The organism is Methylobacterium sp. FW102-HT35C08, from assembly GCF_058790235.1.
This window is the reverse complement of sequence record NZ_JBYTCL010000002.1, coordinates 3,987,076-4,043,912: the sequence shown is the minus strand read 5'-3', so window position 1 is coordinate 4,043,912 and position 56,837 is coordinate 3,987,076. Positions and strand designations below refer to the sequence as shown.

50 protein-coding genes (2 of these 50 only partly in view) are annotated in these 56,837 nt (G+C 70.3%); 28 read left to right on the top strand and 22 right to left on the bottom strand.

Going from position 1 to position 56,837, the window contains the following annotated elements:
* The 9 genes from AC3WSN_RS19220 to AC3WSN_RS19180 all read left to right on the top strand — a co-directional run.
* Positions 1–1,269 carry the 3' portion of a heme lyase CcmF/NrfE family subunit gene (locus tag AC3WSN_RS19220; protein ID WP_192709892.1) on the top strand. Its footprint begins 732 nt before the window's first position, so only the last 1,269 of its 2,001 coding nucleotides appear in the window; its start codon lies off the left edge, out of view; its stop codon occupies positions 1,267–1,269.
* Entirely contained in the window at positions 1,269–1,733 is a 465-nt protein-coding gene (locus AC3WSN_RS19215; protein WP_492540068.1) for a cytochrome c-type biogenesis protein, read from the top strand. Before AC3WSN_RS19220 ends, AC3WSN_RS19215 begins: the two co-directional genes overlap by 1 nt.
* Before the next feature lie 96 nt (positions 1,734–1,829).
* Positions 1,830–2,486 (top strand): glutathione S-transferase family protein, encoded by a 657-nt coding sequence (locus tag AC3WSN_RS19210; protein WP_492540066.1) that lies wholly within the window; start codon positions 1,830–1,832, stop codon positions 2,484–2,486.
* Positions 2,487–2,808: 322 nt separating this feature from the next.
* Positions 2,809–3,282: a formate dehydrogenase subunit gamma gene (locus AC3WSN_RS19205; RefSeq protein WP_492540064.1), complete on the top strand. Its 474-nt coding sequence runs from the start codon at positions 2,809–2,811 to the stop codon at positions 3,280–3,282.
* Positions 3,279–4,838 (top strand): formate dehydrogenase beta subunit, encoded by a 1,560-nt coding sequence (locus tag AC3WSN_RS19200; RefSeq protein WP_492540062.1) that lies wholly within the window; start codon positions 3,279–3,281, stop codon positions 4,836–4,838. Before AC3WSN_RS19205 ends, AC3WSN_RS19200 begins: the two co-directional genes overlap by 4 nt.
* 10 nt (positions 4,839–4,848) lie before the next feature.
* A complete protein-coding gene (gene fdhF, locus AC3WSN_RS19195; RefSeq protein WP_492540060.1) occupies positions 4,849–7,710 on the top strand; it encodes a formate dehydrogenase subunit alpha in 2,862 nt (953 codons plus the stop codon).
* 9 nt (positions 7,711–7,719) lie between these two features.
* Positions 7,720–8,013, top strand: coding sequence for a formate dehydrogenase subunit delta (locus AC3WSN_RS19190; protein ID WP_192709898.1), 294 nt, complete (start codon positions 7,720–7,722; stop codon positions 8,011–8,013).
* A 200-nt stretch (positions 8,014–8,213) separates the two neighbouring features.
* Positions 8,214–9,875, top strand: a complete 1,662-nt coding sequence (locus tag AC3WSN_RS19185; protein WP_492540058.1) for an OFA family MFS transporter — start codon at positions 8,214–8,216, stop codon at positions 9,873–9,875.
* Between the two features lie 79 nt (positions 9,876–9,954).
* Positions 9,955–10,872 (top strand): LysR family transcriptional regulator, encoded by a 918-nt coding sequence (locus AC3WSN_RS19180; protein ID WP_192709900.1) that lies wholly within the window; start codon positions 9,955–9,957, stop codon positions 10,870–10,872.
* A gap of 137 nt (positions 10,873–11,009) precedes the next feature.
* Here the strand turns inward: AC3WSN_RS19180 and rpmG are convergent, their stop codons facing one another.
* The 6 genes from rpmG to AC3WSN_RS19150 all read right to left on the bottom strand — a co-directional run bounded on the left by rpmG (position 11,010) and on the right by AC3WSN_RS19150 (position 16,683).
* Positions 11,010–11,177, bottom strand: coding sequence for a 50S ribosomal protein L33 (gene rpmG, locus AC3WSN_RS19175; RefSeq protein ID WP_010684598.1), 168 nt, complete (start codon positions 11,175–11,177; stop codon positions 11,010–11,012).
* A 329-nt stretch (positions 11,178–11,506) separates the two neighbouring features.
* Positions 11,507–12,646, bottom strand: coding sequence for an MFS transporter (locus AC3WSN_RS19170; RefSeq protein ID WP_492540055.1), 1,140 nt, complete (start codon positions 12,644–12,646; stop codon positions 11,507–11,509).
* A 53-nt stretch (positions 12,647–12,699) separates the two neighbouring features.
* Positions 12,700–13,443, bottom strand: a complete 744-nt coding sequence (locus AC3WSN_RS19165) for an NUDIX hydrolase (protein WP_492540053.1) — start codon at positions 13,441–13,443, stop codon at positions 12,700–12,702.
* Positions 13,400–13,864 (bottom strand): DUF983 domain-containing protein, encoded by a 465-nt coding sequence (locus AC3WSN_RS19160; protein WP_492543171.1) that lies wholly within the window; start codon positions 13,862–13,864, stop codon positions 13,400–13,402. Before AC3WSN_RS19160 ends, AC3WSN_RS19165 begins: the two co-directional genes overlap by 44 nt.
* Before the next feature lie 23 nt (positions 13,865–13,887).
* On the bottom strand, positions 13,888–16,209 hold the full coding sequence (gene rnr, locus AC3WSN_RS19155) for a ribonuclease R (RefSeq protein WP_492540051.1): 2,322 nt from the start codon (positions 16,207–16,209) through the stop codon (positions 13,888–13,890).
* 135 nt (positions 16,210–16,344) lie between these two features.
* Complete coding sequence (locus AC3WSN_RS19150) at positions 16,345–16,683, bottom strand: hypothetical protein (protein WP_492540049.1); 339 nt, start codon at positions 16,681–16,683, stop codon at positions 16,345–16,347.
* Positions 16,684–16,799: 116 nt separating this feature from the next.
* Between AC3WSN_RS19150 and ydiJ the strand changes: the two genes are divergently transcribed.
* Together ydiJ and AC3WSN_RS19140 are read left to right on the top strand one after the other, a co-directional pair.
* A complete protein-coding gene (gene ydiJ / locus AC3WSN_RS19145) occupies positions 16,800–19,886 on the top strand; it encodes a D-2-hydroxyglutarate dehydrogenase YdiJ (protein ID WP_492540047.1) in 3,087 nt (1,028 codons plus the stop codon).
* Positions 19,887–19,897: 11 nt separating this feature from the next.
* Complete coding sequence (locus AC3WSN_RS19140) at positions 19,898–20,788, top strand: ketopantoate reductase family protein (RefSeq protein ID WP_492543169.1); 891 nt, start codon at positions 19,898–19,900, stop codon at positions 20,786–20,788.
* Positions 20,789–20,809: 21 nt separating this feature from the next.
* On the opposite strand, the gene AC3WSN_RS19135 is transcribed toward AC3WSN_RS19140, so the two are convergent.
* From AC3WSN_RS19135 to AC3WSN_RS19120, 4 genes are all read right to left on the bottom strand, one after another.
* Entirely contained in the window at positions 20,810–21,124 is a 315-nt protein-coding gene (locus AC3WSN_RS19135) for a plasmid stabilization protein (RefSeq protein WP_192709906.1), read from the bottom strand.
* 18 nt (positions 21,125–21,142) lie between these two features.
* Positions 21,143–22,759, bottom strand: a complete 1,617-nt coding sequence (locus AC3WSN_RS19130; protein ID WP_492540045.1) for a hybrid sensor histidine kinase/response regulator — start codon at positions 22,757–22,759, stop codon at positions 21,143–21,145.
* Positions 22,760–22,912: 153 nt separating this feature from the next.
* On the bottom strand, positions 22,913–24,886 hold the full coding sequence (locus AC3WSN_RS19125) for an AI-2E family transporter (protein WP_192709908.1): 1,974 nt from the start codon (positions 24,884–24,886) through the stop codon (positions 22,913–22,915).
* Between the two features lie 81 nt (positions 24,887–24,967).
* On the bottom strand, positions 24,968–25,348 hold the full coding sequence (locus AC3WSN_RS19120) for a response regulator (protein WP_192709909.1): 381 nt from the start codon (positions 25,346–25,348) through the stop codon (positions 24,968–24,970).
* Positions 25,349–25,534: 186 nt separating this feature from the next.
* Between AC3WSN_RS19120 and AC3WSN_RS19115 the strand changes: the two genes are divergently transcribed.
* On the top strand, positions 25,535–26,182 hold the full coding sequence (locus AC3WSN_RS19115; protein WP_492540042.1) for a glutathione S-transferase family protein: 648 nt from the start codon (positions 25,535–25,537) through the stop codon (positions 26,180–26,182).
* A 7-nt stretch (positions 26,183–26,189) separates the two neighbouring features.
* On the opposite strand, the gene AC3WSN_RS19110 is transcribed toward AC3WSN_RS19115, so the two are convergent.
* Together AC3WSN_RS19110 and AC3WSN_RS19105 are read right to left on the bottom strand one after the other, a co-directional pair.
* Positions 26,190–27,107, bottom strand: a complete 918-nt coding sequence (locus AC3WSN_RS19110) for a pyridoxamine 5'-phosphate oxidase family protein (protein ID WP_492540040.1) — start codon at positions 27,105–27,107, stop codon at positions 26,190–26,192.
* 8 nt (positions 27,108–27,115) lie between these two features.
* Complete coding sequence (locus tag AC3WSN_RS19105; RefSeq protein WP_492540039.1) at positions 27,116–27,742, bottom strand: glutathione S-transferase family protein; 627 nt, start codon at positions 27,740–27,742, stop codon at positions 27,116–27,118.
* Between the two features lie 97 nt (positions 27,743–27,839).
* Here AC3WSN_RS19105 and AC3WSN_RS19100 point away from each other — a divergent pair, with 97 nt between their 5' ends.
* From AC3WSN_RS19100 to AC3WSN_RS19090, 3 genes are all read left to right on the top strand, one after another.
* Positions 27,840–28,751 carry a LysR family transcriptional regulator gene (locus tag AC3WSN_RS19100; RefSeq protein WP_492540037.1) on the top strand — a complete coding sequence of 304 codons (912 nt, stop codon included), beginning with the start codon at positions 27,840–27,842 and terminating at the stop codon, positions 28,749–28,751.
* Positions 28,752–29,049: 298 nt separating this feature from the next.
* Complete coding sequence (locus tag AC3WSN_RS19095) at positions 29,050–29,967, top strand: amino acid ABC transporter substrate-binding protein (RefSeq protein WP_492540035.1); 918 nt, start codon at positions 29,050–29,052, stop codon at positions 29,965–29,967.
* 82 nt (positions 29,968–30,049) lie between these two features.
* A complete protein-coding gene (locus tag AC3WSN_RS19090) occupies positions 30,050–31,291 on the top strand; it encodes an MFS transporter (protein ID WP_492540033.1) in 1,242 nt (413 codons plus the stop codon).
* A gap of 2 nt (positions 31,292–31,293) precedes the next feature.
* On the opposite strand, the gene AC3WSN_RS19085 is transcribed toward AC3WSN_RS19090, so the two are convergent.
* Together AC3WSN_RS19085 and AC3WSN_RS19080 are read right to left on the bottom strand one after the other, a co-directional pair.
* Positions 31,294–32,532 carry an NAD(P)/FAD-dependent oxidoreductase gene (locus tag AC3WSN_RS19085; protein WP_492540031.1) on the bottom strand — a complete coding sequence of 413 codons (1,239 nt, stop codon included), beginning with the start codon at positions 32,530–32,532 and terminating at the stop codon, positions 31,294–31,296.
* Entirely contained in the window at positions 32,529–33,476 is a 948-nt protein-coding gene (locus tag AC3WSN_RS19080; RefSeq protein ID WP_492540030.1) for a LysR family transcriptional regulator, read from the bottom strand. The genes AC3WSN_RS19085 and AC3WSN_RS19080 overlap by 4 nt, the downstream gene beginning before the upstream one ends.
* 182 nt (positions 33,477–33,658) lie before the next feature.
* On the opposite strand from AC3WSN_RS19080, the gene AC3WSN_RS19075 reads away from it, so the two are divergent.
* The 4 genes from AC3WSN_RS19075 to AC3WSN_RS19060 all read left to right on the top strand — a co-directional run bounded on the left by AC3WSN_RS19075 (position 33,659) and on the right by AC3WSN_RS19060 (position 37,230).
* On the top strand, positions 33,659–34,714 hold the full coding sequence (locus AC3WSN_RS19075; RefSeq protein WP_492540028.1) for a class 1 fructose-bisphosphatase: 1,056 nt from the start codon (positions 33,659–33,661) through the stop codon (positions 34,712–34,714).
* 23 nt (positions 34,715–34,737) lie between these two features.
* Complete coding sequence (locus AC3WSN_RS19070) at positions 34,738–35,598, top strand: phosphoribulokinase (RefSeq protein ID WP_192709919.1); 861 nt, start codon at positions 34,738–34,740, stop codon at positions 35,596–35,598.
* Positions 35,599–35,761: 163 nt separating this feature from the next.
* Positions 35,762–36,448, top strand: coding sequence for a ribulose-phosphate 3-epimerase (gene rpe / locus AC3WSN_RS19065; RefSeq protein ID WP_492540026.1), 687 nt, complete (start codon positions 35,762–35,764; stop codon positions 36,446–36,448).
* A complete protein-coding gene (locus AC3WSN_RS19060) occupies positions 36,442–37,230 on the top strand; it encodes an HAD-IA family hydrolase (RefSeq protein WP_492540024.1) in 789 nt (262 codons plus the stop codon). Before rpe ends, AC3WSN_RS19060 begins: the two co-directional genes overlap by 7 nt.
* Here AC3WSN_RS19060 and AC3WSN_RS19055 read toward each other — a convergent pair.
* Both AC3WSN_RS19055 and AC3WSN_RS19050 read right to left on the bottom strand, forming a co-directional pair.
* The gene (locus AC3WSN_RS19055) at positions 37,191–38,162 is read right to left on the bottom strand and encodes an MBL fold metallo-hydrolase (RefSeq protein WP_492540022.1); all 972 of its coding nucleotides are present in this window, start codon (positions 38,160–38,162) and stop codon (positions 37,191–37,193) included. The two genes, AC3WSN_RS19060 and AC3WSN_RS19055, sit on opposite strands and share 40 nt — an antisense overlap.
* 105 nt (positions 38,163–38,267) lie before the next feature.
* Positions 38,268–39,308 (bottom strand): SDR family oxidoreductase, encoded by a 1,041-nt coding sequence (locus AC3WSN_RS19050; protein WP_492540020.1) that lies wholly within the window; start codon positions 39,306–39,308, stop codon positions 38,268–38,270.
* Positions 39,309–39,503: 195 nt separating this feature from the next.
* Between AC3WSN_RS19050 and AC3WSN_RS19045 the strand changes: the two genes are divergently transcribed.
* Entirely contained in the window at positions 39,504–40,250 is a 747-nt protein-coding gene (locus AC3WSN_RS19045; protein WP_192709923.1) for a YebC/PmpR family DNA-binding transcriptional regulator, read from the top strand.
* 234 nt (positions 40,251–40,484) lie between these two features.
* On the opposite strand, the gene AC3WSN_RS19040 is transcribed toward AC3WSN_RS19045, so the two are convergent.
* The gene (locus AC3WSN_RS19040) at positions 40,485–41,471 is read right to left on the bottom strand and encodes an alginate O-acetyltransferase AlgX-related protein (RefSeq protein WP_492540018.1); all 987 of its coding nucleotides are present in this window, start codon (positions 41,469–41,471) and stop codon (positions 40,485–40,487) included.
* 184 nt (positions 41,472–41,655) lie between these two features.
* On the opposite strand from AC3WSN_RS19040, the gene ada reads away from it, so the two are divergent.
* Positions 41,656–42,723 carry a bifunctional DNA-binding transcriptional regulator/O6-methylguanine-DNA methyltransferase Ada gene (gene ada / locus AC3WSN_RS19035; RefSeq protein WP_492543167.1) on the top strand — a complete coding sequence of 356 codons (1,068 nt, stop codon included), beginning with the start codon at positions 41,656–41,658 and terminating at the stop codon, positions 42,721–42,723.
* Between the two features lie 103 nt (positions 42,724–42,826).
* Here the strand turns inward: ada and AC3WSN_RS19030 are convergent, their stop codons facing one another.
* Both AC3WSN_RS19030 and AC3WSN_RS19025 read right to left on the bottom strand, forming a co-directional pair.
* Positions 42,827–44,143, bottom strand: coding sequence for a DUF5666 domain-containing protein (locus AC3WSN_RS19030; protein ID WP_492540016.1), 1,317 nt, complete (start codon positions 44,141–44,143; stop codon positions 42,827–42,829).
* An 11-nt stretch (positions 44,144–44,154) separates the two neighbouring features.
* Positions 44,155–45,000 (bottom strand): DUF6502 family protein, encoded by an 846-nt coding sequence (locus AC3WSN_RS19025; protein WP_192709927.1) that lies wholly within the window; start codon positions 44,998–45,000, stop codon positions 44,155–44,157.
* 473 nt (positions 45,001–45,473) lie between these two features.
* Here AC3WSN_RS19025 and AC3WSN_RS19020 point away from each other — a divergent pair, with 473 nt between their 5' ends.
* From AC3WSN_RS19020 to AC3WSN_RS19010, 3 genes are all read left to right on the top strand, one after another.
* On the top strand, positions 45,474–45,608 hold the full coding sequence (locus AC3WSN_RS19020) for a hypothetical protein (protein WP_373622035.1): 135 nt from the start codon (positions 45,474–45,476) through the stop codon (positions 45,606–45,608).
* Between the two features lie 35 nt (positions 45,609–45,643).
* Positions 45,644–46,381, top strand: coding sequence for an outer membrane protein (locus AC3WSN_RS19015; RefSeq protein WP_492540013.1), 738 nt, complete (start codon positions 45,644–45,646; stop codon positions 46,379–46,381).
* 179 nt (positions 46,382–46,560) lie between these two features.
* Entirely contained in the window at positions 46,561–46,938 is a 378-nt protein-coding gene (locus tag AC3WSN_RS19010; protein WP_492540011.1) for a phospholipase A2 family protein, read from the top strand.
* 32 nt (positions 46,939–46,970) lie between these two features.
* On the opposite strand, the gene grpE is transcribed toward AC3WSN_RS19010, so the two are convergent.
* From grpE to AC3WSN_RS18995, 3 genes are all read right to left on the bottom strand, one after another.
* Entirely contained in the window at positions 46,971–47,585 is a 615-nt protein-coding gene (gene grpE / locus AC3WSN_RS19005) for a nucleotide exchange factor GrpE (protein ID WP_492540010.1), read from the bottom strand.
* Between the two features lie 103 nt (positions 47,586–47,688).
* Positions 47,689–50,496, bottom strand: a complete 2,808-nt coding sequence (locus tag AC3WSN_RS19000; RefSeq protein WP_492540008.1) for a [protein-PII] uridylyltransferase — start codon at positions 50,494–50,496, stop codon at positions 47,689–47,691.
* A gap of 61 nt (positions 50,497–50,557) precedes the next feature.
* Positions 50,558–51,976, bottom strand: coding sequence for a TAXI family TRAP transporter solute-binding subunit (locus AC3WSN_RS18995; RefSeq protein ID WP_492540006.1), 1,419 nt, complete (start codon positions 51,974–51,976; stop codon positions 50,558–50,560).
* A 224-nt stretch (positions 51,977–52,200) separates the two neighbouring features.
* Between AC3WSN_RS18995 and AC3WSN_RS18990 the strand changes: the two genes are divergently transcribed.
* The 4 genes from AC3WSN_RS18990 to polA form a co-directional block, all read left to right on the top strand.
* Positions 52,201–52,740 carry a regulatory protein RecX gene (locus AC3WSN_RS18990; protein WP_492543165.1) on the top strand — a complete coding sequence of 180 codons (540 nt, stop codon included), beginning with the start codon at positions 52,201–52,203 and terminating at the stop codon, positions 52,738–52,740.
* Positions 52,741–52,816: 76 nt separating this feature from the next.
* Positions 52,817–54,028, top strand: a complete 1,212-nt coding sequence (locus AC3WSN_RS18985; RefSeq protein WP_492540004.1) for a putative DNA modification/repair radical SAM protein — start codon at positions 52,817–52,819, stop codon at positions 54,026–54,028.
* On the top strand, positions 54,028–55,509 hold the full coding sequence (locus tag AC3WSN_RS18980; RefSeq protein ID WP_492540002.1) for a UdgX family uracil-DNA binding protein: 1,482 nt from the start codon (positions 54,028–54,030) through the stop codon (positions 55,507–55,509). Before AC3WSN_RS18985 ends, AC3WSN_RS18980 begins: the two co-directional genes overlap by 1 nt.
* Positions 55,510–55,722: 213 nt before the next feature.
* Positions 55,723–56,837: the beginning of a DNA polymerase I gene (gene polA, locus AC3WSN_RS18975; RefSeq protein ID WP_492540000.1), read on the top strand. It continues 2,044 nt past the right edge of the window; the window shows 1,115 of its 3,159 coding nt (coding positions 1–1,115); it begins with the start codon at positions 55,723–55,725; the stop codon falls past the right edge of the window.

The window sequence follows — 56,837 nt, the reverse complement described above, 5'->3', positions numbered from 1 at the left end:
GAGAACGCCTCCCTGATGCCGTGGATCGCCGGAACGGCGCTGCTACACTCCACCGTGGTGATGGAGAAGCGCGACGCCCTGAAGGTCTGGACGGTTCTGCTCGCCATCCTGACCTTCTCGCTCTCGCTGATCGGCACCTTCCTGGTCCGATCGGGCGTGATCACCTCGGTGCATTCCTTCGCCACCGACCCGACGCGCGGCGTGTTCATCCTGGCGATCCTGGTGCTGTTCATCGGCGGCTCGCTGACGCTGTTCGCGTGGCGGGCGCCGCTGCTGCGGCAGGGCGGCCTGTTCGCGCCGATCTCCCGCGAGGGCTCGCTCGTCCTCAATAACCTGTTCCTGGTGGCCGCTTGCGCCACCGTGCTGGTCGGCACCCTCTACCCGCTGGTGCTGGAGATGCTGACCGGCGAGAAGATCACGGTTGGGCCGCCCTTCTTCAACTCCACCTTCGTGCCGCTCGCGATCCCGCTCCTCCTGATCGTGCCCTTCGGGCAGGCGCTCGCCTGGAAGCGCGGCGATGTGCTCGCCGCCGCCCAGCGCCTGTTCGCCGCGCTCGCGGTGGCCCTGGTCGTCGGCTTCGCGGTGCTGGCCCTGACCTGGGGCGGCCCGGTCATGGCGCCGGTGGGAATCGGGCTCGGTGCCTACCTGCTGATCGGCTCCGCGCTGGAGATCGTGTCGCGGGCCCGCGGCTACGGCGCCAGCCGGGCGCGCTCGCTCGGACAGATCGGACGCCGCGCCGTCGGCCTGCCGCGCTCGGCCTGGGGCACCGCGCTCGCCCATGCCGGTGTCGGCGTCGTGGTGCTGGGCATCGCCGCCCAGGGCTGGGCTACCGAAGGGCTGGCGACCCTCAAGCCCGGCCAGAGCCTTGCGACCGGGCCCTACGTGGCGACCCTGGACAGCGTCGGCCCACGCCAGGGTCCCAACTACGAGGAGGCCGCCGCCAGCCTGACGATCCGGACCCGCTCCGGTGACGAGGTCGGGCACGTGGACACCGGCAAGCGCTTCTACCCGAGCCGCAAGATGGCGGTGACGGAATCCGGGCTGCTGACGATCGGTGCAAGCCAGGTCTACGCCAGCCTCGGCGAGATGAGCCAGGACGGCGGCGTCGGCCTGCGGCTGTATTACAAGCCGCTGGTGCTGCTGATCTGGCTCGGGGCCGTGGTGATGGCGCTGGGCGGCGGGCTCTCGCTCACCGATCGTCGGATGCGCGTGGGCGTCCCCGCCAAGGCGAAGGCCCGGCCGCTCCCGGCCGCGGTGCCGGCCGAGTGATGGCGAGCCGCTCGATCCGACTCACGGTGCTGGCGCTCGCCCTGCTAGCATCGCTTCCCGTCCACGCCGTCCAGCCTGACGAAGTGCTGAAGGATCCGGCCCTGGAGCACCGCGCCCGGGAGATCTCGGCCGAGCTGCGCTGCCTGGTCTGCCAGAACCAGTCGATCGATGATTCCGACGCGCCCCTCGCCAAGGATCTGCGCCTGATCGTCCGCGAGCGGCTGGAGAAGGGCGACAGCGACACGGCGGTGCGTGACTACGTCGTGGCTCGCTACGGCGAGTTCGTGCTGCTGCGTCCGGTCTTCGCTCTGCACACTTTGCTGCTGTGGCTGACGCCTGTTCTGGCGGTGCTGCTCGGCGGGTTGGGGATCTGGCGCCTTGCGCGCCGTCGGCCGGCGGCGCCGGTCCGGACCCTGTCGCCCTCCGAGGAGGCGGAGGTCGCGGCGCTGCTGCGACGGGAGTAGAATCGGGCGAAATCGTGATGCGCCTGCTTTACTCGGCACGAGTCTTGGATCGGGCTCCGCAGACCGCATGATCGGCGACGCGCCCGGGGTTGGACGATGACGGCCGCTACGCTCACCATTTCGAGCCGCAACTATTCCTCCTGGTCCCTGCGAGGCTGGCTGATCTGCCGGATGGCGGGTCTCGATTTCGAGACCGAGGTCCTGTCCGGCACCGACGCCACCAGCCGGGCCGAGCTGCTGCACCTGTCGCCGTCCTTCCTGGTGCCGCGCCTGCGCCACGGCGACGTGGTCGTCTGGGATACGCTGGCCATCGCCGAGTATCTCGCCGAGACTTTCCCGGAAGCCGGCTTCCTGCCCGGCAACGTCGCGGAGCGCGCCCATTGCCGGTCGATCTCCGGCGAGATGCATTCCGGCTTCGTCAACCTGCGCTCGGCCCTGCCGATGAACCTGCGCGCCTTCCACCCGGCGTTCCGCGTGTTCAACGGCGCGAAGGCCGATATCGAGCGCATCATCACGATCTTCGATGACTGCCTCGACCGGTACGAGGGACCGTTCCTGTTCGGCGCCAAGCCGTGCCTGGCCGACGCCATGTACGCGCCGGTCTGCACGCGCTTCCGCACCTACGACGTCGCGCTGCCGCCCCGGGCCGCCGCCTACCGCGACACGATCCTGCACTGGCCGCTGATGGTCGAGTGGGCCGAGGCCGCGGCCGACGAGCCGGACGAGATCGAGGAACTGGAGATGGAATTCTGACGCGGCCAGGCCTTCTGTCTGGGAGCGCGCCTGCGCTTGCAAGGACGGCAGGCTCAGCCCGGACTGTCAGGACCGGGTGTTAGGAATGCAATTTCTTGCAGGGCACAAATCTATGTTGCGATGCACGCAAAAAATTCTGATTGCTGAGGAGATTTGAAAAGCCGCGCTACAGCAACACGTTAACGGAACGTGCCTGCCGCCGCCGCCGACGCGTTACAGCTCGACAAACGTCCTTTGTCGCCCAACCGGACAGCTCGATTGAAGCCATTCGGCATTTCTGTTCCTCTTCGCATTAGAACAGGAACAGACTGGGCTGGGAACCATGGCGCGTCACGAGCCCTGGAGCGCGGAGCGCGCCACCGGGATCATCGCCGAACATACGCATCTTGAAGGGGCCACGCTGCCGATCCTGCACGCACTGCAGGAAACCTTCGGCTACGTGGATTCCGGCGCCGTGCCGCTGATCGCGGACGCGCTGAACCTGTCGCGCGCCGAGGTGCACGGCTGCATCACCTTCTACCACGACTTCCGCGCCCACCCCGCCGGCCGCCACGAGGTGAAGCTGTGCCGGGCCGAAGCCTGCCAGGCCATGGGCTCCGACAGGCTGCACCGCGAGATCCTCGGCCGCCTCGGCTGCGGCTGGCACGAGACCACCGCCGACGGCAGCACCACGGTCGAGCCGGTCTACTGCCTCGGTCTCTGCGCCAACGGTCCCGCCGCGCTGGTCGACGGTGAGCCGGTCGCGCACCTGACCGCCGACGCCCTCGAAGCTGCCCTGACGGAGGTGCGCCAGTGAGCGTCACGCTCTACGTTCCGCGCGACGCCGTCGCCCTCGGCCTCGGCGCCAACAAGGTCGCCCGCGCCTTCTTCGCGGGCGCCGAGCGCCGCGGTCTGGACGTCACCATCGTCCGGACCGGCTCCCGCGGCCTGTTCTGGCTGGAGCCGATGGTCGAGGTCGGCACGCCTGAGGGGCGCGTCGCCTACGGGCCGGTGACGGTCAAGGATGTCGACGCCCTGCTGGATGCCGGCCTGACCACGGGCGGCGACCACGCCCTGCGCCTCGGCGATCCGGAGAAGATCCCCTACCTCGCCCGGCAGCAGCGCCTGACCTTCCACCGCTGCGGCGTGATCGACCCGGTCTCCGTCGAGGATTACCGCGCCCATGGCGGCTATCGCGGCCTGGAGGCCGCCCTGAAGCTCGATGCCGAGGGCATCGTGGCGGCGGTGCGCGATTCCGGCCTGCGCGGCCGGGGCGGTGCCGGCTTCCCGGCCGGCATCAAGTGGAACACCGTGATGCTCGCCAAGGCGGACCAGAAATACGTGGTCTGCAACGCCGACGAGGGCGATTCCGGCACCTTCGCCGATCGGATGATGATGGAGGGCGACCCCTTCAACCTCATCGAGGGCATGACCATCGCGGGCGTCGCGACCGGCGCCACCCGCGGCTACATCTATCTCCGCTCCGAGTACCCGCAGGCCTTCGCCACCCTCAAGGAGGCGATCGCCAACGGCGTGACGGCGGGCATGCTCGGCGACAACATCCTGGGCTCGGACAAGAGCTTCCACCTGGAAGTGCGCCTCGGCGCCGGCGCCTACATCTGCGGTGAGGAGACCTCGCTGCTGGAGAGCCTCGAGGGCAAGCGCGGCATCGTGCGGGCCAAGCCGCCGATCCCGGCGCTCAAGGGCTTCCTCGGCAAGCCGACGCTGGTCAACAACGTCATGACCTTCACGGCCGTGCCGTGGATCCTGGAGAACGGCGCCAGGGCCTACGCCGATTACGGCATGGGCCGGTCGCTCGGCACCCTGCCGATCCAGCTCGCCGGCAACATCAAGCACGGCGGCCTGATCGAGATGGCCTTCGGCATCACCCTCCGGCAGGTCATCGAGGATTTCGGCGGCGGCACCCGCTCGGGCCGGCCGGTCCGGGCCGTGCAGGTCGGCGGGCCGCTCGGGGCCTACTTCCCCGATCATCTCCTCGATACGCCCCTCGATTACGAGGCGATGGCGGCCAAGAAGGGCCTCGTCGGCCACGGCGGCATCGTGGTGTTCGACGACACCGTCGACATGGCCGCCCAAGCCCGCTTCGCCTTCGAGTTCTGCGCCACCGAATCGTGCGGCAAGTGCACCCCCTGCCGCATCGGCGCGACCCGCGGCGTCGAGACCATGGACAAGGTGATCGCCGGCATCCGGCCGGACGCGAACCTGAAGCTGGTCGAGGACCTCTGCGAGGTCATGACCGACGGGTCGCTCTGCGCCATGGGCGGGCTCACGCCGATGCCCGTCATGAGCGCGATCACGCACTTTCCCGAGGATTTCAGGCGCGCCGGCGATCTGCCGGCCGCGGCCGAGTGAGGAGACGTCGATGGGCCTGATCAAGGAGATCGACTACGGCACGCCGATCCGCGTCAGCGAGCAGACGGTGACGCTGACGATCGACGGCATGTCGGTGACGGTGCCGGCCGGCACCTCGGTGATGGCGGCAGCGATGCATGCCGGGACGCAGATCCCGAAGCTCTGCGCCACCGACTCACTGGAGCCGTTCGGCTCCTGCCGGCTCTGCCTCGTGGAGATCGAGGGACGCCGCGGCACGCCGGCCTCCTGCACGACCCCGGCCGAGAACGGCATGGTGGTGCACACGCAGAACGAGAAGCTCGCCAAGCTCCGCAAGGGCGTGATGGAGCTCTACATCTCCGACCACCCGCTGACCTGCCTGACCTGCGCGGCCAACGGCGATTGCGAGCTGCAGGACATGGCCGGAATCGTGGGCCTGCGCGACGTGCGCTACGGCTACGAGGGCGACAATCACGTCGCGCCGACGGCGGAAAAATACCTGCCGAAGGACGAGTCGAACCCGTACTTCACCTACGACCCGTCGAAGTGCATCGTCTGCAACCGCTGCGTCCGCGCCTGCGAGGAGGTGCAGGGCACCTTCGCGCTGACCATCGCGGGCCGCGGCTTCGACAGCCGCGTGGCGGCCGGCCCGACCAACTTCTTCGAATCCGAGTGCGTGTCCTGCGGGGCCTGCGTGCAGGCGTGCCCGACCGCGACGCTGCAGGAGAAGTCGATCCACGAATACGGTCAGCCCGAGCACGCGGAGGTCACGACCTGCGCCTATTGCGGCGTCGGCTGCTCGTTCAAGGCCGAGATGCAGGGCGAGCGCGTCGTCCGCATGGTTCCCTACAAGGGCGGCAAGGCCAACGAGGGCCATAGCTGCGTGAAGGGTCGCTTCGCCTACGGCTACGCCACCCACAAGGACCGCATCACCAAGCCGATGATCCGCGAGAAGATCACGGATCCGTGGCGCGAGGTGTCGTGGGAAGAGGCGATCGACCGGGCCGCCTCCGAGTTCAAGCGGATCCAGGCCAAGTACGGCAAGGATTCGGTCGGCGGCATCACCTCGTCGCGCTGCACCAACGAGGAGGCCTACCTCGTCCAGAAGCTCGTGCGCGCCGCCTTCGGCAACAACAACGTCGATACCTGCGCCCGCGTCTGCCACTCGCCGACCGGCTACGGCCTGATGTCGACGCTCGGCACCTCGGCCGGCACCCAGGACTTCAAGTCGGTCGAGCATTCCGACGTGATCCTGGTGATCGGCGCCAACCCGACCGACGGCCATCCGGTCTTCGGGTCGCGCATGAAGAAGCGCCTGCGCCAGGGCGCCAAGCTGATCGTCGCCGATCCGCGCAAAATCGACCTGGTGAAGTCGGCCCACATCAAGGCCGATTACCATCTGCCGCTGAAGCCCGGCTCCAACGTCGCCTTTATCAACTCGCTGGCGCACGTGATCGTCACCGAGGGGCTGATCGACGAGGCCTATGTCCGCGAGCGCTGCGACCTCGCCGAGTTCGAGTCCTGGGCCCGGTTCATCGCCGACGAGCGGCACTCCCCGGAGGCGCAGCAGCAGTTCACCGGCCTCGACCCGGCGGATGTCCGCGGCGCGGCCCGGCTCTACGCCAAGGGCGGTGCGGCCGGCATCTACTATGGCCTCGGCGTCACCGAGCACAGCCAGGGCTCGACCATGGTCATGGGCATGGCCAACATCGCCATGGCTACCGGCAACATCGGCAAGCTCGGCGCGGGCGTGAACCCGTTGCGCGGCCAGAACAACGTGCAGGGCTCCTGCGACATGGGCTCGTTCCCGCACGAGCTCACGGGCTACCGCCACGTCTCGGACGACGCCACCCGCGAGAGCTTCGAGGCGATCTGGGGTGCCAAGCTCGACAACGCCCCGGGCCTGCGCATCACCAACATGCTTGATGAGGCCGTCGAGGGCAGCTTCAAGGGCATGTACATCCAGGGCGAGGACATCGCGCAGTCCGACCCCGACACGCACCACGTGACCTCGGGCCTGATGGCGATGGAATGCATCGTCGTCCAGGACCTGTTCCTGAACGAGACCGCCAAGTACGCCCACGTCTTCCTGCCGGGCGCCTCGTTCCTCGAGAAAGACGGGACCTTCACCAACGCCGAGCGCCGCATCTCGCGGGTCCGCAAGGTTATGGCCCCGATGGGTGGCTACGGCGACTGGGAGGGCACGGTGCTGCTCTCCAACGCGCTCGGCTACCCGATGAACTACAGCCACCCGTCCGAGATCATGGACGAGATCGCCCGGCTCACCCCGAGCTTCACCGGCGTCTCCTACGCCAAGCTCGACGAGCTCGGCTCGGTGCAGTGGCCCTGCAACGAGAAGGCGCCGCTCGGCACACCGATGATGCACGTGGACCGGTTCGTCCGGGGCAAGGGCCGGTTCATGATCACCGAGTTCGTGGCCACCGAGGAGCGGACGGGGGCGAAGTTCCCGCTGATCCTGACCACGGGCCGGATCCTGTCCCAGTACAATGTCGGCGCGCAGACGCGGCGCACCGAGAATTCGCGCTGGCACGAGGAGGACGTGCTGGAGATCCACCCGTTCGACGCGGAGCTGCGCGGCATCGTCGACGGCGATCTGGTCTCGCTGGAGAGCCGATCCGGCGACATCGCCCTCAAGGCCAAGGTCTCCGAGCGGATGCAGCCCGGCGTGGTCTACACCACCTTCCACCACGCCAAGACCGGCGCCAACGTCATCACCACGGACTACTCGGACTGGGCGACCAACTGCCCCGAGTACAAGGTGACGGCGGTGCAGGTCCGGCGGACCAACCGGCCCTCCGACTGGCAGGCGAAGTTCTACGAGGAGGACTTCTCCCTGACCCGGATCGCCCAGACCCTGGATGCGGCAGAGTAAGAGTACCCGATGAGTGCCGTGACACAGGCGGACAAGCTCGTCCGCATGGCCAACCAGATCGCCACCTTCTTCCGGTCCTACCCGGAGGAGGAGGCGGTGGCCGGAATCCAGAAGCACATCAAGGCGTTCTGGACGCCCAAGATGATCGCGCATCTCGAGGCCGCCCTGCCGGAACAGGGCGACCGGGTCGACAGCTACGTGCGGCGGGCGTTGCACGGCGCGGAGCCGGCGGCCGACAGCCCGGTGCGCCCGGCCACCCGGGATCCGCAACTCGCCGGAGCCGGCGCCAGCGACGCGGGCTGAGACCGGAGCCAAAGTACGTAGAGTTCGAGACTTGGGCCCCTCCGCGGGGCCCTTTTCGTTCGCCGCCGTGCATACAAAAGGTTGCAATCAGGATTAAAACTGTCGGCTCAGCGTAGTGCGGCGCTGGTGCCCTGCACACAGATCGCGCATCATCCATTCACGCGCGGCCCATCCACGTGGCTGCCGGAGAGGATGACGTCATGAGTCTTGGGGTTACGGGCGCGGTCGCGCCCGATGTCGCACCGGGTCTGCTCTCGCGCGAGCGTATCGTGGCCCAACCGGGGTTCAACCGATGGTTGGTCCCGCCAGCCGCTCTGGCGATCCATCTCTGCATCGGCATGGCCTACGGCTTGTCGGTGTTCTGGCTACCGCTCACCCGGGCGCTCTCAGTCGGAAAGCCGGCACCCGCCGCCTGTGCGGATATGGGCGTGATGACGGCCCTGTTCACCACCACCTGCGATTGGCGCGTCAGCGACCTCGTCACGGTCTTCTCGATCGGCATCGTCGTGCTCGGCCTCTCGGCCGCCCTGTTCGGCGGCTGGCTGGAGCGCGCGGGCCCGCGCAAGGCCGGCATCGTGGCCGCCCTGTGCTGGGGCGGCGGCTTCCTGATCGGCGCCTTCGGAGTCTACGTCCACCAGCTCTGGCTGATCTGGCTCGGCATGGGCCTGATCGGCGGCATCGGGCTCGGCCTCGGCTACATCTCCCCGGTCTCGACGCTGATCAAGTGGTTCCCGGACCGGCGCGGCATGGCCACCGGCATGGCGATCATGGGCTTCGGCGGCGGCGCGATGATCGGCTCGCCCCTGGCCGACAGCCTGATCAAGAGCTTCCGGACCGCCGACTCGGCCGGCGTCTGGCAGACGCTCGCCGTGATGGGCGTCGGCTACATCCTGTTCATGCTCGGCGGCGCCTTCGGCTACCGGGTTCCGCCGGCCGGCTGGCGTCCGGACGGCTGGACGGCTCCGGCTGCCAAGAACGCCATGATCGCCTCCGGCCACGTCCATCTGCGGGACGCGCACAAGACCTTCCAGTTCTGGATGATCTGGCTCGTGCTGTTCCTCAACGTGTCCGCCGGCATCGGCGTGCTGGCGCTGGCCTCGCCGATGCTTCAGGAGATCTTCGGCGGTGAGCTGATCGGCCTGCCGGGCACCGGCTTCTCGGCCCTCGATGCCGGCCAGAAGGCGCAGGTCGCGGCGATCGCCGCCGGCTTCGTCGGCCTGCTCTCCCTGTTCAACATCCTCGGCCGGTTCTTCTGGGCTTCGATGTCGGATCGGATCGGGCGGAAGGTCACCTACGCGATCTTCTTCGCGCTGGGTGGCGTGCTCTACGCGGCCGCGCCCTGGGCGGCCGGCATCGGCTCGCAGGCGCTGTTCGTCGCCTTCTTCTGTGTGATCCTGTCGATGTATGGCGGCGGTTTCGCGACGGTGCCGGCCTACCTCGCCGACGTGTTCGGCACGCAGTTCGTGGGCGCCATCCACGGGCGGCTGCTCACCGCCTGGTCGATGGCCGGCATCGTCGGGCCCTTCGTGATCACCAAGATCCGCGAGGCGCAGATCGCCGCGGGCGTGCAGGGTGCGGAACTCTACGGCCGGACCATGTACGTGCTCGCTGGCTTCCTGGTGGCCGGGTTCGTCTGCAATCTGCTGGTACGTCCGCTGGCCCAGCGCTGGTTCATGTCGGATTCCGAGCGTGCCTCCCTCGACGTCCGCACGGGTGCGACCGCCTCCGGGCCGTCCGGCTCCTTCGGCATCGGTCGCGGGGGGGTCAGCCCGGGCGCGGCCGTGGCGTGGGCGGTGGTCGGCATCCCGATCGTCTGGGGTATCGGCATCACCCTGTCGAAGGCCTTCATCCTGTTCCGGTGATGGCCCGGAGCCGCCGGTTGTGGCGGGCACGGCGGGTCGCTAGGTTTCGAGCGCCTCGCCGTGCCGGGATGCCTCCGTCGTGATCGACAAGCTGGACTTCCTGCTCGCGCTCGCGCGCGAGCAGCATTTCGGCCACGCGGCCGAAGCCTGCGGGGTGACGCAGCAGACGCTCTCGGCCGGCGTGAAGCAGCTGGAGAACCGGTTCGGCGTCCAGCTCGTGCTGCGCGGCTCGCGCTTCCAGGGCTTCACCCCGGAGGGCGAGCGGGTGCTGGAATGGGCGCGGCGGATCGTGGCCGATGCCCGGGCCATGCACGAGGAGGTCACGGGCCTGCGCCGGGGCCTGACCGGGCATCTGCGCATCGCCGCGATCCCCACGGCGCTGCCGATGATCGTGAACCTCACCACGCCCTACCGCGAGCGGCACCCGGACGTGCGGCTCACGGTCGAATCCGCCACCTCGGCCGACATCTTCTCGCTGATCGAGAACCTGGAGGCGGATGCGGGCCTGACCTATCTCGACAACGAGCCCCTCGGGCGAGTTGTCTCCGTGCCGCTCTACCGGGAACGCTACCGTCTGGTGACAGCGATCGACGGCCCGTTCGACGGCCGGGCCAGCGTCACCTGGGCCGAGACCGGCAGCCTGCCGCTCTGCCTGCTGACGCCGAACATGCAGAACCGGCGGATCATCGACCAGCAGATCCGGGAATCGGGTGCGGACCCAGCCGCCACCCTCGAATCGAATTCGATGATCGTGTTGCTGACCCATGTGCGCACCCTGCGCTGGGCCTCGATCATGCCGGAGATCCTAGTCGATGCCCTGGGGCCGATCGAGGGCGTGCGCACCATCCCGATCACCGCCCCGGATTTGGAGCACACGATCGGCCTCGTCGCCCCGCGGCGCGAGCCCTCGACGCCGATGGTGACGGCTCTGGTCGCCATCGCGCGGTCGCTGGCGCGGACGCTCGATCCCGATCTGGCCGCGTCGACCCCCGCCTGACGGGCCGGGACCGGGGCGTCCCGCTCGAAGCCTCCGCCTTTGCTTCGCTCCGCTCGCTAAGACGAGAGCTCAACAAAAAAGCCGCCCCGTCTCCGGAGCGGCTTCGCACGGGCGAGGCCGGAACGCGGCCTGCGCGCTTACTTGATCTTGGATTCCTTGAACTCGACGTGCTTGCGCGCGACCGGGTCGTACTTGCGCATCGACAGCTTCTCGGTCTGCGTCCGGGAGTTCTTCTTGGTAACGTAGAAGTAGCCCGTGTCGGCGGTGGAGACGAGCTTGATCTTGACGGTGACGGCCTTGGCCATGGCGCGGCGCTCCTGCAGGGTGCGGCATTCCGCGTGAGCGAAACGCAAATGGCCGGGAGGACCCGGCCGAATACGGGCGGGTGAATGCCCGATCGGGCCCGGCAGGTCAAGTGTGAGCGGTCCGCCAGCGGGTCAGGCTTGGGTCGTGTCTTGGCAGCGTCGACGCGGTTTAGGACATCCCTCCGTCGTTCCGGGGCGCCGAAGGCGAGCCCGGAACCCAGAGCCGCCGACGGCGATAAGCCGGACACCCGGTGCGGATCTGGATTCCGGGCCCTGCTGCGCAGTCCCGGAATGCCGGGTTTGGCAGATCCTGGGACCAGACTACCTTTTCACCCAGCGCCTGAAGTCCGCCGCGGCCTCTCCGCCGCGGCGAGCCATCCGGCGAATGCCAGGAACAGGGCAAGCAGCGCCAGCGCGAAGCCGTGCGGCGGCACGAGGTCGAGACCGCCGCCGATTACCGGCGGCCCGAGCATCAGCCCGAAATTGTAGAGCACCACGAAGGCCGCGTTGGCGCCCGCGAGGTCGTTCGCCGGCGTGCGGTCGCCGAGCATCGCGAGGCCGACCGTGTAGAGGGTGCCGGCGATGCCGCCCCAGACCAGGAGCAGCAGACCGAGCGCCATCGGGCTGCCGGCCGCGAGCGGGATCAGGGCCGAGCCCGCGGCGCCCGCGAGGCTTGCGCCGAGCAGAACCGCGCTGCGGTCGAGGCGGTCGGCGAGCCAGCCGAACGGAATCTGGAACAGCACGTTGCCCAGCGCGATCAGGCTCACGAGCCCCGCCGCGCCCTGCGCGTCGTAGCCCAGCCGCAAGCCGTAGAGAGGCAGGATCGCGAAGATCCCGGTCTCCACCGCCCCGTAGGCGAGGGCGGCCGCCAGCGCGCCGGGGGCAAGCCGGACATAATCGAGGATGCCGCGGCCGGAGCCCGGCTCGATCGTCGGCGACAGCCCGCGCGCCAGCACGATCGGCAGGCCGCCGGCCAGCATCAGCACGGCGCCGGTCGCGTAGGGCGCCAGCCCCTCGGTGCCGACGAGCGCCAGCAGGAGCGGTCCGACCGCGAAGCCCGCCGCCAGGACGGTGGCGTAGATGCCCATCACCAGGCCGCGGCGCTCCGGCGGGGCGGCGGCATTGATCCAGTACTCGGAGAGGACGAAGAGCGCGCCCAGCGTTGCCGAGAAGACGAAGCGCAGGGGAAACCACAGGGCGATGCCCGGCAGGATCGGAAACAGCGCGAGGCTGATCGCCCCGATGACGAGCGCCAGGCCGAGCAGCGGGGCGACACCGATCCGCGCCGCGAGCCGCGGCACGAACGGCACCGTGCAGATGCTGGCGATGCCCGCCACCGCGGTGTTGAGGCCGATCAGCGTGCTCGACGCGCCGCGCCGCTCCATCTCGATCGACAGGAGCGGGATCGACAGACTCAACCCGATGCCGACGACGGTGACGCAGGTCACGGCCGCCGCGATCGCCGCCACATCCTCCGACCTGATCCCCCGCCGCGCGTCCCGTGCCCGTTCCTCCGGGCGGCTCACAAGGCCACCCGCTCGCGGCGGCCGTAGCGTTCGTAGTGGTAGGGAATCATCCGGTACGGCGCGAAATCAACGGCGATCTGCGCCTCCAGGTCGTCCAGGATGGCGCGGGTTATGTACGGCAGGTCGAGCTTGCGTGCGGCGTCGAGCCGGACCCAGGCCAGTTCCGTGAACTCGGCGTCGGCGGAGATCCGCCCCGGCTCCTCGGCGGCCACCGTCCGGCGGTCGATCGCGAAGAAGCGCGTATCGAAGCGGCGCACGCGCTTGGGCGGTGTGATCGCGCGGGCAACGAGGTGCAGCGCCTCGAGATCCGGCAGCACGCCGTGCCGGGCGAAACCCTCCCAGCCCGCCGGGACGTCCTCGGGGGCGCCGTGCTCGGTGGTGCCGAGGAGCAGACCGGTCTCTTCGTAGGTCTCGCGGATCGCGGCCAGCGCCAGGGCGCGGCCGAGATGGTGTGGCGGCCGGGAGACCTGCCGGGTCAGCGCCGCCTCGGCATAGTCGGGGAGCGCCCCGGCCACCGGCATGTGGCGATCGCCGAGCTCGATCCGGCCGCCCGGGAAGACGAACTTGCCCGGCATGAAGGCGAGGTTCGGGTTGCGCCGCCCCATCAGGACCTTCGGGCCGGCCTTCCCGCGCCGGTCGATCACGATCAGGGTCGCCGCGTCCCGCGGCCGCAGACGCGCCGCAGCGGGCGTCCGCTTAGGAGCTGTGGCGATCTGTGGCTCCTGCTGCGGCAGCGGCAAGGCGTGTCTCCTCTGACCCCGAGGCAGGGCGGCTCCGCGGTAGCGTGGCGAAGCCGTGCATGCCAAGGGCGTATTGCAGCCCGACGACGGCCCCCTTGACCGGCTGGAGCAGGACCAGCGCGAACAGGAGGGTGAAGACCGGCCAGACCCCCATCTCGACCCAGAGAGGCACCTCGTAGGCGCTCTCGGTCTCCAGGATCAGGTAGCCCACAATGTGGGCGACGATGAAGATCACCACGTAGGGGGGCAGGTCATCGGCCCGATGGTGGTGCAGCTCGAGGCCGCACGCGTCGCATTCCGGCCGGACCTTGAGGAAGCGGCCGAAGATCCGGCCCTGGCCGCAATGCGGGCAGCGGCCGATAAAGCCCCTGGCCATCGCGGGGATCAGGCGGGTGCGGGCCGGGATCGCGTCGGCATTCATGCCAGGGGTGTACATCGGCCCGGTCATCGGCGCGAGCCGCGGTGGCGCGACCCGGTGTTGCGGATGCCGGCGGGGCGGCCGGGCGGCGCGGCCTTGAAGGGGCGTCCGCCGGGCTTCTTGCCCGCACCGGTCTTGCGGGCGCCGGAGCGGGTCCGACCCTCGCTGAGGAGTTCGAAGCGCAGCGCCCCGGCCACCGGCGCGGCCTCCACGAGCCGCACCTCGACCCGGTCGCCCAGGCGGAAGGTCTCGCCGGTCCGCTCGCCCACCAAGGCGTGGCGCCCCTCCTCGTGGCGGAAATAGTCGGCGCCGAGCTGCGAGACCGGCACGAAGCCGTCCGCCCCGGTCTCATCGAGCTTGATGAACAGGCCGGCCCGGGTGACGCCCGCGATCTGGCCCTCGAAGGTGGCCCCGACCTGATCGGCGAGGTGGTGGGCGATCAGCCGGTCGATGGTCTCGCGCTCGGCCGCCATGGCGCGGCGCTCAGCCGCCGAGATCTGCTCGCCGATCTGCGCCAGCTCACCCATCGAGATCTCGGGCGCGAGCCCGTCGGTGCCCAGCCTGCACGCGGTGATCAGCGCCCGATGGACGATCAGGTCGGCGTAGCGCCGGATCGGCGAGGTAAAGTGCGCGTAGCGACGCAGGTTCAAGCCGAAATGCCCGAGATTCTCGGCGGCATAGACAGCCTGGGCCTGGCTGCGCAGGATCACCTCGTTGAGGAAGACGCCGTGCTCGGTCTCGGCCGCGGTGGCGAGGATCCGGTTGAACAGGGCGGGGCGCAACGCCCCTTCCTTCGGCAGCTTGATCCCGACCGAGGCCAGCACCTCGCCCAGCGCCCGCATCTTCTCCAGCGCGGGCTCGTCATGGACGCGGTAGATCAGCGGCTGGCGCGCCTGCTCCAGGGTCTCGGCAGCGGCGACGTTCGCCTGGATCATGAACTCCTCGATCAGCCGGTGCGCGTCGAGGCGCTCCGGCACGATCACCCGGTCGACGGCGCCTTCGGGGCTGAGCAGGACCTTCCGTTCGGGCAGGTCCAGGGCGAGCGGCCCGCGCCGGTCCCGGGCCGCGCGCAGGGCCGCGTAGGCCGCCCAGAGCGGGCGAAGGGCGATATCCAGCAGCGGCAGGGTCGCGGCATCGGGCTGTCCGTCGATGGCGCCTTGCGCCTGCGCATAGGCGAGCTTGGCCCGCGAGCGCATCATCACCCGGTGGAAGCTGTGGCGGCGCTTCTCGCCGTCGGCGGCGATGACCATCCGCACGGCGAGTGCCGGCCGGTCCTCGCCCTCGCGGAGCGAGCAGAGGTCGTTGGAGATTCGCTCCGGCAGCATCGGCACGACGCGGTCCGGGAAGTAGACCGAGTTGCCGCGCTCCAACGCCTCCCGGTCAAGGCTCGATCCTGTCCGCACGTAGGCCGCGACGTCGGCGATCGCGACGGTGAGGATGAATCCGCCGGGATTGGCCGGGTCGGGATCGGCCTCGGCCATGACGGCGTCGTCGTGGTCCTTGGCGTCCGGCGGGTCGATGGTCAGGAGCGGCCGGTCGCGCCAATCCTCACGGCCCTTCAGGGTCGCGGGCTTCGCAGAATCGGCCTCGGCCAGGGTCGCGTCCGCGAAGACATGCGGGATGTTGTGCAGGTGTAGCGCGATCAGGCTCACCGCCTTCTCGGAGCCCAGCGAGCCGAGCCGCTCCCGCACCCGGCCACGCGGCAGGCCGAACCGGGTCTCGCGCTCCAGGGAGACGCTGACGAGGTCGCCGTCCCGGGCCTGACCCTCCTCGCCGGGCGGGATCAGGATCTCGCGGCCCTGCGAGCGCTTCTCGACGGGCACGATCCGGCCACCCTGCGCGCCGACGCGGTAGACGCCGATGATCTCGGCCTTGTTCTTCCCGAGGACCTTGATGACCCGGCCGGTATAGCCGCCCTCGGCGTCACGCTCGACGCGCACCAGGGCGCGGTCGCCAATGCCTGCCGCGGGACGATTGCCCTTGCGGGGGCCGCGCGGCTGCGTCAGCACGATGGACGGCGGCTTGCCCGCGCCGGTCCACTCCACTGGAACGGCCAGGAAGTCGCCGTGTCGGTCCCGGGAGCGGATATCGGCCAGCACGACCGGCGGTAGATGCCCGGCGGGAGCGAGTCCGCCGCGCCCGCGGTCGAGGCCGCCGTCCTCCTCGATCTCCTTCAGGATGCGCTTCAGCTCGATCTTGGCGGCGCCCTTGATGCCGAAGGCCTGGGCGATCTCGCGCTTGCCGACGCGCTCCTTCGACTCGGCGACGAAGGCGAGGATCTGCTCACGGGTGGGGAAGGGCGGCGGAGCGGCGGGCTCGGCCGCCGGGGCGGTGGTGCGTCGTGCCAAACGATGGTGCCGGACAGTTCTCGGAAGACGGAGCCCGCACGCGGGCCTCGGACCGAGGCTTCGGTCCTGTGATCCTAAGATGGGTGCCGGGCCCGCCCGCGGCAACGCCGCGGCAGCCGTCCTCAACAGCCGCGATCAGCCGGTGGAGGCGATCTTCCGGATGTGATCGACCGCTCGATCGACGTCGAAGCCGGGTGCGGTAATCTCCTTCAGGGTGAAGGGGCAGGCCCGCGGCAGCGTCAGGTTTACCTGCCCCTCCAGCGGCGCCAGATCCGGAGCCTCGGCATCGTGGACCGCCAGGGTCCAGGCGCCGTCCATGCGCAGGGTCGCCGGATCGGGCGGGTCGCCGGCGAGCGCTTCGAGCTTCGCGCGGCCGGCTGTGCGGCAGGCGAGGCTTGTCTCGTCGTCCGATATCAGCGCCGCCTTGATCATCTCGGCCAGGGCGTCCCTGACCCGCTCCACGCTCGCGTTCATGAGGCTTCCGTTCCGAATGTCCCCGCCGCGTGGCAAGCCGGATGCCAGCCGTGACGGCATCCGTGTGACAGAACCGCCGACCTTTCCTCCCGATCCGCCGGGTGTAGAAGGCTGAGATGATCCCGGTCCTGACCCGCCATACCGAGGCCGTGCCGCTCTACGAGGCGGCCTGCGCGGAGCTGCGCCTGCGCGGCTTCGAGGGCGACCTGACGCTCTCGGATGCCGACCGCACAGTCTTCGCCACCGACAACTCGATCTACCAAGTGGAGCCGGGGGCCGTGGCCTTTCCGCGCACGCGCGACGATCTCGTGCGCATCGGCAAGCTTCTGGATGACCCGCGCTTCGCCGAGATCGTGATCCGACCCCGGGGCGGAGCGACGGGCACCAACGGCCAGTCGCTCGGCCACGGCCTCGTGGTCGATACCTCGCGGCACATGACCCGCATCCTGGAGATCGATGTCGCCAACCGCACGGTTCGGGTCGAGCCGGGGGTGGTGAAGGACCAGCTCAATCGGGAACTCGCCAAGCACGGTCTGTTCTTCGCGCCCGAGCTCTCGACCTCGAACCGCGCGACCCTCGGGGGCATGATCTCGACCGATGCCTGCGGGCAGGGCTCGTGCCTCTACGGCAAGACCCGGGACCATGTCCTGGCGCTGACCTGCGTACTCGTCGACGGCACGGTCTGGACCGCCGAACCGCTGGACACGGAAGGCCTCGAAGCCGCCAAGGGGCGCAACGACCGGATCGGCGAGATCCACCGGACCGTCGATGCCGTCGTCACCGAGAATGCGGCGCTCATCGCCGAGCGCTTTCCGAAGCTCAACCGTTGCCTCACCGGCTACGATCTCGCGCATCTGCGCGACCCGGACGGCCGCTTTGACCTCAAGAGTGTGATCTGCGGTTCCGAGGGGACGCTGGCGCTGATCGCCGAGGCGCGGCTCAACGTGCTGCCGATCCCGAAGGCCGCCGTCCTGGTGGCACTGTCCTACGTCGATTTCGACGCGGCGCTCCGCGACGCACAGGCGCTGCTGCCGTTCGGGGCCGCCTCGGTGGAGACCATCGACTCGACCGTGCTGGCACTCGCCCGCAAGGACCCGATCTGGGCCGAGGTGCGGGCCTTCTTCCCCGACGATCCGGCTGGGCGACCGGTGGACGGGATCAACCTCGTGGAGTTCGTCGGCGGCGACGAAGCCGGCGTCGAGGCTGCCCTCGATCGGCTCACCGGGATGCTGGAGGCCGAGCGCGGCACCGACACGAGGCGCCTCGGCTTCACGATCGCCCGGGGCGCCGCGATTGAGCGGCTCTGGACCATGCGCAAGAAGGCGGTGGGCCTCCTCGGCGCGGCCAAGGGCGATGCCCGCCCGATCCCCTTCGTGGAAGATACGGCGGTCCCGCCCGACCGCCTCGCCGATTTCATCGCGGAGTTCCGGGCGCTCCTCGACGCCAAGGGCCTGCGCTACGGCATGTTCGGCCATGTCGATGCCGGCGTGCTGCACGTGCGGCCGGCCATTGACCTGAAGGACCCGGACCAGAACCGGCTGATCCGAGAGGTGACGGAGGGCGTGGTCGCGCTGACCGCCAAGTATGGCGGTTTGCTCTGGGGCGAGCACGGCAAGGGCTTTCGCTCCGAGTTCGTGCCCGAGACCTTCGGGCCGCTGATGCCGGCTCTGGAGGCGATCAAGCGCGCCTTCGACCCGGGCGACCGGATGAACCCCGGCAAGATCGCCTCGGCGAAGGGGCAGGGCCTGACCCGGATCGACGGCGTGCCGCGCCGGGGCGAGCAGGATCGCACCATTCCGGCGCCGGTCCGCCGGGAATTCGACGAGGCGCTCCACTGCAACGGCAACGGTGCGTGTTTCAGCTTCGATGCGGACGAGGCCATGTGCCCGTCCTGGAAGGCGACCCGGGAGCGGCGCCACTCGCCCAAGGGCCGCGCCTCGCTAATGCGCGAGTGGCTGCGGCGCGCTGCGGCGGAGGGCGTCGATCCGGCGGCCGCGCTGGCGCGTCAGCGCGCCAGCTGGCTGCGCGACGTGGCCGCCACCCTGCGGAGCGCCCTTCGGCCACGGGACGATTCGGAGGACTTCTCGCACGCCGTGAAGGAGGCGATGGACGGTTGCCTCGCCTGCAAGTCGTGCACGGGCTCCTGCCCGATCAAGGTCGACGTGCCGACCTTCCGGGCCAAGTTCCTGGCGCTCTACCACACGCGCTACGCCCGGCCCTTGAAGGATCACCTCGTGGCGGCCCTCGAGCCGCTGCTGCCGCTGGCGGCCCGGGCGCCGCGCTTGAGCAACGCGCTCCTGACCAATCCGGTGGTCCGCCTTCTCCTGGCGAAGGCCGGATTGGTGGAGATCCCGGGCCTGTCGCCCGTCAGTCTCAAGGCGCGGTTGGCACATCTCGGCGTGCCCGTGGCGACGCCGGAGGCTCTGACCCGGCTGGACCCTCACGATCGCGCGTCGGCGGTGCTCATCGTGCAGGACGCCTTCACCAGCCACTTCGACGCGGAGGTCGTCGCCGATGCTTGCGCGCTGCTCGTCGCCCTCGGCTTCAAGCCCTGGCTCGTGCCGTACCGGCCGAACGGCAAGCCGCTGCACGTGCACGGCTTCCTGGCCCGGTTCGCGGCCGTCGCCGGGTCGAACGCCGCGATGCTCCGGGACTTGGCGCGGCAGGGCGTGCCCCTCGTCGGGATCGACCCGTCGATGACGCTGACCTACCGCTCCGAATACGCGCAGGCGCTCGGCGGCGGCGAACTGCCGAAGGTCCATCTCCTCCAGGAATGGCTGGCGACCCGGCTCGACCGGATCGCGCCGCGCCAGGGCGGCGGGACGATGCGGCTGCTGCCCCATTGCACCGAGCGCACCAATGCGCCTGGCGCGGTCCGCGACTGGCAGGCCCTGTTCGCCCATCTCGGGCTGCGTCTCGACGTGCCGGCCTCCGGATGCTGCGGCATGGCCGGGACCTACGGTCATGAGGCCCGGCACCGCGCCACCTCGGAGACGATCTACAACGCGAGCTGGGCCCGCCACGTGTCCGAGGCCCCCGGCTGCACCCTCCTGGCCGACGGCTATTCCTGCCGATCGCAGGCCAAGCTTGTCGACGGCGTGCGGCTGCGCCACCCGGCCCAGGCGCTGCTCGACCATGTCCGCCGGAGCGCCGTGGGTGCGGCGCCGTTCCATCCCGAGCAAGCGGCGGCCGCAGCGCGATGAGCGATGCCGTCATGAACGTGGCCGTCGTGGGGGCCGGCGCGGTCGGGTGCTATTACGGGTTCCTCCTGGCGAAGGCTGGACACGCGGTCACGTTGATCGGCCGTCCCGCGCTGGTCGAGGCGGTGCGGGCGGACGGTCTGGTTCTGGAGAGCGCGGCGGGCGTCGGCTCCGCGCCCGTGCAGGCGACGACCGACGGCAACGGCGTCGCGGGAGCCGACCTCGTGCTGGTCTGCGTCAAGTCCGGCGACACCGAAGCAGCCGGCGCGATGATTGCGCCGCATCTCGGCCGGTCCGCCACGATCCTCAGCTTCCAGAACGGTGTCGACAATGCCGAGCGTCTCGCCGCTTTCCTCGGGCGGCCGGTCGTGCCGGTGGCGGTCTACGTCGCCACCGCGATGGACGGGCCGGGTCGTGTGCGGCACAACGGCCGGGGCGACCTGATCCTCGGCGCATCCGAGACGAGCGAGCGGATTGCCACCGCCCTCACGGCGGCCGGCGCCCCCACGACCGTCTCGGCGCGTGCCCTGGACGCGCTGTGGGGCAAGCTCATCATGAACTGCGCCTACAATGCCCTCTCGGCCCTGACGCAGCTGCCCTACGGCCGCTTGATCCAGGACGCGGGCGTCGTGGCATCGATGACCGACGTGGTGCAGGAATGCGTGGCCGTCGCCAAGGCGGCCGGCGTATTGGTGCCGCCCGACATCTTCGACAGCGTCATCGCGCTGAGCAGGACGATGGCCGGCCAGCTTTCGTCCACCGCCCAGGATCTCGCCCGGGGCCGCCCCAGCGAGATCGACCACCTCAACGGCTACGTGATGCGCAAGGGTGCGGCGCTCGGCGTCCCGACGCCGGCCAACCGGATGCTGCACACGCTCGTCAAGCTCGCCGAGCAGGCGCGCTGAGCTTGTCTCGGGTGTAGGCCGTCACGCCCGCGCCGCGGCGTTGGCCTTCCGGGTCGCCGCAGCCTTCTTGGCGGAGGCGGAGCGCTCGGCGGCCGTCCGTCCGGCGGAGGCCTTGCCGCCGGTTGCGCCACCCTTGTGGGCCGCCGGATGGCCGGTGGACTTTCCCCGGCCCGATCCGCCCGGCTTCTTGCCTCCGCCGTCATCCTTGTTGACGGTGGCCCAGGCGCGGGCTTCGGCTTCCTGCTCCGGCACGCCGCGGGCCTCGTAGGAATCCGCGATGTGCTCGGCCTTGCGCTTCTGCTTGTCGGTGTATTTCGACTTGTCGCCCTGAGACATCGCCCGTCTCCCGTGAGATCAGCCCACGCCGGTCGGACCGTCGAGGATGGCCCGCACCCGGCGGACCAGCTCCGTGCGCCGGTACGGCTTGTTGAGGAGATCAAACTCCGAGCCGCCGATATCGGTTCGCTCCAGGCTCGCCTCGGCGTAGCCGGTGGCGAGCAGGACCTTGAGCCGCGGCTGGCGACGACGGGCCTCCCGGGCGAGCAGCACCCCGTTCATACCCCCCGGCATGATCAGGTCGGTGAACAGGAGGTCGACCCGCCCGCTGGAATCCAGGATCTCCAGCGCCTCGCGGGCATTGCTGGCCGTCAGGGTCGTGTAGCCGAAGTCCCGCAGGATGGTCCGGGCGAGTTCGGCCACGTCCTCGCGGTCGTCGACGATCAGGATCGTCTCGGTGCCTTGCCGGTCCACGGCCCGAAGCGAGACCTTGGCGGGTGCCTTCACGTCGCCGTCCGTCGCCGGGAAGGACAGGCGCACGGTCGTCCCCTCGCCGAGGGTCGACTCGATCTGCGCCGCCCCGCCCGACTGCTTGGCGAAGCCGTAGACCATCGACAACCCGAGGCCGGTCCCCTTGCCCTCTTCCTTCGTGGTGAAGAACGGGTCCATCACCCGCGCCAGCACTGCGGGCGGGATACCGGTGCCGGAATCCCGGATGGCGATGCTGACATAGCGGCCGTCGCGCAGCGGCCCGACCTCGCCGCCCGAGGCGACCTCGCTGTTCTCGGTGGTGATCCGCACGGTACCGCCGTCCGGCATGGCATCGCGGGCGTTGATCAGCACGTTGAGGATCGCGACCTCGGCCTGGGTCGGGTCGACGCGGCAGTTCCAGAGGTCCTCCGCGAGATTGAGCTCGATCTTCACCGCCTCGCCGACGGAGCGGGTGACCATCTCGCCCATGCCCTCGACCAGGGTGTTGAGGTTGACCGCGCGTCCGTCCAGCCGCTGCTTGCGGGCGAAGGCCAGCAATTGCTGCGTCAGCGTCGTCGCGCGATCCGCGGCCTGCCGGATGTTCTCGGTGGCGCGTCCCAGCCGGGCGCGGTCGGCGTCCGGTTTCTCCAGGCCGGCCGCCAGGATGTCGACGTAGCCGACGATCACCTGCAGCAGGTTGTTGAAATCGTGCGCGATGCCGCCGGTGAGCTGGCCGAGCGCCTCCATCTTCTGGGCCTGGCCCAGCGCATCCTCGGCATCCCGCCGGCGCGAGACGTCGAGCTGCGAGCCGAAATAGTAAACCAGCTCGCCGTCGGCGTTGTAGACCGGGGAGACGAACAGGGCGTTCCAGAACGTCGAGCCGTTCTTGCGGTAGTTCAGGATCTCGGTGGCGAATTCGCGCTTGTCGGCGATCGCCGCGCGGACCTGCGCGATGCTCTCGCGGTCGGTCTCAGGCCCCTGCAGGAACCGGCAATTGCGCCCGATCAGCTCCTCGGGCGTGTAGCCCGTCATCGCCAGGAAGGCGCGGTTGGCGAAGATGATCGGGTTGTCCGGCTGGCGCGGATCGGTGACGATCATCGGCATCCGCGTGGTCTCGACCGCGGCGAAGAAGATGTCGCTCTTGCGGTCGGTGAGGTCGCTCGGGGCGCTGTCCCGGATCGGGGGACTCGGTCCGGAGGGTGGCGTTTCTGGCGTCTCAGACATGCGAGGCGGTCTTCATTCCCCGGGCCGTAGAAGCCGGCCACGTCGGGCCGCTGCCGCTTGGCGCGCGCGACTGTAGTGGTCTGGAACGCGATGTCGACCGCACGGCCTCGTCGGCCGCATCGCGCCTGTTGAGGCGGGGAGAGGTCCGGCCTCTCACGCGGCCGCCGTCCGGGCCGGCGCGGGCAGTGCTGTGGCGGGCGCCGGAGCGACCCGCGCGGGACTTGGCTCGCGGCAGGCATTCAGGACCGCTGAGAGTGCCTCGTTGAGCGACGTCACCAGGAAGTCCGCGGAGGTCGCGCGGCGCAGACGATCCAGGGTGGCCGGATCGCGCTCGCGCCAGAAGCCCACGAGGATCCGGACCCCCGGCACCGCGGCACGGGCCTGCCGAACCGTGAAGCGGATCTGCGACAGGCTCACCGGCTCCAGGTACGAGAAGCAGATTAGCGCCAAGCCCTCCGGGTTCTCGGGCCGCTCGCCGGCGCGGATCGCGGCCATCGACAGGATCTGCGAGGCCAGACCGTGGCGCGCGAGGATCTGGCTCAGCATCAGCGTCGCCGCCTCGTCGAACGGGCCGCGGCTCGACACGCATAGGACCGGTGTCTCGCTCCGCCAGTTGGGTGCAAGATCCTCGCGGGCGAGGACGATGCCCGCTACCTGCCGGTCGGGCCCGATGGCGGCCAGCGCTGCCGCGGTCTCGATGTCCGGCGCCCGCGCCGATCCCCGCCGGCTCCGCCGCGCGACCGGGGCGGTCCCGAGGCGGTCGACCACCGTGCGGATCGCCGCGCCGACCTCCTCCTGCCGCTCGCGATCGAGCGTTCCGCGCGAGAGATCCTCCTGGGCGAGCAGCAGACCCGCCAGGGCGACCTCGTCGTAATAGGTGACGAGGGCGCGTTCCTTGAGGAACTGCCAGCCCTGATCGATCGCCTCGATCGGATCCCCCGCCAGCATGCGCTGGTAGAAGATCTCGGGCGGCGACAGGGCCGGCTGGTCGCCCAGCAGCACGTCGAGATACCAGAGCCGCTCGACGTGCCGCCCGAGCACCACGAGGCAGACCGTGAGCGGCGTGGCGAGCACGAGGCCGATCGGACCCCACAGGAACGTCCAGATCGTCGCCGCCAGGATGACGGCGACCGGCGAGAGGCCCGTCGAGTGGCCGTAGAGCAGCGGCTCGACCACGTGGCCGCAGATGGGCTCGACTACGAGGAACAGGGCGGCCGTGGCGATCACCATGGTCCAGCCCGGATCGACCGCGGCGGCCAGGATCAGCGGCAGCAGCGCGCTGATCGCGGCGCCGATATAGGGCACAAAGCGCAGGATCGCCGCCAGCACGCCAAATAGCGTCGGGCTCGGCACACCGATGATCCAGAGACCGAAGCCGATCACCACGCCGAAGGCGATGTTGAGGGCGAGCTGGGCCAGGAAGAACCGGCTGAGGCGGCTCGTGGCATCGTCGATCGCGGCCGTCGTGCGGCGCAGGTCGCCCGAGCCGCCGGCGAGCTTGATCGCGCGATTCCGGAGATCCTCGCGCTGGAGCAGAATGAAGATCGTGAAGATCAGGATCAGGCCGGTCGTGGCCAGCGGATGGACGAGAGGGCCCGCGAACGTCTGGAGCGTCTCGACGACGCTGGCGCGGGCGGGCGTGATCTCCACCGTGAGGGGATGCGTGCGCGTGCCGGGCTCGCCGCGGAGTTCCGCCGCCGGCGGCGGCTGCAGGGTCGCGCTCAGATCCTGGACCATGTCGACGATCCGCGACAGGGTCCCAGTCCCGGCAGTCGCCCCGCGTAGATCCTTGATCTTGGTGCGCATCACCTGCGTGTAGCGCGGCAGGTCGGAGGCGAGCTGGGAGGCCTCGCTGGCGATCAGGCTGCCGATCCCGAACAGGGCCCCGAACACGATCACCACGACCAGGAGCACCGCCGGGGCCCGCGGGACGTGGATCCGCCTGAGCACCCGGACCGCCGGCACCAGGACGAAGCTCAGGAGGATCGCCAGCGTCACCGGCACGAGGATCTCCCGCCCGAGATACAGCGCCGCCAGCGTCGCCACGACGAGGAGGATCGAGGCCAGCGCCACGAAGACCGGCAGCCCCTGACGCAGGCGCTGGGCGGTGACGGGATCCTCGCTCACGGACAGGCTCCACTCTACTCAGGTCAGGAGACGGCCGCGGCTGCGGCATCGGAAGGGGCGGCTCGCGTGTCCGGAGCCGCGTCAGCCCGCCTGTGCGGTCTCGCCCAGGGCGGCGCTGATCTGGCTGAGCAGCTTCGAGAAATCGACCGGCTTCGGGTGGTAGTCGTCGCAACCGGCCTGGATCGCCTTGTCCCGGTCCCCCGACATGGCGTGGGCGGTGAGCGCGATGATCGGGATCGCCCGGGTGTCGGTTCCGGATTTCAGGGTGCGGGCGACCGACCAGCCGTCGAGAATAGGGAGGTTCATGTCGAGGAGGATCACGTCGGGCTGTGCCGAACGGGCCTGGCGGACACCCGCCTCGCCGTCATGGGCCAGAACGACCTCGTAGCCGCGGCGCTTGAGGCGCCGGGACAGAAAATCCCAGATCTCTTCGTGGTCCTCGACCAGCAAAATCTTCGCCATCAGAACTCGCACCCCCGGCCCGCGTGGTGCCGGACGGCATCCCAACGCGCGGCAACGCACAATCGCCCAACGTTCGTGCCGCGATTCCGGTCCGTGGAGAAATGGCGGCCGGGCGCACGGTTGACCCGGGCGTCCCGCGGTATGAGCGTGCCGCCGCGCGAATCGACAATCCCGGAGCGGAACACAGTGGCGGATAACGCTGACATCGAGTTCTATCATTCGCCCAATACCCGGTCGTCCGGGGTGCGCGTGCTCCTCGAGGAGATGGGCGTTCCCTACCGGCTCCACGCGCTCAACATGCGCGCCGGCGAGCATCTCCAGGACGCCTACCGCGCCATCAACCCGATGGCAAAGGTGCCGGCGATCCGCCACGGCGAGGCCCTGGTGACCGAGCAGGCGGCCGTCTACCTCTACCTCGCCGATCTCTTCCCCGAGACCGGCCTCGCCCCGGCGGCAAGCGACCCGGCCCGGGCCGCCTACCTGCGCTGGATGGTGTTCTACGGATCCTGCTTCGAGCCCGCCATCATCGACCGCCACCTGAAGCGGGAGCCGGGGCCGCGCGCCCTGTCGGCCTACGCCGATTATGACAGCGTGATCGCGCGGGTCGTCGAGGCGCTGACCCCTGGCCCCTACCTACTCGGTGACCGCTTCAGCGCCGCCGATGTCCTGTGGGGCGGTGCGCTCGGATGGACGATGGGCTTCGGGATCGTCGCGCCGGATCCGGTGCTGAATGCCTATGTCGAGCGGATCCGGGCCCGGCCGGCCTCCCAAAAGGTCGCGGCCGCGGACGCGCAGCTCGCCGCGGAGCACGCCGCCGCAGCCGGAGCGGCCTGAGCGCGCCTCAGACCGTCGGCTCCCAGGTGCCGGTGCGCACGAGTTGCTGCGCCGGTTCCGGAGCGCTCCAGCGCAGGGGGATCACGGCCCGGCGGCGCCAGCCGCCCTCGACCGTGAAGGTCCAGGCGCGCTGCGCTCCCATGAGGCCGGTCGCTGCCGTACCGGCCCAGTCGATCGCGGTTCGTCCCTGCAGAACCAGGAGATGGCCGCGGTCGAAGTCGAGGAACAGCAACGCCGCCCGTGGTTCGCCGATCAGGTTGCCCAACGTGTTGAAGTAGCGGTTGCCGGAGAAGTCCGGCACCGTCAGCACGTCGCCCTCGAGCCGGACGAAGCCCGGTCGGCCACCCCGGTGCGAGATGTCGGCGCCGCCATCGGCCAGACCCTCCCGGGCGCGGCTCGCCACGAACAGCGTGTCGGCGCCTCGGATCAGCGCCGCGGCCTCCGGATCGAGGGCCGCGAGGGGTTCGATCGGCCCGACCGTGCGCTGGAACGGCTCGGCGACGCGGCGCTGGATATATTGCGGGCAGTTGCCGAAGCTCTGCGCGACGGCGATCGTCAGGCCGTTCCCGCCACGGCGGACGACACGGCCGTTGGCCCTGTTGCGCCGCCGCGTCGCGAGGTCGAGGCCCAGGATCCCCACCTCTGCACCGGGTATCAGAGCCCGGGCCGCCGGATCGGCGGGATCGAGGGCCGCGGCAATGTCGAGATGAATCGCGTCGGGGGCCTGCACGAAGCCGGGCTGTCCTGTCAGCAGAGTGGCGACCGGCGCGCCGGCCGCGTCGACGGTGCCGACGAACAGGTAGGACAGACCCGCGAAGAAGGTGCGGTGCTGCTCGGGCATCAACGGGCGGATCGCCGGGGTCTCACCGAGGACGTGGCCGGCCCGCGCCTGGGCCACGCGTTCGTCGGCATGGAAGCTGGCCATGATGCACCTCACACCGTTTCGGGGATGGGAGAAGCCGGCATCGGGATGAAGCCCGGCAGCGCCTCGACCCGCGCGATCCAGGCCCGGACGGCCGCGTAGGGCGTCAGCGACACGCCGCCCTCGGGCGCGTGCGCCACGTAGGAATAGCAGGCGATGTCGGCGAGCGTCGGCCGGTCTGCCGCGAGATAGGTGCGGTCGGCCAGATGCGTGTCCATGAAAGTGAGGATCCGGGCCGCCGCGGCATGAACAATCGTCCGATCGCCCGGCGCCCCGAACACCACCATCAGCCGGGCCTGGCCCGGCCCGTGCCGCACCTCGCCGGCCGCGATCGACAGCCAGCGCTGCACTTGCGCGGCCCCGAGCGGATCCGTCGGCATCCACCCTCCGTCGGGCGCGTAGCGCGCCGCGAGGTAGACCAGGATGGCGTTGCTGTCGGGGATCACGGCCGCGCCGTCGGTCAGCACCGGGATCTGGCCGAGCGGGTTGAGCCGCCGGAACGCGTCCGCGCCCCGCTGGGCGGCGCTCCCAACTTCGACGAAGCGGTATGGCAGTCCCAGCAGGGACAGGAACAGCTCCGCCCGGTGCGAATGGCCCGAGAGGCGCAGGCCGTAGAGGGTCAGGTCGGCATCGGTCATCTGCATGTCTCCTGTGGTGCGTCCGATATCGCCCTTGCGCGGCTCGGGGAAAATCCGGAGACATTGACAGTCAGAATTTCAGTCTCTGCAACAATCGATGGATCGTCTGGACGAGCTCGCCACCTTCGTCGCGATCATCGAGGCCGGGAGCCTCGCTGGCGCGGCGCGCCGGCTGCGCCGCTCCTCCGCTGCCGTGACCCGGGCGCTCGCCAGCCTCGAGACCCGCGCCGGCAGCCGGCTCGTCGAGCGCACGACCCGGCAACTGGCGCCCACTCCCGCCGGGCTGGAACTCGCCGAGCGCGCCCGCGGCCTGCTGTCGGGCTACGACACGGCCGTCTCGGGCGCAGCGCGCGACGCCGTCCGCGGCCTCGTGCGGGTCACGGCCCCGGTCCTGTTCGGGCGCAAGCATATCGCACGGGTCGTGTCAGGCTTCCTCGATGGCTATCCGGAGACGCAGGTCGAGCTGGTGCTCGCCGACCGCAACCTCGATCTCGTGGAGGAGGGCATCGACGTCGCCCTGCGGATCGGGCAGCTCGCGGAGTCGCGGCTCGTCGCACGCCGGGTCGGGCAGGTGCGCCGGATCGTGGTGGCGAGCCCGGATTACCTCGCCGTCCGGGGGACACCGCGCAGGCCCGCGGATCTCGCCGCACACGATGCCATCCTGGGCGCTGTGAATTCGGGGCTCCGGGAATGGCGCTTCGGGACGAACCGCGTGCGCCTCGCGCCGCGGCTCATCGTCAACGAGGTGGAGGCCGCCCTGATCGCCGCCCGCAGCGGGCGCGGCATCGCGCGGGTTCTCTCCTATCAGGCGGCGGAGGACATCGCCGCCGGCCGCCTCGTACGGCTGCTCGCCGCCCACGAGTCGCCGCCGGTCCCGGTCCAGCTGGTGACGCCGAGCCAGGACTTCCGGCCGGCGCGGGTGAACGCCTTCCTCGATTATGCCACCGCGGCCCTGCGGGCGCTGGCCGTCCTGCGCCCCGCCGCTGTCGAGGGTGGGCCGGTTTCATAGCGGTTCCGCGCTCCGTCATCACGAGCGAAGCGAGGTGACCCAGGGCAGCGCGACATCAGGCGTCGTCGCGCTGACTGGATTGCTTCGCTCCGCTCGCAAAGACGGTGGGCCCGAAGCACGCAACGGAACCGGTCTTACTGCGCACATCGCCATCCGAGGCGATCTCCGGTCCGGTGAACGCGCCGCGGCCGGACTCTTGCTGATGGGCTTGCCGGGGCACGATCCGGCGCGCGGTCGGGCCCTCGCCGGTCCGGACGGGCCGGGCGCCCTCCGCGCGACGATCGGGACCCGTCAGCCCATGCGTCTTCTCACCCCGCTCCTCGGTGCCCTCGTCCTCATCGTGTCCCAGCCGGCATCGGCGCAGGCCGCCGAACGCACCGGCACCCTCAAGAAGATCCAGGACAGCAACCGGCTGGTGCTCGGCGTCCGCGATACCGCGCCCCCGTTCAGCTACCTCGACCAGAACCAGAAGGTCGTCGGCTTCGCGGTCGACATCTGCCTGAAGGTCGCCGAGGCGGTGAAACGCGAGCTGAACATGCCCGGTCTCGAAGTCGGGATGGAGTTCGTCAATTCGTCGTCGCGGATCCCGCTGGTCACCAACGGAACCGTCGATCTCGAATGCGGGACGACCACCAACAACGCCGACCGCAAGAAGCAGGTCGGCTTCACCAACACGCACTTCCTGACGGCGACCCGCTTCGTGTCGAAGAAGGATCAGAATATCGCCAGCCTCGACGACCTGCGCGGCAAGACGGTCGCGTCGGTGGCCGGCTCGACCAACATCCTGATGCTGATCAAGGCCAACAATGACCGCAAGCTCGGCATCACGGTGATCGCCGCCAAGGACGTGCCCGAGGCCTTCCTCCTGGTCGAGACCGGACGGGCGGCGGCTTTCGTGATGGACGACGTGCAGCTCAGCGTGGTCGCGGCCCAGTCCAAGGATCCGGCGGCCTATGTGGTCAGCCAGGAAACCCTGTCGAACCCGGAGCCCTATGGGATCATGCTGCGCCGGGACGATCCGGCCTTCAAGGCGGTGGTCGACCGCGCGACCGCCGATCTCTACCGGAGCCCCGAGATCATGACGATCTACGATCGCTGGTTCCTGAAACCGGTCCCGCCGCGCGGCCTCAACTACAACGTGCCGCTCTCCTCGGCCCTGCGCTGGGCCTTCGCACATCCGAGTGACGATTCGGATCCGGCGTTCTACGCGCACTGATCTGTCGCCCGGCGGGGTTCCGCTCGGGCGAGGGAGATGCGATGGCGCGGGTCTGGATCAGCCCGCGTCGCGAAGCGTCCCCATGACCGACAGCACAGAGCCGGCTCTCACACCCGCTGCGACGCGTGCGGCGCCGCCGGCCACGTCGATCCCGCGCCTGATCGTGGTGCTGGCCTGCGCGGGGTTCGGCAGCACCTTCGCGCTCCGCTCGGTCGAGCCCCTGGTCGGCGTGCTCGCCCGGGACCTCGCCAGCGACGCACACACGGTGGCGCTGCTCTCCACCGCCTTCGCGCTGCCCTACGCGTTCATCCAGCCCGTGCTCGGCCCGATCGGCGACGCGCTCGGCAAGGAGCGGGTGATGAGCACCTGCCTGGCGGTGCTCGCCGTCGCGCTCACGCTGTGCTGCGTCGCCCCCGACATCGGCAGCCTGTTCGGCCTGCGCATGCTGGCCGGCGCGGCGGCCGGCGGTTGCATTCCCCTCTCGCTGGCGCTGCTGGGCGACCGCGTGCCGATGGAGAGCCGGCAGGTGGCGATCGGGCGCTTCCTCGTGGCAGTGATCCTCGGCCAGCTCTCGGGCTCGACCTTCGCAGGCCTGATCGAGGCGGCGATCGGCTGGCGCGGCGTGTTCGCGGTCACGGCGGCGGTGGCGGCGTTTGCCTGCGCGGCCACCGTGTTCGGCTTCGACCGGGCCGGCCGACCCGCCGCCCGCCGCCCGGCCTTCGGCGAGGCGGTGACGCGCTACCGGACGATCCTGCGCAATCCCCGGGCGCGGGTGCTGTTCTCGGCGGTGTTCATCGAAGCCATCGCGATCTTCGGCGTGTTCCCGCACCTCGCCCCCCTGATCGAGGCCCGCGGGGAGGGCGGACCGCGCGAGGCCGGGCTCGTGCTGGCGGGGTTCGCGGTCGGCGGCCTGGCCTATTCGGCGCTGGTCGGGCTGCTGGTGCGGCTGCTCGGCCTGCCGCGCATGCTCATCGGCGGCGGCCTGATCTGCGGCGCGTCGCTCACGGTGGTCGGGCTCGCCGGAACGTGGCAGGTCGATTGCGCAGCGCTCACCGCCATGGGTCTCGGCTTCTACATGCTGCACAACACCTACCAGACCCAGGTCACCGAGGTCGCGCCGACGGCCCGCGCCTCCGCGGTGGCGCTCCACGCCTTCTCGTTCTTCTGCGGGCAGGCGCTCGGCGTCGCGGTGATCGGGCAGGCGCTGCTCCGGTTCGGCCAGCTCGGGGCGCTCGCCGGCTGCGCCGTCACCATCCTGGCACTCGGGATCGGCACCGCCATGGCCCTGCGGCAGAAGCCGGCGCCGGTCGCGTTCCCGGGCTGAGGTCAGGGCCGCTGCAGCACCAGGGCCTTGAGGTCGAAACCCGGATCGGCCGCCTGATCGGGGGTGAGCGGCGTCCCCGCGGCGAGCAGGCGCCGGGCGATCATGTGGTCGCCCGCCCGGTCGACGGATTCCACGGCGCTCAAGCGCCCGTCGCGGAAGCGGAAGATCGAGAAGGCGTTGCCGGAGCCGCGGACCACGCTGTCGTCTCCGGGTCCCGAAAGGCCGGCGATCTGCAGCTTGTGCGGACCCTGATCGCTCCAGAACCAGGGCAGCGCGCCGTAGGCCGCAGGCTTGCCGACGAGCCGGGCCGCCAGGCAACGACCCTGGTCGATGGCGTTCTGAACGGATTCGATCCGCACCGTGCCGTCCGCCGTGAGCCCGCGGGCGAAGGGCGTCGGGAACCGGGCGCAATCGCCGATCGCCGAGATCGCCGGATCGGGCGTGCCCAGGAACGCGTCGACCTGCACGCCGTTTTCGGCCGGCAGGCCCGCCTCCGCGGCGAGATCCCCGTTCGGCAGCACGCCGATCCCGACGAGGACGAGGTCGGCGGGCAATTCGCGGCCGTCCGCTAGGGCCACGCCTGTGGCGCGGCCGTCCCGCCCGAGGATCGCCGTCACGCCCGCCCCGAACGCGAAGTGGACACCCAGCGCCTCCTGGGTGCCGCGGAAGAAGTCCCCCATCTCCGCCGAGACGGCCCGCGCCATCGGCCGCTCGGCTACCTCGATCACCGTCACCGCGAGACCACGCGCGGCTGCGACGGCGGCGAATTCGAGCCCGATGAAGCCGGCGCCCACCACCACGACCGCCCGGGCCGCCGCGATATCCGCCTTCAGCGCGTCGGCATCCGCGAGGCCGCGCAGCTGGCGCACGCCCTCCAGACCGGCGCCCGGGACGGGCAGCGGCCGGTTACGGGCGCCGGTGGCGAGCACGAGGTGGTCGTAGGGCAGGCTGTCGCCGTTCGAGAGCTGCAGGCGGCGTTCCGCCCGGTCGATCGCGACGGCGCGCAGCCCCGGCCGGTGCGTGATCGCATGCTCGGCGAAGAAGCCGGGCGGGCGCAGGAACACACCTTCCTGGTCGGTCTTGCCGGCAAGATAGGCCTTCGACAAGGGCGGCCGCTGGTAGGGGAGGGCAGGCTCGTCGCCCACCAGGGTGATCGGGTCCTTGAACCCGCTTTCGCGCAGGGAGGCGGCGAGCTGGAAGCCGGCCTGGCCCGCGCCGGCAACGACGATTCCCGCGTTCATGCCCTGGCCCCCGCCTGGGCTAGGCCGCTCTGCGCGACGCCGGGCAGGCTGCGCGCGCCCTCCGCCATCAGGAAGGACCAGACCGCGGAGGCCGCCGGGCCCAGCACCTTGTCGGCGCGGCGGACCGCGTACCAGTCGCGCCGGATCGGCAGGCCCTTCACGTCGAGGAGCACGAGGCGGCCGCTCTCCAGCTCGGCCGCCACCGAGTGCACCGAGAGCAGTGCAATGCCGAGACCGGCCATCACAGCCTGCTTGATGGTCTCGTTCGAGCCGGTGTCGATGTCGAGGGGCGCCCGCTTCACCAGCACGCCGGCCATGAATTCCTCGAACACCATGCGGGTGCCCGACCCCTCCTCGCGCAGGAAGAACGGCTGGTCGGCCAGATCCTCGCGGTTCAGGCCAATCTTGCCCGCCAGCGGATGGCTGGGCGGCGCGATGAGCACGATCGGGTGCGGCCCGAAGGTGGCGGCCTCGATCGGGAAATCCCGGGGCGGGCGGCCCATCAGGGCAAAGTCGATCTCGTAACCGCGCAGGGCCTCGACGGTCTGGCCGCGATTGCGCACCGACAGGCTGATCTCGACGCCGGGGTGCTTCTTGACGAAGCCGGCAATCACCTGCGGGGCGAAGTACTTGGCGGTCGAGACGACGCCCAGAGCCACGCGCCCGCCCTCGGCACCCCGGAGCGTGCGCAGCCGGTCGGTGCAGGTCTCCAGCACGGTGTTGATGCTGTCGATCGCCCAGAGCATCTCGCGGCCGGCATCGGTCGGCTTGAGGCCGCCGGGCGTCCGGTCGAACAGCAGCAGCCCGGCCTCCTCCTCCAGCTGCCGGATGCGCGCGTAGAGCGCGGCCGATGTGACGTTCAGCTCCTGCGCAGCCCGCGTCATGGTGCCGAGGCGGGCCACCGCAGCGACCGCCTGGAGCTGCTTGAGGGACAGATTGCGCATGGCGGACATCTCGTTTTTTTCGTCGTATGGCACAAGATCGCACAGAAATCTTGAAGGCCCCGCCGCGGGTTCCTGTCGATCCGGAGACAGAGACCGCTATCTTGGCAGCCAAGCGGCCGCTACAGAGCCGGCGCGGAACGCGCGATCCCGACGGATGGGATCCGAGCAGGAGGAGTAGGCCGATGGCAATTTCAGCGGCGATCGGGACGCCCCTCGAGACCTGCCTGGCGCAGGCCGTGGACGCCAATCCGGCGCTGAAGGACGCCGCCGCGGTGATCGCGGCCGTGGCACGGTCCGCTGTGGAGATCAGCGAGCGGATCGGGCGCGGCGCGCTCGGCGGCGATCTCGCGGCCGCGGGCGATCACAACAGCGACGGCGACGTCCAGAAGGCGTTGGACGTCATCGCACATGAGAGCGTGACCGCGGCGCTGCGGGGCGCTCCGGTCGCCGAGGTCGCCTCCGAGGAGGCCGAGGAGGTGATGCGGCTCGATCCGGACGCGCCGCTGGCCGTCGCCATCGATCCCCTCGACGGCTCCTCCAACATCGGCGTGAACATGGCCGTCGGCATGATCTTCGGCATTCGGCCGTCGATCAAGGATCCGGCGAACCCGCTGGCCTCGTTCACGACGCCCGGCTCGACGCAGATCGCCGCCGGCTTCGTCACCTACGGCCCGGCCACGGCGCTGATCCTGACGCTGGGCGAGGGCACCCAGTCCTACGTGCTCGACCGCGCGGAGAGCCGGTTCAAGCTGACGAGCCCGGCCATGTCAGTGCCGGCCTCGACAAAGGAATTCGCCATCAACGCCTCGAACGCCCGGCACTGGGACGCCCCGGTGAAGGCCTATATCGAGGATTGCCAGCGTGGCACCGAGGGTCCGCGCGACAAGGACTACAACATGCGCTGGCTTGCCTCGCTGGTGGCCGACATCCAGCGCGTGCTGACCCGCGGCGGCGTGTTCCTCTATCCGGGCGATGCCCGGAAGAACTACGCCCGCGGCCGCCTACGGCTGCTCTACGAGGTCGCGCCCGTGGCGATGCTGGTCGAGCAGGCCGGGGGCGCCGCCACCGATGGCCAGACCCGCATCCTCGACATCGTGGCCACCGGCATCCACGAGCGCGCGCCGCTGGTCTGCGGCTCGACCGAGGAGGTGGCGTGCGTCGCCACCTACTATGCCGGCGGCAAGCCCGATGCCGGCCGCTCGCCGCTGTTCGGCCAGCGCGGCCTGATGCGGTCATAGCCGCACCGTGAAGTCGTAAAAGCATGTCGGCGCGGCACCCCATCATCTCGGTGACCGGCTCCTCCGGGGCCGGCACCACCTCGGTGCGCAACACCTTCGAGCAGATCTTCCGCCGGGAGGACGTGCGGGCGGTGTTCATCGAGGGCGACGGCTTCCACGCCTTCGACCGGGATACGATGCGGGCGATGATGGCGCGGGAGCCGACGCTGTCGCACTTCGCGCCGCGGGCGAATCTGCTGCCGGAGCTGGAGGCCGTGTTCCGCAGCTACGCCGAATCCGGCACAGGCCGCACCCGCCACTACGCCCACGACGCCCATGACGCGCTGGCCTACGGCATCCCCGAGGGCAGCTTCTCGGAATGGGAGGCGTTCCCGCCGGATTCCGACCTGCTGTTCTACGAGGGGCTACACGGCTGCGTCGCCGATCAGGACGTCGACATCGCCCGCTACGCCGACTTGAAGATTGGCGTGGTGCCAGTGATCAACCTGGAGTGGATCCAGAAGCTGCACCGCGACCGCTCATTCCGCGGCTACTCCACCGAGGCGGTCACCGACGTGATCCTGCGGCGCATGCCCGATTACGTGCAGACCATCTGCCCGCAATTCTCGTTCACCGACATCAACTTCCAGCGGGTGCCGACGGTCGACACCTCGAACCCGTTCATCGCCCGCTGGATCCCCACCGCCGACGAGTCGATGGTGGTCATCCGCTTCAAGGACCCGAAGGGAATCGATTTCTCGTATCTCGTCTCCATGATCCACGACAGCTTCATGAGCCGAGCGAATTCCATCGTGATTCCCGGCGGCAAGCTCGATCTCGCGATGCAGCTGATCCTGACGCCGATGATCATGCAACTCGTCGAGCGCCGCCGACGGCTGGCGTGATGGAGGAGGCACACCGTGGAACCACCTGGAACGTTGATCCAACCCAGACCCTCATCCTGAGGTGCCGGAGCGCCGCTCCGCGGCACCTCAGGATGAGGGCCAGAGTTGGATCGGCCTCTCCGCCGACCGTCATCTGAGACCGACCGTTGCTGAAAGACCCGTGATGCTTCCTCCCGTCATCGCCCCGTCCATCCTCTCGGCCGACTTCTCGAAGCTCGCCGACGAAATTCGCGCCATCGATGCGGCTGGGGCCGACTGGATCCACCTCGACGTGATGGACGGCCACTTCGTGCCCAACATCACCTTCGGGCCGCCGGTGGTGAAGGCGCTCCGGCCGCACACGCAGAAGTACTTCGATGTGCATCTGATGATCGCCCCGGCGGACCCGTACCTCGCGGCCTTCGCGCAGGCCGGCGCCGACGGCATCACGGTCCATGCCGAGGCCGGGCCGCACATCCACCGCTCGCTCCAGACCATCCGCGACCTCGGCAAGCGCGCCGGGGTGGCGATCAATCCCGGTACGCCGGCCGCCCTGGTCGAGCCGGTGCTTGACCTCGTGGATCTCGTGCTGGTGATGACCGTCAATCCCGGCTTCGGCGGCCAGAGCTTCATCAAGAGCGCGATGGAATCGGTGGCGCGGGTGCGGGCGATGGTGGCGGGCCGGGACATCCGCATCCAGGTCGACGGCGGCATCGATGCGGAGACCGTGAAGGCGGCGAGCCGCGCGGGAGCCGACACCTTCGTGGCCGGCAACGCCGTCTTCTCGGGCGGCCCGGACGCCTACGCCGAGCGCATCGCGGCGATCCGCGAGGGCGCGGAGGGCGCCTCCGGCCGCGACCTGTCGTGCTGAAGGCCCTCATCTTCGACGTCGACGGCACCCTTGCCGAGACCGAGGACCTGCATCGGCAGGCCTTCAATCGCGCCTTCGCGGAACTCGGCCTGCCCTGGCACTGGGACGAGGCGCTCTACGCCGACCTTCTCACCGTGATGGGCGGCAAGGAGCGGCTCGCCCACTACATCGACACGCAACACGCGCCCGAAGCCAAGGCGCTCCGCGGGCTGTCCCCCGAGATCCACGCCCGCAAGACCGTTGCGTACGGCGCTCTCGTCGCGGAGATCGGCCTGCCACTGCGCCCCGGGATCGCCCGGCTCATCGCCGAGGCCCGGGCGGCGGGCATCCGGCTCGCGGTGGCTACGACGACCAGCCGGCCGAACGTCGACCGGCTTCTGGCCGCCAACTTCCCACCGGACGCCGCGCCCTTCGACGTGATCGCGGCCGGCGACGAGGCGAAGCGCAAGAAGCCCGCCCCGGACGTGTTCCTCCTGGCGCTCGCCGGCCTGAACGTCGCGGCCTCGGAGGCCGTAGCATTCGAGGATTCCGCCGCCGGCATCAGCTCGGCCCGGGCTGCCGGGCTCCCGGTCCTGGCGACACGGAGCCGCTACACCGACAGTCACCGCCTCGACGGCGCCTTCTCGGCGGTCTCGGATCTCGGCGAGCCGGATCGGCCGCACCGGCATATCGCGGGGGTGGCATGGCCGTGTGGGGTCGTGGATCTCGCGGGCTTGGTCCGATGGCACGAGACCCAGGACGGTCAGAGCGCGCCGGTCCAGGCGACAGGCACCAGCCGGTAGCCCGGCCCGTCCCGCTCGACATGGCCGAGCGACGGAAAGGGGAAATGGTAGCCCACCACGAGGGCCTTCTCGGCCGCGGCCATGTCGTAGAAGCGGTGGCGCGTCGCCTGCGCCTGATCGGCATCGTAATCGTACATCACGTGCCAGTCCGGGTGCTGCAGGAAGAAGGCCGGGATGTTGGTCACGTCGGACTGGATGAGCAGGCGATCCGACCCTGAAGCGACCGCGAAGGCGGTGTGGCCCGGCGTGTGGCCGGGGGCGGCGAGCGCCGTGATCCCGGGGGCGACCTCCTCGTCCCACGCAAAGGTGCCGATCCGGTCCCTCAGATCACCCAGCACCCGGCGGGTGTTGGCGAAGTAGCCCTGCGTCACCGGGTCGGCGCGGGCCATGTTGTCGTCGTTCATCCAGAACGACCAGTCGGGCGCGGCGGCCCGGATCTCGGCCTTCGGGAAGGCGAGGCTGCCATCCGCCGTCTTGAGGCCGTTCGTATGATCGGGATGGAGATGCGAGAGCAGCACGAGGTCGATGTCCTCGGGCTTGATCCCGGCGGCCGCGAGGTTCGCCGTGAGGCGGCCGATCGGCGCGCCCTGCACCGGACCGTTGCCGGTGTCGATCAGAATTAGCTTCGTGCCGGTGTTGATCAGCGTCGGGTTGAACGGCACCGTGACTTGGCCGGGCGGCATGTAGGCAGCCTGGGCGGCGCCGAGCGCCTCGCCCCGGGGAACGTTGCGGACGAAGCGGTCCGGCATCGGGAAGCTGCGCGCCCCGTCGTTGAGGACCGTGATTTCGTAGGCGCCGAGACGGGTCCGGTAGAAGCCCGGCGCCTGTGGACCGCCGAGGGGTGCGGCGGCGCGCACGGGCCCGCCGAGCCCGAGGACGGCACCGCCGGCGAGAGCACCCCGAACGAGGTCGCGACGGGTCGATAGCGACATCAGATCCTCCCGAAAGACGCGCCACCGAGTGAGGTGCAAGGATGCGCGCTCTGCAAGGCTTTTGCGGTCACGATGCTGCGCGACGGTGCTGCGGGAGCCGATGCGCTAGCGTCGGCTCAGCCGCCGATCCGCGCGACCTTCGGTCCGCCCGTGCGCCTCGGTGGCGAACAGCATCGTGCCCGCCACCACGCCGAGCGCCGCCGCGATCCCGAACTTGAGCCAGCGCGGGTCGGCCGCGGTGACGTGGTTGGTCGCACGGGCGTCGAAGCGGCCATGCGGACCGGGATCGGTGTCAACCGGGCCGTAGAGGTTGTCGGGGCGGTTCGTCTGGGCCTTCACGCTGGTCATCTCCCCGCGATAGCCGTGCCGGGCAAGGTAGCCGTCGATCCAACCCGGGATCAGCATGTTTCCGATGATCGCCTTCCAGGCCGAGGCGCCGATCCACAATTCCCGCGGCGCGTCGTGGGCCGCCCGGAAGACGTGCCGGGCGATCGCCTCGGGCTGGTAGATCGGCGGCACCGGCTCGAGCTTGCGCGGCAGCCGCGAGCGCGCCCAGTCGAACTGCGGCGTGTTCACCGCCGGCAGCTGCACCATCGTCAGGCGCACGCGGCTGCCGTCGTGGAGCAGCTCGCTGCGCAGGGAATCGACGAAGCCGCGCACGGCGGCCTTGGCGGCGCAGTAGCTCGCCTGGAGCGGGATCGACCGGTAGGCCAGCGCCGAGCCGATATGGACGATCGTGCCCCGGTCGCGCGGCACCATGTGGCGGAGCGCCGCCAGCGTGCCGTGGACCTGGCCGAGATAGGTGACCTCGGTGGCGCGGCGGAACTCCTCCGGGCTCGTCTCCTGCACGGGCGCGTAGATCGTCACCATCGCGTTGTTGACCCAGACATCGATGCCGCCGAACCGCTCCGCCAGCGCGTCGGCGGCCTGCGCGACGGCATCCGCGTCGGCGACGTCGGCCGCGAAGGCCAGGGCCCGGCCACCGGCCTGCTCGACGTCCCGGATCGTACCCCGGAGCCCAGCCTCGCCCCGGGCGATCAGCCCGACATTCCAGCCATGCCGGGCAAATTCGTGCGCGACGGCCCGGCCGACACCGGCGCTCGCGCCCGCCACCATGACCGTGTTGCGTCCGTTACGACCCGACATCCAACATCCAGCTGCGCGAGAATCCCTGCGGCAACGCCCGGACGCGGCAATCTTTCCGCTGCAATCCGATGCCGCCTCCGTGAGCGGCCGCGTTGCTTCGCCGGAAGGCAGCGGCCTATAACGCGGCGACCTCACAGCCGCGACGGCGGGGTCCCGGACGCCCGCCCTCGCCAACGAACAAAAGTCTGAACCGTCATGGCAGGCCATTCGCAGTTCAAGAACATCATGCACCGGAAGGGCCGGGTGGACGCGGTCCGCTCGAAGGTGTTCGGCAAGCTCGCCCGCGAGATCACCGTGGCGGCCAAGCTCGGCACGCCCGACCCGGCGATGAACCCGCGGCTGCGGGCGGCGATCCTGGCGGCCCGCGCCGAGAATATGCCCAAGGACAATATCGAGCGCGCCATCAAGAAGGCCGCCGGCGCCGACGGCGAGAATTACGAGGACATCCGCTACGAGGGCTACGGGCCGGGCGGGGCCGCGCTGATCGTCGAGGCGCAGACCGACAACCGCAATCGCACCGCCTCGGACGTGCGCTCCGCCTTCACCAAGTCTGGCGGGAGCCTGGCCGAGACCGGGGCCGTCGCCTTCATGTTCGACCGCGTCGGCGTGATCGCCTACCCGGCCGCTGTGGCCGATGCCGACACGATGCTGGAGGCCGCGATCGACGCCGGCGCCGACGATGTCAGCTCCGGTGAGGACGGGCACGAGGTGATTTGCGCCCAGGATTCCTACGGCGAGGTCGCCAAGGCGCTGGAGGCCCGTTTCGGCGAGCCGAGCCGCACCGGCCTGATCTGGAAGGCGCAGAACACGATCGATGTGGACGACGAGACCGGCGAGAAGCTGATCCGCCTCGTCGAGGTGATCGAGGACCAGGACGACGTCCAGAACGTCTACGTCAACTTCGCTCTGTCGGACGCGCTGGTGGCGAAGCTTCAGGCGTAAGAGGCGCTCGCTCTCCCGGGTCTCGCCGCCCGTAAAGCGAACGCACGGTCATTCCGGAGCGCCGCAGGCGAGCCCGGACCCGATGGGGTATGCCGGAAGCGGGCAATCCAGAGCCGCCGACGGAGCCAGGCTGGACCACGGCGTGGATCTGGATTCCGCACCTGCTGTTCAGTCCCGGAATGACCGGGCTCCCGCGCCGGGACGCGAGACGTTCGTGAAGCTTACGTCCGGCGCTCAGGCACCCGCGGCCGCGAGTTCGGTGCCGAAGCGGTCCTGCGCGTAGCGTTCCACCGAGAAGGTGTCGTCGGGCAGCTGGACCATGAAGCGCTCGGCCACTTCGGTCAGCACGATGTCGGGCCTGACGCGCTCGATATACGGCCAGTCGAGCGAGGTGCTCCAGATGAAGTGCACCTCGCGGAACGTCTCGGCCAGCATGATCGTCAGCATGTACGGCATGACGTGCGAAAAGGAATCGCCGAACAGCGCCAAGCGGCGCGGGTCGGTCGCCTTGGCGTTGCCGTAGACCACATGCGCGCCGACATGCAGGGTGTGCAGGAGGCCGGCCTTCTCCCGGGCCTCGACGATCGGGCTGCCATAGGTCCGCACCGCGTCCTGCTGCATCAGGACGGTGCGTGAGCGCGCCCGGCGGGGCGGATCGAACGCGCTCCCGAGGTCGCCATCGTGATCGGACTCGAAGGAGGGCCGGTCCCGGAGATCGACCCGGGGCTCGGCCCCCAGCGCCCGGCAGATCTCCGCGTAGGCGAGGTAGCAGCCGTCGGGAGACCAGTGGGTATCGGTCCGGCAATAGAGGTCGCACAGATCGCGCTGAGCGCGCATCGGCGTCACCAGATCGATGCAGGTCTCGCGCCAGCGCTTCCGCCGACGCCACGCGGTATAGAGGCCGAGAGGCCCACGACGACTGGCCAGCGGCGGCTCTCTGTTGAGCAGCCGGTAGGCCGGCGATGCGGTCGGTCGGATCGTGATGCCGTCGAGCCGGTGATCGTAGATCATCAGCTTCTCCGGCGCGACCACGTGCCGGTACAGGATGCCCATGGCTCGCAGCCGCCGCTCGCGGGTCGCCAAGAGACTCCGCCATTGCCAGACAAGCTCGGTGGTCTCCTCCGGCCTCTCGTACTGGCCGAGGACGTCGTTGGTCCCGGTCTTGAGGAACAGCCACCCGTCCTTGCCGACATGGATGTGGTCGGGCGTGCTCGAAGCCATGGCGCACTCGTGAGACTGATCGGCCGCTCAGGCTGCTTCCGCCGCGGACGGCGGATTCGACAGCAAGGAGCGGGATGCCGGACTTGTGGCAGGCGGGCAGAGTGGCGCGAACGTCCTCTCCGGCCCGTCAGGTTCCGTCATGCCCCTCCCCATCGCCGACGCCAAGACGCATAGTGCCGTCGCCATGAGCAACCGCCCGCCGATCGACACCGCCGAGGCCGTCCGCTGGGCCGCCGTGACCGATCGCGACGGGCGGGCGGACGGCACCTTCGTGTACGCGGTCCGCACCACGGGCGTGTATTGCCGCCCGAGCTGCGCGTCCCGGGCGGCGCGGCCGGAGAATGTGAGCTTCCACGCGACCTGTGAGCAAGCGGAGGCCGCCGGCTTCCGGCCCTGCCGGCGTTGCCGGCCGAACGAGGTCGGGCTGGCCGAGCGCCGCGCCGAGGCGGTGGCCCGGGCCTGCCGTGCCATCGAGGCGGCCGAGACGATGCCGCCGCTCGCGGAACTCGCCCGTGTCGCCGGCCTGAGCGCCTTCCACTTCCACCGCATCTTCAAGGCCGCCACGGGCGTCACCCCGAAAGCCTATGCCGCCTCCTGCCGCGCCGCGGCGCTCACGGCCCGGCTGCCGGGCGCCGAAACGGTGACGGAGGCACTCTACGAGGCCGGCTACAGCACCGCGAGCCGGTTCTATGCCGGGGGCGCCCCGCGCCTCGGCATGGCGCCCGACCTCTATCGGAAGGGCGCTGCCGGCATCCGCATGCGGTTCGGCATCGGCGCCTGCTCCCTCGGGGCGATCCTCGTCGCCGCCACCGAGGCGGGCGTCTGCGCGATTCTGCTCGGGGACGAACCCGACGCCCTGGCGCGGGATCTCCAGGATCGCTTCCCGGGGGCGGAGATCGAGGGCGGTGATCCGGTCTTCGAGACCTGGATGGCGCGGGTCATCGGCCTCGTCGAGGCGCCGGGCGGCGGGCTCGATCTGCCGCTCGACATCCGCGGCACCGCCTTCCAGCAGCGAGTCTGGGAGGCGCTGAGGAAGATCCCCGTCGGCGCGACGGCGAGCTACGCCGAGGTCGCCCGCGCTATCGGCGCGCCGGCCGCGATGCGGGCCGTCGCCCAGGCCTGCGGCGCAAACCCCATCGCGGTCGCGATTCCCTGCCACCGGGTGGTCCGCTCGGACGGAGCCCTGTCGGGTTATCGCTGGGGCGTCGCGCGCAAGCGCGCCCTGCTCGCCCGCGAGACCGACAGTTGCTGAGGCCCGTCATCGCGCGCAGCGCAGCGAGCCTGGGCGACGCGACCGCGGTAAGCGCGACGCGACACTGGATGGCTTCGCTGTGCGCGCAAGGACGATCGTGCTTCTAGCGCCGGCCTCCGCCCGGGCCGCCGAAGCCGCCGGCTCCGCCGAATCCCCCTCCGCCGGGGCCAGGGCCAGGCCCCCCGGGCGGACCGCCGAAGCCGCCTGGGCCGACCGGGAACGCTCCGGGACCTGACGGCGGCGCGCCGCCGAAGCCGCCGCGGGGCGCCCTGAATCCATCAGCGCCGTCCGCGCCGGGGACGACCGCGCCCCCCGGCCGAGTGTCGATCGCGGGGGCGTGCGGCTCGCCAATGCCGCCCGGACCGCCCTGCCGACCGCCGGGCTCGGCGCCGAACCGGCCGGGCATCTCGTCGGGCAGGTTGCGCAGGTCGAGCCGGTCGCGCTCCCGCTCGAACCGTGGCGTATCCGGTTGCGGAGGCTCGGGCGCGATGCGGTTCTCGATCCGCAGCCGCTCGACAGTCAGATCGCCGTCCCGCGCGATGGTCGCGGTCAGCACGGCCCGCGCGCTCCCCGTGCGCGGCACCTGGACATTCGGACGGCCCGCGACGGCGTAGCCCGAGCCGACATCCAGGCGCGTGCCGGTCCGGCCGATATAGGCTTCGATGGAGACCTGCTTCAGGCCTGGCGGAAACGGCAGCCCGACCTGCGCGGCGTTCGTCACGCGCAGCGCGCCGTCCGCTTCGGTGCCGGTCACCAGGGCGCGTTTGCCCGGCGGCAGCGCCTCCGCGCCCGTCAGGCGCAGGGCTCCGATGGTGAGGGCACCTCCAGCGTCGCGCTGCACCGGCCCGGCGACGCGATCCGGTCCGGACGTGCGCGGCTCGATCAGGCTGGCGACGATCACGCCGTCAGGCCGCCGCAGGCCGCTCACCGCGACCCGAGCGCCAGTCTGCCAGGTGCCGGTCAGACCCGCGGTGGAGACCCGCTGCCCGAGCACGATCATTCGTCCCGGCGAGACCGACTCGACCCGTCCCACCACCTCGCTCGTCACGTCGATCCGGCGGGTGGCGAGGCTGCCGCCCTCGGGCCGCGCGACCACATGGACGACATGACCGATTTTCAGATCGGCCGCCGTCCCGGCTTCGCCGTCGATCCGGACCTCGACCCCGGGTGGGTAGGCAATGCGCAGGTCGTTGACGATGATCGAGCCGAAGCGGCGGATCGTCCCGATCACGCCGGTGCCGCCGATGCCCCGGTCGCCTTCCCCCAGCGAGCCGTCGCGCGGCTCGTCGGTCCTCATCATGCCGGTGCCGCCGATGCCCTGGTCGCGTGGGGCCTCCTGCGGGCGGACGGCACCCGGGTGCAGGGCTGCGGCGCCCGCGAGCAGGCGGAGGACGAACCGGCGGTTCGGCAAGGATCGCACCGGCCGGCTCCTCAGCGCCCGTCCGTGGGGGGCGCCGACGCTGCGGCCTCCGTGTAGATGTAGAGCCCGAAGTTCCAGCGGTGATCGCCGCCCGGATCGGTCTGGCAGGCGGCGTGCGCTTCCCGGTTGGCCTGCTGCAGGGCCTCCATGGCGATCTCGCGCGCCCGCGCCTCAAGTTTGGTCGCGAGGTCCTTGGAGAGCCCGTCGTAGTGGACGGCCCGCTCCAGGAAGCGCGGCCTGTCGCCGACGATGTTGGCCACGGCTGCCGCGATGTGGTCGTGCAGGTTGCGGCCGAAATAGTAGAGCTGCGGTCCCTCCGCGCCGTCGCCGCGCGGCACGTAGGCCGCCTCCGCCAGCACGATCCTGTCCTGCGCGTCCGTGAAGGCGAGGCCCCGGTCGAGCCATTCGTCGAGGACGGCGCGCGGCCGCACGTCCCGGGTGATGCCCGAGACCAGGGTCTCGAAGGAGGACGCGCTGCCCTCGGCGGTTCGCGGCAGCGGCAGGGGGTGACCCTGCGGATCGGTGAAAGCCGGGTCGGCGATCCAGCGGGCGATGATGCGGCTCGTGCGCGAGACGACGGCCGGCACGGCGCTGACCGGGGCGCCGGCACCGCGCAGCCGCCGCACTTCCTTCCGGTGGATGCCGGTGAGGAGGGAGACGCGGCTGTCCGTCTGCTCCTTGCCGGCGAGGGCAAAATCGTACTCGGCGACGTTCACGTAGAGCTCGCGCAGCAGATCTGTGAGCGCCGGGAAGGTGATGCCGCGCGCCACCAGCAGGCGCACGAGCGGGCGCAGGAGCCGCGCCAAGGGCGCGTGCAGACTGGCGCCCTCGCGCGGGGGATCGGCAGACTCGGACATGGGCTCATCGTTAGCGCATGCGCCGTGGGAGACAATCCCACAACGTGCGGATCCGCACACCGATATGCGCTTTCCGAATTGACGTGGGAAATTTGCACACTTAAGTGAATTGTGTGGTCAAGTTTCCCACGGAACTGGAGCGTGCCGATGACGGTGGATCCCTGCAGGCTCGTCGCCGACGCGCTGCCGCCTGTCACGCTCACCTCCGCGTCGACCTGCCGGAGTCGCCAGACCAACCCTATGCCGCGGCTCGGACGCATCGCCTGCGTCCTCGCCGCCCTCGCGCTGCCCGCCATCGGGATCGCTGTCGCGGATACGGTCCACCGCGGCAACGGACCGAAGGCGCCGCAGGCCGCCGCTCCCGTCACCCCCTCAGACGGGGCGGCGGTACCCTTGGGTACCGTTACGCCCGCGCGGACCCTGCGGGCCATGCGGACCGCCGCAGCATCCGTTCGGCCCGGGGAGATCCGGTCGTGATCGCCCTGTCCGGGACGGGCCGGGACCGGGTGCGTCCGGTGCCCAGCTGTGGCGGGGGCCCGATCCTCGATCTGGCGCTCTGCCTGATCCTCTCCGTGACCGTCGTCGGCCTGCTCCTGCTGGCCCTGTAACCCCGCGGCTCGGCCGCTCCACGCACGAGACCACTATGACGACATCGTTCCGCGCCGCGCTCCTCGGCGCAGCGGCTGGCTGCCTCGCGCTCAGTGCGCAGGCCGCGGATCTGCCGCGCCGCGCGCCGCCGCCATCTCCGCCGCCGCTGCCGATCTTCACCTGGACAGGGTTCTACGCCGGTCTGAATGCCGGCTACGCCTTCCGCACGGACAGCAGCGGCTTCACCGACCCGACCTACGGCATCGTGGCCGGCGGCAAGAGCTCCGGCGGCTTCGCGGGTGGCGGGCAGATCGGGTACAATTACCAGTTCACGCCGGGCTCCGGCTTCGTGCTCGGCTTCGAGACCGACATCCAGGCGGCGTCCTTTGCCAAGGCGGACGCCGCCTATCTCGGCACGACGCCGTATTACAGCGTTCGACCGAGCCTCGACTACTTCGGCACCGTCCGTGGCCGCCTCGGCTACGCCTTCGACCGCGTCCTCGTCTACGGAACCGGCGGCTTCGCGTATGGCGGCGGATCCCGCACGTCCTCCGCGACGTCCTATCCTTACACCCTGCCCGGAACCGATCGGACCGGCTACGCGGCGGGCGGCGGCATCGAGTATGCCTTCACCGAGAAGCTCTCCGTCAAAGTGGAGGCGCTGTACATCCATCTCGGTCGTGGCTTCACTGGATCGACATATTACAATGCCAGCGTTCCGGCGTATTACGGTGCCGGCAAACAGGATTCAGGGTTTGGTCTGGTCAGGGCTGGGGTGAATTACCGATTCTAGTCAATATTAGCTGCGGCGGACCTTGACGGCTTGGCTGTGGTGAGGCGCTATGCCCGGCATTCGGCTCCGCGAATCCTTCGGCCGGTCGATCGCGTCCACGGCTGGTTCGGGTCGTCGGGGCCGGATGCCGCACGGGTGTCGCCGCGCGGTGTCAGGAGATATTTCCGACAGGATCGGCCGTGATCGCTCCCAGCCCGACCTTCACCAAGTTGGCCGTTCTCGTCCTTGGACTCGCAGCCTGTGCGGCGGGCGCGCGGGCACAGGATATCGTTCCGCCGAGCGCATCCAGCCGAGGCGCGATCCTGATCTACGGGAACTATTGCGGGCCGGGGAACCGCGGCCCCGGCTATGCGCCGATCGACGCGCTGGATCTCGCCTGCGCGCATCATGACGCCTGCTCGACCGACCCGGCTTCGGGCGTCCTGACGAGCTGTGCCTGCAACCGGCGCCTTGAGGTCGAGGCGGGCCTGGTCGCGCGCGATCCGCGGGCGCCGGCCCAGACCCGCCAGACGGCGCAGTTCATCGCGAGCTTCGCCACGGCGCTGCCCTGCCGGTAGGGAGCGCCGCGGTTTCGATCAGGTAATCGCGATCAGGCGGCGTCGGCCGGGCTGGCGGCCGCCTTCGGGCCGCCCTTGGCGACGCCGACCAGAGCGGGACGCAGCACGCGCTCGCCGATGACGTAGCCGGCCTGCACGACCTGGACGACGGTGCCGGCCGGCACCTCCGGGTTCGGCACCTCGAACATGGCCTGATGCCGGTTCGGGTCGAACCTCTGGCCCTGCGGTTCGACGATCTTCACCCCGTGGCGCTCCAGGGTCTTGCCGAGGTCACGCTCGGTGAGCTCGATCCCGTCGATCAGGCCTTTCAGCGCGCCGTCGGCCGTGGCCTTCGCGTCGGCTGGGACGCTGTCGAGGGCGCGGCGGATGTTGTCGGCGACGTTGAGCACGTCGCGGGCGAAGTTCGTGACCGCGTAGGCGCGCGCATCCGCGACCTCGCGCTCGGTCCGGCGGCGCAGGTTCTCCATCTCGGCAAGCGTGCGCAGCATCCGGTCCTTCAGCTCGTCGCGCTCGGCGGTGAGCAGGGCCAGGGCCTCCGCGACAGGATCGACGGAGGCCGCCTCGGCGCCCTGACCTGTGGGCGCCGTATCCTGGGCCGCGCCGGCACCGGCTTCGACCGTGGTCTGGCGCTGGTCATCCTGGGGCATGTCGTTGCTCGTCATCGTGTTTCAGTCGTCAGGGCAGGGTGGTTCGGGGCAATCGGAGCCGGCGCTGATATCTGGCCCGGAGGCGGCGAAATCAACCCGGCGCTCACGCCTCGCGGGGTGGCGGGGCGGCAACCAGGGCCTCCAGCCCCTCCGCCTTCAGGGCGGCGACGTCGCCCGCGAACACATCCATCACGGCGCCGCGGATCGCGGCCTGGCGATCGGGCTGAGTCACCCGGGTGCCGGTGAGGTCGGTGACGTAGAAGACGTCGACCGCCCGCTCGCCGAAGGTCGCCACATGCGCCGAGGTGATGTTGAGCGACAGCCGGCCGAAGGCGGTGGTCAGCTCGTAGAGCAGACCGGGCCGGTCGAGGCCCGTGACCTCGACGACGGTCTCCCGGCTCGACAGGGCGTTGTCGATGATCACGTCCGGCGGCACCGGGAAGGTCTTGGCGCGCGTGCTGGTCGACGGGTGCTTGTCGGCGACCAGGTCGGCGATCTTGATCTCGCCCTTCAGCGCCCGCTCGATCGCCGCCGTGATGCGCTTGGTCCGGCGCAGCTCGTCCTCGTCGCGCTCAAAGGCGCGGGAGATGAAGATCGTGTCGAGGGCGAAGCCGTCCGTGGTGGTGAAGATCTGCGCGTCGACAATGTTGCTGCCGGCGGCCGCGCAGGCTCCGGTGACGATCGCGAGCAGCCGCGGATGGTCGGGCGAGTAGACGGTGATCTCGGTCACTCCCCGTACGGGGTCGAGGGCGACGTCGGTCGCGCTGGTGCGGCCATCGGCAAGTGCGTCGCGCAGGAACACCGCGTTCTTGAGCTGGCGGGTGCTGTCGACCTTGAGCCAGTAGGCCTGGCCATGGCGGGCCGCGTAGGCGTCGAACTCCTCCGACGCCCAGCTCGGCAGCTGCTCGCGCAGGCTCATCTGGACGAGGCGCACCCGGTCGGTACGGGCGATCTCGGAATGGCCGCCCGACAGGTAGACCTCGGTCTCGTCGTAGAGCGTGCGGAGCAGCGTGCCCTTCCAGGCCGTCCAGACGCCGGGGCCGACCGCCGTGATGTCGGCCACCGTCAGGATCGTCAGGAGCTTCAGCCGCTCCAGGCTCTGCACGCTCGCGGCGAAGCGCTCGATCGTCTTGGCGTCCGAGAGGTCGCGGCTCTGCGCGGTCATGGACATCAGCAGGTGATGCTCGACCAGCCAGCACACCGTTTCGGTCTCGGCCTGGTTCAGGCCGAAGCGGGGGCAGAGCTTCTCGGCGATGGCGGCGCCGGCGATCGAATGATCCTCCGGCCGGCCCTTGGCGATGTCGTGCAGCAGGATCGCCACGTAGAGCGCCGTGCGGTTGTGGATCGAGTGCACGAGGCGCGAGACCAGCGGGTAGGTCTCCTGGACCCGGCCCGACTCGATGTCGGCCAGCACGCCGACGGTGCGCAGCAGGTGCTCGTCCACCGTGAAGTGGTGGTACATGTTGAACTGCATCATCGCGACGATGCGGCCGAAATCCGGGATGAACCGGCCGAGCACGCCCGCCTCGTTCATCTCGCGCAGGGCCTCCTCCGGGGCGTTCCGGGACGTCAGGATGTCGAGGAACAGGCGGTTCGCCTCCGTGTCCCCACGCAGCGACGGATTGATCAGCCGGAGCGACCGGTTGGCCAAGCGCTTGGCGTCCGGGTGGATGGCGAGGTTGTGCCGGTCGGCGAGCCAGAACAGGCGGATCAGGTTGACGGGATCGCGCTCGAAGGCGTCCTCGGCCCGCAGGTTCACCCGGCCGTGGTCGATCCAGAAATCCTCAGCCTCGATGGCGGTGGCGCGGAACCGGTCGCGGAACCGGCCGATCCAGCGGTCGAGCACCGGCGTGCGCTTGGCGTGGCGCGCTTCGAGCTCGGCGCAGACGATCGCGGTGAGATCGCCGACATCCTTGGCGATGCGGAAATACGCCTTCATGAAGCGCTCGACGCCCGACAGGCCGCCGCGCGCCTCGTAGCCGAAGCGCTCAGCGATCCGCGGCTGTAGGCCGAAGGACAGGCGCTCCTCGGCGCGCTTGGTCGCGAAATGCATGTGGCAGCGGACCCGCCACAGGAACTCGTCGCAGCGCTCGAACAGCGCGTATTCCTCCGGCGTGAACAGGCCGGCGCTGACGAGCTCGATCTGATCGCGCACCCGGTAGGTGTATTTGGCGATCCAGAACAGCGTGTTCAGGTCGCGCAGACCGCCCTTGCCGTCCTTGACGTTGGGCTCGACGAGGTAGCGCGAGGAGCCGGCCTTCGAGACGCGCAGGTCACGCTCGCGCAGCTTCGCGTCCACGAACTCGGCGGCCGAGCCGACCACCAGCTCGGCGTCGAAGCGCGTCACCAGCTCCTCGTACAGGACCCGCGTGCCGAACAGGTACCGCGCCTCCAAGAGGGCGGTACGGATCGTCATGTCGGCCCGCGCCTCGCGCAGGCACTCCTCCACGGAGCGCGTGGCGTGCCCGACCTTCAGCTTCAGGTCCCACAGGACGTAGAGCATCCCCTCGACGACGCTCTCGGACCACGCGGTCTGCTTGTAGGGCAGCAGGAACAGCAGATCGATGTCCGAGCCCGGTGCCATCGTGCCCCGGCCGTAGCCGCCGGTGGCGACCACCGCGAGCTGCTCGCCGGTGGAGGGGTTGTCGTTCGGATAGAGCCGCCAGACCACGGCGTCGTGGATCGCCCGGACCACCGCGTCGGTGAGCGCCGAGAGGCTCTGGGCGCAACGCAGCCCATTGCGGTCCTCGAGGAGCTGCGCCTCGGCGGCGCGATGGCCCTCCTCGATCACCCGGCGCAGCTGCGGCACCAGCGCGGCCCGGAGCTTGGTGGGCTCGCGAGCCTCGCGGTCGAGGTTCTCCAGGACCGTATCGAGGGCGGCGACGGGATCGAACATGGCTCCCGTTAGCATGATATGCCTACGCCGCCAGCCATGCGGCGCGGCGCCTCCGCGGTCCGCGCGGCGCGGGTCACTATTCCGCAGCCGGCAGATCAAGGGCCAGCAACCGGGCCGTCCGCCTGCGGGTGGTCGCCGGCGGTTCCGCCTCGCCGGTCTGCCGCCGCGCGTCGGCGATGGCGGCGTGGACTCCGTCGACCGCCAGGATCAGGGCGCTGACCGTGCGGGCGTCGATGCTGCGCTCCCGGGCGTAGCAGACCACGTCCGCCACCAGCCCATCGGTCTCGATCGCGATGGCGTCGAGTTCGGCGCTGCTGGTCGCCGCGCGGACCTCGCGCATGATGTCGAGCAGGCGGTCGAGGACGAAATCGACGCGCTCCCGGCGCTTGCGGGCGAGCCGCTGCCCGATCCAGGCGAAGCCGGAGCCGATCGTGCCGCCGAAGAAGGCGAAGAGGTAGATGTAATCCTCGTAGCGGTCCAGGAAGGTCTGCTGCTCGCGCTCGAAATAGTCGACGGCGCCGGGATGGTTTGGCAGGCGCGCGGAGGTCGCCGCCACCGTCGTGTCGAAGTCCGGCGCCTTCATCAGCTTGGCCACCGGGGCCGCGGAGGCGAGGCGCGAGCGCCACTCGAACAGGTGCTGGGTGGCCGAGGCGACCGCGACGCGGCTCACCGTGCCGCGCGCCATCAGGCGGTACGAGGCGCCGACGGTCTTGACCTCCTCGTCGGGGCGCTTGGGCCGGCCGCCGAAGGTCCCGGCCGGGATGGTGACCGATTGCAGTTCCGGGAAGCGCTGCAGGATCGCGTCCCCGTCGGGGATCGAGACGAATCCGACCTTGTGCTCCGGCGCGCCGAGTTCGACGGCCCGCACCACGGCGCCCGCGACCTTGGAGGCCGGGCTGGCAATCACCGCCACCGCGTCGACGCGCTTCTCGTTGAGCGCGGCGGTGACCTCGCCGACCTTCAGGGGCACCACGACGACGTGGCCGGCTTCCGCCTCGGCGGCGTGGCCGTCCTCCGGCGCGTCCTCGCCCAGGTTGTCGGGCACGAGGTCGTAGAAGGAGAGCAGATTCGTGAGGAAGGGCAGGTCGGCGCTGTGGCGCACGACGATGCCGAGGCGCTTGCGGGCGAGCGCCGGGATGTCGTCGATATCCGCCGCCTCGGGCGCGGTGATGACGAGGGCCTCGTCGTGGAGGATCGCCAGCGTCAGGCCGTTCTCGGGCAGGAAGACGTCCGGCCGCACCACCGCGAGGTCGGCCTTGTTCCGCTGGAGGGCCATGGCGCTGTCGCGGACGTCGCCATAGCGCACGACCTTGAGGCGGACATCCTCGCGGGCCCGGTCGAGGGCCCCGGCATAGGCCTCGATCAGCGCGGCTTCCGGCCCGTCCTGAGGGCCGACCGCGACCACCAGCGTGTTCGGCCGCGACAGGTAGACGATCGCGGCCGCGACCGCGGCCAGCCCCAGGGCCACCAGGACCAGGAGCCACTCGCGGCGCATCAGAGATGTCGCCGCGGCGTGAAGTCGCCGCCGCCACGGTCCCCGAGAGCGGCCGGGCGAAGGACGGGGGGTCGGACCATGGCCGAGCCTGTCGCGTTGCGCGCGTTCCATACCCAAGTCATGAAACGCAAACCTGTCGAGATCGTGAAGAACCGGTGAAACCTTCAAACGTTGCAGGATCCGCGCCAGAACGCCGCAAGGCCGATGCGCCGCCGCCGAAGCCGATCAGTCCGACATGGCTCGAGCGGGCGGCGCTGCACTACCTCGAGCGATACAGCGCCTCCACCGAGATGCTGCGCCGGACCCTGGCGCGGCGGGTGGAGAAGCGGGCGCGCCTGCGCGGGGAGGATCCGGCCGCCTTCGCCGAGATGATCGCCGCGACCGTGGCGCGGGCGGTCTCGGCCGGCCTCGTGGACGATGTGCGCTTCACCGATACCCGCCTCGCCACGCTCCGGCGCCGCGGCACGTCGAGCCGGGGCGTTTCGGCCAAGCTTGCCGCCAAGGGCGTCCCGCGGGACGTGGTCGAGGCCGCCATGCAGGCGGAGCGCGAGGCGATGCCGGACGGAGCGGCGGAGGAGATCGAGACGCAGGCCGCGCAGGCTTACGCCAAGCGGCGGCGGCTCGGACCGTATCGCCGGCCGGACTTGCGGGCGGCGTATCGAGACCGTGATCTCGCCGCGCTGGCGCGGGCCGGGTTCGCCTACGGTCTTGCCCGCCAGGTGATCGACATGGAGATCGACACCGAGCCGGACGCGGCGGAGTGACGGGTGCGGCATCGCGGCTCGGGGCGAAACGCCGGACGGCCTTGCACCTTCGACCGCGTCGTTCATTGTCTGTTCGATGGACGAGACCCTCGCCAAGAAGCTGCGCATCCTGGCCGATGCCGCGAAGTACGACGCCTCCTGCGCCTCGTCGGCCGCGCCGAAACGGGCCGCCGGCAAGGACGGTCTCGGCTCGACGACCGGGGCCGGGATCTGCCACGCCTACACGCCGGACGGTCGCTGCGTCTCGCTGCTCAAGATCCTGCTGACCAACTGGTGCCTGTTCGACTGCGCCTATTGCGTGAACCGGCGCTCCTCGAACGTCCGGCGGGCCAAGTTCACCGTGGAAGAGGTCGTGAACCTCACCCTGAACTTCTACCGACGCAACTACATCGAGGGCCTGTTCCTCTCCTCCGGCATCATCAAGTCGCCGGACCACACGATGGAGCTGCTGACCCGGGTGGCGAAGTCGCTCCGGCGCGATCACGGTTTCGCCGGCTACATCCACCTCAAATCGATCCCGGAGGCGAGTCCCTGGCTGATCGAGGAGGCGGGCCTCTACGCCGACCGGCTCTCGATCAACGTCGAGCTGCCCACCGAGGCGAGCCTGGAGCGCCTCGCCCCCGAGAAGGACGGCGCCGCGATTCAGGGGGCCATGGCGCAGATCGGCGAGCGGATCGTGCAGGCCAAGGCCGAGAAGCGCCGCTTCTCGCCGGCCGGGCACTCGACGCAGGTGATCGTCGGGGCGGATGCCACCACCGACGAGGCGCTGATCCGCAAGAGCGCGCTGCTCTACGGCAGCGTCGGCCTGAAGCGGGTCTACTACTCCGCCTTCAGCCCGATCCCGGACGGCTCGGCGATCCTGCCGCCGACGCCGCCGCCGCTCCAGCGCGAGCACCGGTTGTACCAGGCCGATTGGCTGCTGCGGTACTATGAATTCACCCCCGACGAAGTTGCCGACGCGTCGGAGGGCGGGATGCTCGCCCTCGACATCGACCCGAAGCTCGCCTGGGCGCTGAAGCACCGGGACAAGTTCCCGGTGGACGTGAACCGGGCCGACCGGGAGTGGCTGCTGCGGGTTCCGGGGCTCGGCGCGCGGGCGGTCGACAAGATCGTCAAGGCGCGCCGCCACGCGACCCTGCGCCTGGATGACGTCGCCCGGCTGACCTCGGGGCTGAAGCGGGCGCGGCCGTTTCTCGTCGCCGCGGACCACCGTCCGGTCGGGCTGACCGACCGGCTCGACCTGCGCGCGCGACTGGTCGAGCCGGCGCAGCAACTGAGTTTGTTTTGATGGGGGCCGGAAACGCGACCCTCCCTTCCCCCTCTGCGGGGGGAGGGGATGCGCACCGGCCACGCGCCATCACCTTACGCCCCGGCGCCGATCTCGACGGCTTCCGCAAAGCCGCCCGCAGACTCGTCGCGCAGGGCGTCCCGCCCGAGGCCGTGACGTGGTCGGTGTCGGACGCGCCCGGCCTGTTCGGTGCCGATGCGGATGATGCCCCCGCCGCGCCGCTTGCCCTGCCCAAACCCGTCGCCGCCCTGATCCCGCAGGTGATCCCCCACCGCGATCCGGAGCGCTACGGCCTGCTCTACGCGCTGATCTGGCGCGTCTGCCACGGCGAGCGGCACCTGATGGAGGTGGGCAGCGATCCACTGGTCTACCGCCTGCACCGGATGGCCAAGGCGATCGGGCGCGACCTCCACAAGATGCACGCCTTCCTGCGCTTCCGCCGGGCCGAGGACAGCGGCGGCGAGCATTACGTCGCGTGGTTCGAGCCGGATCACCACATCCTCGAGGCGGCGGCTCACTTCTTCGTCAACCGCTTCCGCGGCATGCGCTGGTCGATCCTGACCCCCGAAGGCTCGGCCCATTGGGATACCGAGACCCTGACCTTCGGGCCGCCTGGGGACCGGGCGCAGCTTCCAGAAGGCGACGGGTTCGAGGCCGGCTGGCAGACCTATTACGAGAGCACCTTCAACCCGGCCCGCACCAACCTGAAGGCCATGCGGGCGGAGATGCCCAAGAAGTACTGGCACAACATGCCCGAGACCGCCGCGATCCCCGCCCTGGTCCGGGCGGCGGCCGGGCGCACCGAAGCCATGATCGAGAGGGAGCCGACCATGCCCACACGCCGCGATCCCGTCCGCGCCGTCGCCGCCATGGCCGACCAGGATCCCAAGAGCCTCGACGAGCTGAACGCCATCATCCGCCGCACCGAGCCGCTGGTGCCGGGCGCCACCCAAGCGGTTCTGGGCGAGGGGCCGGTCGGCGCGACCGTCGCCTTCGTCGGCGAGCAGCCGGGCGATCAGGAGGATCGGCAGGGCCGCCCCTTCGTCGGGCCCGCGGGGCAACTGCTCTCCCGCGCCATGGCGGAGGCCGGGATCGACCGTGGGGCGAGCTACCTCACGAATGCGGTCAAGCACTTCAAATTCGAGGAGCGCGGCAAGCGCCGCATCCACCAGAAGCCGACGGCCGGCGAGGTCAGCCACTATCGCTGGTGGCTGGATCGGGAGCTCGAGTTCGTCGCTCCGAAGCTCGTGGTGGCGCTCGGCGCGACCGCCGTGCTGGCGCTGACTGGCAAGGCAATCCCGATCACCCGGGCGCGCGGGCCGTTCCGGTTCGACCGGCACGACAACCGCTTTCAGGGCTTCATCACGGTACACCCGTCCTACCTGCTGCGCCTGCCGGACGAGGCGAAGGAGGAGGCCTACGCGGCCTTCGTGGATGACCTGCGCCGGGTGGAGGCGCTGGGGCGCGAACTCGCCGCGTGAGCTTGAGCCGGCCGCTTGTTCGGCGGTGCTGATACGATGCGGACGCGGCCGCTCTCTATGCGGTGTCGATCGGCTGCCGGCACGACACGGGACGGGTGAGGCTGGACATCGTCTGGCTCACCGTCCACCACGAGTTGCCCGTTCTCGTCGCGGCCTGCCGCGCCGAGCCGGACCGCGCGCCCGACCCCTGATCGCCCCGAGCCGCCTGAGCCCATGACCGACGCGAAGCCCGACGCGAGCCCCGAGACCAAGCCTGTCGGCCCCGGTGATCAGGTGATCCTGGTCGATGGCTCGTCCTTCATCTTCCGGGCCTATTTCCAGTCGATCAACCAGGACCAGAAGTACAATTCGCGACCCTCCGACGGGCTGCCCACCGGCGCCGTGCGGCTGTTCTGCACGAAGATCGCCCAGTTCCTGCAGGAGGGCGCGGCCGGCACGATGCCGACCCATCTCGGCATCGTCTTCGACAAGTCCGAGGGCTCGTTCCGCAAGGAGATGTTCCCCGACTACAAGGGCCACCGCCCCGACGCGCCCGACGACCTCAAGCGCCAGATGCCGCTGATGCGCGACGCGGTGCGCGCCTTCGGCCTGCACGCGGTGGAGCTGGAGCGCTACGAGGCCGACGACCTCATCGCCACCTACACCCGCCAGGCCGAGGCGCGGGGCGCGGGCGTCATCATCGTCTCGTCTGACAAGGACCTGATGCAGCTCGTCGGGCCGCAGGTGCGGTTCTACGATTTCGAATCCGGCGCTAAGGGCAAGGCCGGCTACCGGCCCGAGCGCAACCTCGATGTCGAGGCGATCGTTGCCAAGTGGGAGGGCCTGCAGCCGAACCAGATCGGCGATGCTCTGGCGCTGATCGGCGACACCTCCGACAACGTGCCGGGCGTTCCCGGCATCGGCCTCAAGACCGCGGCGGCGCTGATCAAGGAGTTCGGCAGCCTCGAAGCCCTGCTGGAGCGGGCCGGCGAGATCAAGCAGCCCAAGCGCCGCGAGACCCTGCTGGCCAACGTCGATCAGGCCAAGCTCTCGCGCAAGCTCGTTGCGCTGATGGAGGACGTTCCCGTCCCGGTGGCGCTTGACGATCTCGGCGTGCCCAAGCCCGATCCGGAGAAGCTCGTCGGCTTCCTGAAGGCGATGGAGTTCAACACGCTCACCCGCCGCATCGCCCAGATGCTGCACGTCGACCCGGAGGCGGTGAAGCCCGATCCGCGGCTCCTGCCCGGGGCCCGTCCGCACGGCTACGGCAACGCGGCCGGCGGCAGCGACGCGGTGCCGTTCTTCGGCGATTCCGTGCCGCCGGACCCCGAGACCGCCGCGGCCGGGGC

Coding starts and splice junctions, on each gene's coding strand:
- AC3WSN_RS18980 (WP_492540002.1), top strand. CDS start 54,028: ATGGGGGCCGGAAACGCGACCCTCCCTTCCCCCTCTGCGGGGGGAGGG.
- AC3WSN_RS19140 (WP_492543169.1), top strand. CDS start 19,898: ATGAACGTGGCCGTCGTGGGGGCCGGCGCGGTCGGGTGCTATTACGGG.
- AC3WSN_RS19095 (WP_492540035.1), top strand. CDS start 29,050: ATGCGTCTTCTCACCCCGCTCCTCGGTGCCCTCGTCCTCATCGTGTCC.
- AC3WSN_RS19210 (WP_492540066.1), top strand. CDS start 1,830: ATGACGGCCGCTACGCTCACCATTTCGAGCCGCAACTATTCCTCCTGG.
- AC3WSN_RS19090 (WP_492540033.1), top strand. CDS start 30,050: ATGACCGACAGCACAGAGCCGGCTCTCACACCCGCTGCGACGCGTGCG.
- ada (WP_492543167.1), top strand. CDS start 41,656: ATGAGCAACCGCCCGCCGATCGACACCGCCGAGGCCGTCCGCTGGGCC.
- AC3WSN_RS19185 (WP_492540058.1), top strand. CDS start 8,214: ATGAGTCTTGGGGTTACGGGCGCGGTCGCGCCCGATGTCGCACCGGGT.
- AC3WSN_RS19135 (WP_192709906.1), bottom strand. CDS start 21,124: ATGTCTCAGGGCGACAAGTCGAAATACACCGACAAGCAGAAGCGCAAG.
- AC3WSN_RS19070 (WP_192709919.1), top strand. CDS start 34,738: ATGTCGGCGCGGCACCCCATCATCTCGGTGACCGGCTCCTCCGGGGCC.
- AC3WSN_RS19160 (WP_492543171.1), bottom strand. CDS start 13,864: ATGAATGCCGACGCGATCCCGGCCCGCACCCGCCTGATCCCCGCGATG.
- AC3WSN_RS18985 (WP_492540004.1), top strand. CDS start 52,817: ATGGACGAGACCCTCGCCAAGAAGCTGCGCATCCTGGCCGATGCCGCG.
- AC3WSN_RS19215 (WP_492540068.1), top strand. CDS start 1,269: ATGGCGAGCCGCTCGATCCGACTCACGGTGCTGGCGCTCGCCCTGCTA.
- AC3WSN_RS19120 (WP_192709909.1), bottom strand. CDS start 25,348: ATGGCGAAGATTTTGCTGGTCGAGGACCACGAAGAGATCTGGGATTTT.
- rpmG (WP_010684598.1), bottom strand. CDS start 11,177: ATGGCCAAGGCCGTCACCGTCAAGATCAAGCTCGTCTCCACCGCCGAC.
- AC3WSN_RS19110 (WP_492540040.1), bottom strand. CDS start 27,107: ATGGCCAGCTTCCATGCCGACGAACGCGTGGCCCAGGCGCGGGCCGGC.
- fdhF (WP_492540060.1), top strand. CDS start 4,849: ATGGGCCTGATCAAGGAGATCGACTACGGCACGCCGATCCGCGTCAGC.
- AC3WSN_RS19015 (WP_492540013.1), top strand. CDS start 45,644: ATGACGACATCGTTCCGCGCCGCGCTCCTCGGCGCAGCGGCTGGCTGC.
- AC3WSN_RS19050 (WP_492540020.1), bottom strand. CDS start 39,308: ATGTCGGGTCGTAACGGACGCAACACGGTCATGGTGGCGGGCGCGAGC.
- AC3WSN_RS19085 (WP_492540031.1), bottom strand. CDS start 32,532: ATGAACGCGGGAATCGTCGTTGCCGGCGCGGGCCAGGCCGGCTTCCAG.
- AC3WSN_RS19150 (WP_492540049.1), bottom strand. CDS start 16,683: ATGAACGCGAGCGTGGAGCGGGTCAGGGACGCCCTGGCCGAGATGATC.
- ydiJ (WP_492540047.1), top strand. CDS start 16,800: ATGATCCCGGTCCTGACCCGCCATACCGAGGCCGTGCCGCTCTACGAG.
- AC3WSN_RS19205 (WP_492540064.1), top strand. CDS start 2,809: ATGGCGCGTCACGAGCCCTGGAGCGCGGAGCGCGCCACCGGGATCATC.
- AC3WSN_RS19055 (WP_492540022.1), bottom strand. CDS start 38,162: ATGTCGCTATCGACCCGTCGCGACCTCGTTCGGGGTGCTCTCGCCGGC.
- AC3WSN_RS19000 (WP_492540008.1), bottom strand. CDS start 50,496: ATGCTAACGGGAGCCATGTTCGATCCCGTCGCCGCCCTCGATACGGTC.
- AC3WSN_RS18995 (WP_492540006.1), bottom strand. CDS start 51,976: ATGCGCCGCGAGTGGCTCCTGGTCCTGGTGGCCCTGGGGCTGGCCGCG.
- AC3WSN_RS19075 (WP_492540028.1), top strand. CDS start 33,659: ATGGCAATTTCAGCGGCGATCGGGACGCCCCTCGAGACCTGCCTGGCG.
- AC3WSN_RS19100 (WP_492540037.1), top strand. CDS start 27,840: ATGGATCGTCTGGACGAGCTCGCCACCTTCGTCGCGATCATCGAGGCC.
- grpE (WP_492540010.1), bottom strand. CDS start 47,585: ATGCCCCAGGATGACCAGCGCCAGACCACGGTCGAAGCCGGTGCCGGC.
- AC3WSN_RS19040 (WP_492540018.1), bottom strand. CDS start 41,471: ATGGCTTCGAGCACGCCCGACCACATCCATGTCGGCAAGGACGGGTGG.
- AC3WSN_RS19190 (WP_192709898.1), top strand. CDS start 7,720: ATGAGTGCCGTGACACAGGCGGACAAGCTCGTCCGCATGGCCAACCAG.
- AC3WSN_RS19130 (WP_492540045.1), bottom strand. CDS start 22,759: ATGTCTGAGACGCCAGAAACGCCACCCTCCGGACCGAGTCCCCCGATC.
- AC3WSN_RS19105 (WP_492540039.1), bottom strand. CDS start 27,742: ATGACCGATGCCGACCTGACCCTCTACGGCCTGCGCCTCTCGGGCCAT.
- rpe (WP_492540026.1), top strand. CDS start 35,762: ATGCTTCCTCCCGTCATCGCCCCGTCCATCCTCTCGGCCGACTTCTCG.
- AC3WSN_RS19080 (WP_492540030.1), bottom strand. CDS start 33,476: ATGCGCAATCTGTCCCTCAAGCAGCTCCAGGCGGTCGCTGCGGTGGCC.
- AC3WSN_RS19025 (WP_192709927.1), bottom strand. CDS start 45,000: ATGTCCGAGTCTGCCGATCCCCCGCGCGAGGGCGCCAGTCTGCACGCG.
- AC3WSN_RS19045 (WP_192709923.1), top strand. CDS start 39,504: ATGGCAGGCCATTCGCAGTTCAAGAACATCATGCACCGGAAGGGCCGG.